This window comes from Marinobacterium jannaschii DSM 6295 (assembly GCF_000620085.1).
Taxonomy (GTDB): Bacteria; Pseudomonadota; Gammaproteobacteria; order Pseudomonadales; family Balneatricaceae; genus Pontibacterium; species Pontibacterium jannaschii.
In genome coordinates this window covers 1-57,671 of record NZ_JHVJ01000022.1, presented here as the reverse complement: position 1 = coordinate 57,671, position 57,671 = coordinate 1, and the positions used below count along the sequence as shown (strand labels likewise).

At 54.5% G+C, this 57,671-nt stretch carries 55 protein-coding genes, 1 tRNA gene and 1 pseudogene (1 of these 57 running past the window's edge); 43 read left to right on the top strand and 14 right to left on the bottom strand.

All coding sequences use genetic code 11. The features are described from left to right. The 27 genes from fliF to Q354_RS28465 all read left to right on the top strand — a co-directional run. A protein-coding gene (fliF, locus tag Q354_RS0112155) for a flagellar basal-body MS-ring/collar protein FliF (protein ID WP_027857839.1) crosses the window boundary here: on the top strand, positions 1-1,667 show its 3' portion. The gene continues 7 nt to the left of window position 1, outside the view; 1,667 of the gene's 1,674 nt are visible here — the last part of the coding sequence; its start codon lies off the left edge, out of view; it ends in the stop codon at positions 1,665-1,667. Continuing rightward, entirely contained in the window at positions 1,660-2,673 is a 1,014-nt protein-coding gene (fliG, locus tag Q354_RS0112150; RefSeq protein WP_027857838.1) for a flagellar motor switch protein FliG, read from the top strand. The genes fliF and fliG overlap by 8 nt, the downstream gene beginning before the upstream one ends. A gap of 7 nt (positions 2,674-2,680) precedes the next feature. Further along, positions 2,681-3,496 (top strand): FliH/SctL family protein, encoded by an 816-nt coding sequence (locus Q354_RS0112145; protein WP_027857837.1) that lies wholly within the window; start codon positions 2,681-2,683, stop codon positions 3,494-3,496. After that, positions 3,496-4,863, top strand: a complete 1,368-nt coding sequence (gene fliI / locus Q354_RS0112140) for a flagellar protein export ATPase FliI (RefSeq protein ID WP_027857836.1) — start codon at positions 3,496-3,498, stop codon at positions 4,861-4,863. Before Q354_RS0112145 ends, fliI begins: the two co-directional genes overlap by 1 nt. A gap of 23 nt (positions 4,864-4,886) precedes the next feature. Further along, positions 4,887-5,330 carry a flagellar export protein FliJ gene (fliJ, locus tag Q354_RS0112135; RefSeq protein ID WP_084332574.1) on the top strand — a complete coding sequence of 148 codons (444 nt, stop codon included), beginning with the start codon at positions 4,887-4,889 and terminating at the stop codon, positions 5,328-5,330. A gap of 65 nt (positions 5,331-5,395) precedes the next feature. After that, positions 5,396-7,648, top strand: coding sequence for a flagellar hook-length control protein FliK (locus Q354_RS28255; RefSeq protein ID WP_156948309.1), 2,253 nt, complete (start codon positions 5,396-5,398; stop codon positions 7,646-7,648). Between the two features lie 84 nt (positions 7,649-7,732). After that, positions 7,733-8,269 carry a flagellar basal body-associated FliL family protein gene (locus tag Q354_RS0112125; protein ID WP_027857834.1) on the top strand — a complete coding sequence of 179 codons (537 nt, stop codon included), beginning with the start codon at positions 7,733-7,735 and terminating at the stop codon, positions 8,267-8,269. A 19-nt stretch (positions 8,270-8,288) separates the two neighbouring features. Next, positions 8,289-9,260: a flagellar motor switch protein FliM gene (fliM, locus tag Q354_RS0112120; RefSeq protein ID WP_027857833.1), complete on the top strand. Its 972-nt coding sequence runs from the start codon at positions 8,289-8,291 to the stop codon at positions 9,258-9,260. Between the two features lie 36 nt (positions 9,261-9,296). Further along, positions 9,297-9,719, top strand: a complete 423-nt coding sequence (fliN, locus tag Q354_RS0112115; RefSeq protein WP_027857832.1) for a flagellar motor switch protein FliN — start codon at positions 9,297-9,299, stop codon at positions 9,717-9,719. A 9-nt stretch (positions 9,720-9,728) separates the two neighbouring features. Then, entirely contained in the window at positions 9,729-10,127 is a 399-nt protein-coding gene (fliO, locus tag Q354_RS25590) for a flagellar biosynthetic protein FliO (RefSeq protein WP_051560091.1), read from the top strand. Continuing rightward, the gene (gene fliP, locus Q354_RS0112105; protein ID WP_027857831.1) at positions 10,124-10,864 is read left to right on the top strand and encodes a flagellar type III secretion system pore protein FliP; all 741 of its coding nucleotides are present in this window, start codon (positions 10,124-10,126) and stop codon (positions 10,862-10,864) included. The genes fliO and fliP overlap by 4 nt, the downstream gene beginning before the upstream one ends. 12 nt (positions 10,865-10,876) lie before the next feature. Beyond that, the gene (gene fliQ / locus Q354_RS0112100; RefSeq protein ID WP_027857830.1) at positions 10,877-11,146 is read left to right on the top strand and encodes a flagellar biosynthesis protein FliQ; all 270 of its coding nucleotides are present in this window, start codon (positions 10,877-10,879) and stop codon (positions 11,144-11,146) included. A 5-nt stretch (positions 11,147-11,151) separates the two neighbouring features. Beyond that, positions 11,152-11,925, top strand: a complete 774-nt coding sequence (fliR, locus tag Q354_RS0112095; protein WP_027857829.1) for a flagellar biosynthetic protein FliR — start codon at positions 11,152-11,154, stop codon at positions 11,923-11,925. Between the two features lie 10 nt (positions 11,926-11,935). After that, entirely contained in the window at positions 11,936-13,078 is a 1,143-nt protein-coding gene (gene flhB / locus Q354_RS0112090; protein WP_027857828.1) for a flagellar biosynthesis protein FlhB, read from the top strand. 140 nt (positions 13,079-13,218) lie between these two features. Further along, entirely contained in the window at positions 13,219-15,342 is a 2,124-nt protein-coding gene (flhA, locus tag Q354_RS0112085; protein ID WP_084332573.1) for a flagellar biosynthesis protein FlhA, read from the top strand. Between the two features lie 45 nt (positions 15,343-15,387). Then, positions 15,388-16,842, top strand: a complete 1,455-nt coding sequence (gene flhF / locus Q354_RS0112080; RefSeq protein WP_027857826.1) for a flagellar biosynthesis protein FlhF — start codon at positions 15,388-15,390, stop codon at positions 16,840-16,842. 20 nt (positions 16,843-16,862) lie between these two features. Next, positions 16,863-17,690, top strand: coding sequence for a MinD/ParA family protein (locus Q354_RS0112075; RefSeq protein ID WP_027857825.1), 828 nt, complete (start codon positions 16,863-16,865; stop codon positions 17,688-17,690). A gap of 13 nt (positions 17,691-17,703) precedes the next feature. After that, positions 17,704-18,417: an RNA polymerase sigma factor FliA gene (locus Q354_RS0112070; RefSeq protein ID WP_027857824.1), complete on the top strand. Its 714-nt coding sequence runs from the start codon at positions 17,704-17,706 to the stop codon at positions 18,415-18,417. A gap of 80 nt (positions 18,418-18,497) precedes the next feature. After that, entirely contained in the window at positions 18,498-18,884 is a 387-nt protein-coding gene (locus Q354_RS0112065; protein ID WP_027857823.1) for a chemotaxis response regulator CheY, read from the top strand. An 18-nt stretch (positions 18,885-18,902) separates the two neighbouring features. Then, complete coding sequence (locus tag Q354_RS0112060; RefSeq protein ID WP_027857822.1) at positions 18,903-19,715, top strand: protein phosphatase CheZ; 813 nt, start codon at positions 18,903-18,905, stop codon at positions 19,713-19,715. Positions 19,716-19,727: 12 nt separating this feature from the next. After that, a complete protein-coding gene (locus Q354_RS0112055) occupies positions 19,728-21,833 on the top strand; it encodes a chemotaxis protein CheA (RefSeq protein WP_027857821.1) in 2,106 nt (701 codons plus the stop codon). A gap of 23 nt (positions 21,834-21,856) precedes the next feature. Beyond that, a complete protein-coding gene (gene cheB, locus Q354_RS0112050) occupies positions 21,857-23,056 on the top strand; it encodes a protein-glutamate methylesterase/protein-glutamine glutaminase (RefSeq protein ID WP_027857820.1) in 1,200 nt (399 codons plus the stop codon). Beyond that, positions 23,056-23,796, top strand: a complete 741-nt coding sequence (locus tag Q354_RS0112045; RefSeq protein ID WP_027857819.1) for a flagellar motor protein — start codon at positions 23,056-23,058, stop codon at positions 23,794-23,796. The genes cheB and Q354_RS0112045 overlap by 1 nt, the downstream gene beginning before the upstream one ends. A 2-nt stretch (positions 23,797-23,798) precedes the next feature. Continuing rightward, a complete protein-coding gene (locus tag Q354_RS0112040) occupies positions 23,799-24,728 on the top strand; it encodes a flagellar motor protein MotB (protein WP_027857818.1) in 930 nt (309 codons plus the stop codon). Between the two features lie 5 nt (positions 24,729-24,733). Then, complete coding sequence (locus tag Q354_RS0112035) at positions 24,734-25,522, top strand: ParA family protein (protein ID WP_027857817.1); 789 nt, start codon at positions 24,734-24,736, stop codon at positions 25,520-25,522. After that, positions 25,519-26,742, top strand: coding sequence for a chemotaxis protein CheW (locus Q354_RS0112030; protein ID WP_027857816.1), 1,224 nt, complete (start codon positions 25,519-25,521; stop codon positions 26,740-26,742). The genes Q354_RS0112035 and Q354_RS0112030 overlap by 4 nt, the downstream gene beginning before the upstream one ends. Positions 26,743-26,799: 57 nt before the next feature. Further along, positions 26,800-27,210: a DUF2802 domain-containing protein gene (locus tag Q354_RS28465; protein WP_027857815.1), complete on the top strand. Its 411-nt coding sequence runs from the start codon at positions 26,800-26,802 to the stop codon at positions 27,208-27,210. 2 nt (positions 27,211-27,212) lie between these two features. Here Q354_RS28465 and Q354_RS0112020 read toward each other — a convergent pair whose 3' ends face one another. Further along, on the bottom strand, positions 27,213-27,485 hold the full coding sequence (locus Q354_RS0112020; RefSeq protein ID WP_027857814.1) for an EscU/YscU/HrcU family type III secretion system export apparatus switch protein: 273 nt from the start codon (positions 27,483-27,485) through the stop codon (positions 27,213-27,215). 16 nt (positions 27,486-27,501) lie between these two features. Further along, complete coding sequence (locus tag Q354_RS28460; protein WP_169828885.1) at positions 27,502-28,707, bottom strand: flagellar hook-length control protein FliK; 1,206 nt, start codon at positions 28,705-28,707, stop codon at positions 27,502-27,504. Positions 28,708-30,157: 1,450 nt separating this feature from the next. Here Q354_RS28460 and ccmA point away from each other — a divergent pair. From ccmA to Q354_RS0111945, 13 genes are all read left to right on the top strand, one after another. Further along, positions 30,158-30,793 (top strand): cytochrome c biogenesis heme-transporting ATPase CcmA, encoded by a 636-nt coding sequence (gene ccmA / locus Q354_RS0112005; protein WP_027857812.1) that lies wholly within the window; start codon positions 30,158-30,160, stop codon positions 30,791-30,793. After that, positions 30,793-31,512, top strand: a complete 720-nt coding sequence (ccmB, locus tag Q354_RS0112000; RefSeq protein WP_051560090.1) for a heme exporter protein CcmB — start codon at positions 30,793-30,795, stop codon at positions 31,510-31,512. The genes ccmA and ccmB overlap by 1 nt, the downstream gene beginning before the upstream one ends. 10 nt (positions 31,513-31,522) lie before the next feature. After that, complete coding sequence (locus Q354_RS0111995) at positions 31,523-32,281, top strand: heme ABC transporter permease (RefSeq protein WP_281174725.1); 759 nt, start codon at positions 31,523-31,525, stop codon at positions 32,279-32,281. A 6-nt stretch (positions 32,282-32,287) separates the two neighbouring features. Next, the gene (gene ccmD / locus Q354_RS0111990; RefSeq protein ID WP_027857809.1) at positions 32,288-32,467 is read left to right on the top strand and encodes a heme exporter protein CcmD; all 180 of its coding nucleotides are present in this window, start codon (positions 32,288-32,290) and stop codon (positions 32,465-32,467) included. Then, on the top strand, positions 32,464-32,925 hold the full coding sequence (ccmE, locus tag Q354_RS0111985) for a cytochrome c maturation protein CcmE (RefSeq protein ID WP_027857808.1): 462 nt from the start codon (positions 32,464-32,466) through the stop codon (positions 32,923-32,925). Before ccmD ends, ccmE begins: the two co-directional genes overlap by 4 nt. Further along, complete coding sequence (locus Q354_RS0111980; RefSeq protein ID WP_027857807.1) at positions 32,922-34,877, top strand: heme lyase CcmF/NrfE family subunit; 1,956 nt, start codon at positions 32,922-32,924, stop codon at positions 34,875-34,877. Before ccmE ends, Q354_RS0111980 begins: the two co-directional genes overlap by 4 nt. Positions 34,878-34,888: 11 nt before the next feature. After that, positions 34,889-35,440 (top strand): DsbE family thiol:disulfide interchange protein, encoded by a 552-nt coding sequence (locus Q354_RS0111975; RefSeq protein WP_027857806.1) that lies wholly within the window; start codon positions 34,889-34,891, stop codon positions 35,438-35,440. After that, positions 35,437-35,919 (top strand): cytochrome c-type biogenesis protein, encoded by a 483-nt coding sequence (locus Q354_RS0111970; protein ID WP_027857805.1) that lies wholly within the window; start codon positions 35,437-35,439, stop codon positions 35,917-35,919. Before Q354_RS0111975 ends, Q354_RS0111970 begins: the two co-directional genes overlap by 4 nt. Then, complete coding sequence (gene ccmI, locus Q354_RS0111965; protein ID WP_027857804.1) at positions 35,916-37,157, top strand: c-type cytochrome biogenesis protein CcmI; 1,242 nt, start codon at positions 35,916-35,918, stop codon at positions 37,155-37,157. The genes Q354_RS0111970 and ccmI overlap by 4 nt, the downstream gene beginning before the upstream one ends. A 63-nt stretch (positions 37,158-37,220) precedes the next feature. Then, positions 37,221-38,945, top strand: a complete 1,725-nt coding sequence (zipA, locus tag Q354_RS0111960) for a cell division protein ZipA (RefSeq protein WP_027857803.1) — start codon at positions 37,221-37,223, stop codon at positions 38,943-38,945. Between the two features lie 168 nt (positions 38,946-39,113). Further along, positions 39,114-41,465, top strand: coding sequence for an NAD-dependent DNA ligase LigA (gene ligA / locus Q354_RS0111955; protein ID WP_027857802.1), 2,352 nt, complete (start codon positions 39,114-39,116; stop codon positions 41,463-41,465). A gap of 3 nt (positions 41,466-41,468) precedes the next feature. Continuing rightward, positions 41,469-41,687 (top strand): YheU family protein, encoded by a 219-nt coding sequence (locus Q354_RS0111950; protein ID WP_027857801.1) that lies wholly within the window; start codon positions 41,469-41,471, stop codon positions 41,685-41,687. A gap of 68 nt (positions 41,688-41,755) precedes the next feature. Then, complete coding sequence (locus tag Q354_RS0111945; protein WP_027857800.1) at positions 41,756-42,406, top strand: DUF4126 domain-containing protein; 651 nt, start codon at positions 41,756-41,758, stop codon at positions 42,404-42,406. Here the strand turns inward: Q354_RS0111945 and Q354_RS0111940 are convergent. The 10 genes from Q354_RS0111940 to rpsU form a co-directional block, all read right to left on the bottom strand. Beyond that, positions 42,375-43,016 carry a CBS domain-containing protein gene (locus Q354_RS0111940; RefSeq protein ID WP_027857799.1) on the bottom strand — a complete coding sequence of 214 codons (642 nt, stop codon included), beginning with the start codon at positions 43,014-43,016 and terminating at the stop codon, positions 42,375-42,377. The genes Q354_RS0111945 and Q354_RS0111940 overlap by 32 nt on opposite strands. A gap of 209 nt (positions 43,017-43,225) precedes the next feature. Then, entirely contained in the window at positions 43,226-45,202 is a 1,977-nt protein-coding gene (gene mnmC, locus Q354_RS0111935; protein ID WP_027857798.1) for a bifunctional tRNA (5-methylaminomethyl-2-thiouridine)(34)-methyltransferase MnmD/FAD-dependent 5-carboxymethylaminomethyl-2-thiouridine(34) oxidoreductase MnmC, read from the bottom strand. 196 nt (positions 45,203-45,398) lie between these two features. Beyond that, positions 45,399-46,688: a nucleotide sugar dehydrogenase gene (locus Q354_RS0111930; RefSeq protein WP_027857797.1), complete on the bottom strand. Its 1,290-nt coding sequence runs from the start codon at positions 46,686-46,688 to the stop codon at positions 45,399-45,401. Positions 46,689-46,691: 3 nt separating this feature from the next. Continuing rightward, positions 46,692-48,332: a glucose-6-phosphate isomerase gene (pgi, locus tag Q354_RS0111925; RefSeq protein ID WP_027857796.1), complete on the bottom strand. Its 1,641-nt coding sequence runs from the start codon at positions 48,330-48,332 to the stop codon at positions 46,692-46,694. 2 nt (positions 48,333-48,334) lie between these two features. Further along, positions 48,335-49,219: a UTP--glucose-1-phosphate uridylyltransferase GalU gene (gene galU / locus Q354_RS0111920; protein ID WP_027857795.1), complete on the bottom strand. Its 885-nt coding sequence runs from the start codon at positions 49,217-49,219 to the stop codon at positions 48,335-48,337. 320 nt (positions 49,220-49,539) lie between these two features. Next, a tRNA-Ile gene (locus Q354_RS0111915) sits at positions 49,540-49,616 on the bottom strand. Positions 49,617-49,714: 98 nt separating this feature from the next. Continuing rightward, entirely contained in the window at positions 49,715-51,556 is a 1,842-nt protein-coding gene (gene rpoD, locus Q354_RS0111910) for an RNA polymerase sigma factor RpoD (RefSeq protein WP_027857794.1), read from the bottom strand. Positions 51,557-51,772: 216 nt separating this feature from the next. Next, positions 51,773-53,719 (bottom strand): DNA primase, encoded by a 1,947-nt coding sequence (gene dnaG, locus Q354_RS0111905; RefSeq protein WP_027857793.1) that lies wholly within the window; start codon positions 53,717-53,719, stop codon positions 51,773-51,775. Between the two features lie 34 nt (positions 53,720-53,753). Continuing rightward, complete coding sequence (locus tag Q354_RS0111900; RefSeq protein WP_027857792.1) at positions 53,754-54,203, bottom strand: GatB/YqeY domain-containing protein; 450 nt, start codon at positions 54,201-54,203, stop codon at positions 53,754-53,756. Between the two features lie 93 nt (positions 54,204-54,296). Then, positions 54,297-54,512, bottom strand: coding sequence for a 30S ribosomal protein S21 (rpsU, locus tag Q354_RS0111895; RefSeq protein WP_027857791.1), 216 nt, complete (start codon positions 54,510-54,512; stop codon positions 54,297-54,299). Between the two features lie 182 nt (positions 54,513-54,694). Between rpsU and tsaD the strand changes: the two genes are divergently transcribed. Continuing rightward, positions 54,695-55,726, top strand: a complete 1,032-nt coding sequence (gene tsaD, locus Q354_RS0111890; RefSeq protein ID WP_027857790.1) for a tRNA (adenosine(37)-N6)-threonylcarbamoyltransferase complex transferase subunit TsaD — start codon at positions 54,695-54,697, stop codon at positions 55,724-55,726. Positions 55,727-55,789: 63 nt separating this feature from the next. Here tsaD and plsY read toward each other — a convergent pair whose 3' ends face one another. After that, positions 55,790-56,377 carry a glycerol-3-phosphate 1-O-acyltransferase PlsY gene (gene plsY / locus Q354_RS0111885; protein ID WP_027857789.1) on the bottom strand — a complete coding sequence of 196 codons (588 nt, stop codon included), beginning with the start codon at positions 56,375-56,377 and terminating at the stop codon, positions 55,790-55,792. 25 nt (positions 56,378-56,402) lie between these two features. Between plsY and folB the strand changes: the two genes are divergently transcribed. Then, positions 56,403-56,759, top strand: coding sequence for a dihydroneopterin aldolase (folB, locus tag Q354_RS0111880; RefSeq protein ID WP_027857788.1), 357 nt, complete (start codon positions 56,403-56,405; stop codon positions 56,757-56,759). Then, positions 56,759-57,283: a 2-amino-4-hydroxy-6-hydroxymethyldihydropteridine diphosphokinase gene (folK, locus tag Q354_RS0111875; RefSeq protein WP_027857787.1), complete on the top strand. Its 525-nt coding sequence runs from the start codon at positions 56,759-56,761 to the stop codon at positions 57,281-57,283. The genes folB and folK overlap by 1 nt, the downstream gene beginning before the upstream one ends. A gap of 50 nt (positions 57,284-57,333) precedes the next feature. Here the strand turns inward: folK and Q354_RS0111870 are convergent. Further along, a pseudogene (locus tag Q354_RS0111870) lies at positions 57,334-57,671 on the bottom strand (IS4 family transposase); the annotation flags it as partial.

The window sequence follows — 57,671 nt, the reverse complement described above, 5'->3', positions numbered from 1 at the left end:
AAAGTACAGCAGAGTCTGACGGCGTTGCTAAGGGCAACCCTATACTTGGCTTTAACCGCCTGGGTATAGCGCGTCAGATTGGTTTGATGGTCGGGCTGGCAGCGAGTATCGCTATCGGCCTTGCTGTCGTGCTTTGGTCTCAGGAAAAAGAGTATCGGGTACTGTTCAGCAACCTCAGCTTTGAGGATGCAAACCAGGTCATAGAGCAGCTGCAGCTGTTCAGCGTGCCGTATAAATTTGATGCTGATGGCCGCGCCATCCTGGTTCCCCAGGAAAATGTTCATCAGGCGCGGCTAAAACTTGCAGCTGAGGGTTTCAGTACCGAGAAAACCGTCGGTTTTGAGCTGCTCGATCAGGAGCAGAGTCTGGGCGCCAGTCAATTTATGGAAACCACCCGCTATCGGCGGGGCCTTGAAGGTGAGTTGGCGCGCACTATTTCCAGTATGATCGCGGTGCGTAATGCCCGGGTGCATCTGGCCATTCCTAAAGAGTCTGTTTTTATCCGTGATGCCCGAAAGCCTACGGCTTCGGTGTTTCTGGAGCTGTTTGCAGGGCGTAAGCTGGACCGGGTGCAGGTGGCGGCTATCTCCAATCTGGTGGCCTCCAGTATTCCCGAACTGAAAACAGAAGATGTCACCGTTGTCGATCAGAAGGGGCGGTTGCTTAATACCCGTGATAGCAATGAAAACGTGGTGGTTGCCGCCAAGCAGCTCGAATACACCCGGAGCGTGGAGGAAACACTGCTAAACCGGGTCAACAGCATTCTGCAGCCGGTTGTGGGGATGGACCGCTTCAGGGCTGAGGTTTCCGCAGATATCGACTTTACCGCAGTCGAGCAGACCGATGAACTTTACAATCCAGAGCTGCCGTCACTGCGCAGTGAGCAAACGCTGGATGAAGAGCGGGTTGGCGCTAATGCGCCGGTCGGCATACCTGGAGCGCTTTCCAATCAGCCTCCCGGAGAGAGTTCCGTACCGGAAGTGGCCAGTGGTGAAGGTGTGCGTGGCAACGCCAAACAGCCGGGAAGCAAGCGCAGCCAGGCAACCCGTAACTACGAAATTGACCGCACTATCAGTTACACAAAACATCAGCAGGGGCGGGTGCGTCGCCTGACGGTGGCTGTGGTGGTGGATGATCTGCTCAGCGTCGATCCGCAAAGCGGTAAATCCCGTCATGTTCCCTGGAGTGAGAGTGAACTGGCTCGCCTGAGGCTGCTGGTTCAGGATGCGGTCGGCTTTTCGCCGCTGCGCGGTGACAGTGTAAATGTCGTAAACTCTCCGTTTGTACCGCCGGAACAGGTTGTTGAAGAAGTTCCCTTCTATACGGAACAGTGGTTCTGGGATGCGTCTAAACAGATACTGGCGGCCCTATTTGTACTGTTGCTTATCTTCGGCGTGCTGCGGCCGATTCTGCGCAGCCTGGCAACGGCGGGCACCGAAGCGAGCGTGACCGGACTGGGTGCCGCCGGCGAGTTGTCGGCGGAGCTGGCCGGGCTGGATGATTCTGAGATTACCGATGATGAAGTGACGCTTGAGGGTGACAGTGAGCTGTTACCGGGGCCTGCTGAAAGTTTTGATTATCAGATTAATGCGATCCGCAGCCTAATCGCGGAAGATCCCGCGCGCGTGGCGCAGGCGGTTCGTCAGTGGGTAGTGGTCGATGAGTGAAAATGGGGAAAATGGGGAGCTGCTGGATATTGATAAGGCAGCCATTCTGTTAATCAGCCTGGGCGAAGCCGATGCCGCTGAGATTCTGAAGCATCTCGGACCTAAAGAGGTGCAGTTGATCGGTGAAGCCATGTCCAAGCTGGACAACGTTCCTCAGTCCCGGGTGGAAACGGTGGTCGGCGATTTTATGGGGCTGGTGGAAGACCAGACATGGATTGGTATTAACAACGACCGCTATATCCGGGCTATGCTGAATCAGGCGCTGGGCGAAGAAAAAGCCAAGACCCTGATCGATCGTATCCTGATGAGCACCAATACCTCCGGCCTGGATACATTGCGCTGGATGGAGCCTCGGCAGATCGCTGAAATCATTCGCTATGAGCACCCGCAGATCCAGGCGGTGGTGCTGGCTTATCTGGAAGCGGATGCCGCGGCCAGCGTGCTGAGTTTCTTTGATGATAAAGTGCGCCTGGACGTACTGATGCGTATTGCCTCGCTGGATCGTATCCAGCCGCAGGCGCTGCAGGAACTCAACGATATTCTCGAGCGTCAGTTTACCGGCAGTGCAGGTTCTGCTGCCGCCACCCTGGGCGGTATTCAGTCTGCCGCCAATATTATGAACTTTACAGAGTCCTCTATTGAGGCCGAACTGATGGATGGTATCAAGGACAGCGACGAAGTGCTGGCCGATAAGATCTCCGACCTGATGTTCGTGTTTGACAACCTGATCGATGTCGACGATCGAGGGATTCAGGCGATATTGCGTGAAGTCTCTACCGATGTGCTGGTGGTGGGTCTTAAGGGGGCCGATACCGCACTGCAGGAAAAAGTGTTCCGTAATATGTCCAAGCGTGCAGCTGAACTGTTGCGTGACGACCTTGAAGCAAAAGGTCCGGTCCGTGTCAGTGAAGTGGAAGAGGCGCAGAAAGAGGTGCTTACCGTTGCCCGCAGGCTGGCCGATGATGGCGAAATCATGCTGGGCGGCGGCGGCGAAGAGATGATTTGATGTTTATATGAAACCGTTCGATAAAAGCATCAAGCGTATTCCGGCATCCCAGGTTGAGGCGGCTCTCGGCTGGGCGTTGCCAGATATTACCGGTGAGCACATCGTTGCGTTGCACCGCAAGATCGAAGAGATTCCGCCGCCAGAGCCTGAAGACAGCACTATTGTTATTGATGAGGAGCTGGAGCTCGAACCGGAACGCCTTACCGTAGCCGATCTGGATCAGATTCGTGACGATGCCCATCAGGAAGGCCTGGAGCAGGGCCGTCAGGAAGGTCTGGCTAAAGGTCATGAGGAAGGGGTGAGTAAAGGGCATGCCGAAGGCTTAGAGAAGGGCATGGCTGAGGGGCGTGAGCAGGGTCATCAGGAAGGGCTTGCCCAGGGGCAGCAAGAGATTGCTCAGGCTCAGGCACTGTTACAGCAACTGGCTGACCAGCTGGCTCCGGTGGGCGATCAGGTGCAGGCTCAGCTGGAGTCTCTGGTGCTGGATCTGGTACTTAAGATCTCTTCAACCGTTTTACAGCATGAAGTGGCAACCCGCCCTGAATTGATCCAGAGTACCATTACTAAGGCGCTGGAGCAGTTGCCCCCGCCTGTCAGCCGGGTTCAGATCAAGCTTAATCCGGCAGATATCGAATATGTCGAACCCGTTAAGGCGCGTCATAATTTTGACATTGAGCTGCAGGCTGAAGAGACGGTTGGTCGCGGCAGTTGTCAGCTAACCACCGCTAACACCCTGATTGAATCTGATATTCAGGCGGCTTTTCAGCAGGTCGTAGAGCAGTTTTCTGAGCAGCTGGAAAAGTCCACTCAAGAGGCAGGCTGATGAGTCGCCTTCTATCCTCGCTGCAGAGGTATCAGCAGCTTAAACTGCGTAAACCCAGGCTCAGGGTCGAGGGCCGCATAACCCGAATGATCGGCCTGACGCTGGAAGCGGTCGGGATTCAGGCGGCAGTCGGTGACTGCTGTCAGATCGCCATCTCCGTAACGCAGCGGGTTGAGGCCGAGGTGGTGGGTTTTTCCGGCGACCGGATCTACCTGATGCCCCTGCATCCCATTGAAGGATTGCAACCGGGTGCCAAAGTTTATCCACTGATGGATATCTCCGGGGTTGCTGTCGGACCTGGTCTTTTAGGGCGGGTGCTGAACGGCACGGGCCAGCCGATCGACGGTCTCGGACCTATTGATGCCGAGCAGCATGTTTCGCTGGCAGGAGAGATTATCAACCCCCTGATTCGTGATCCCATTAAACAGACGCTGGATGTGGGTATACGCGCCATTAACTCGGTGCTGACCGTCGGTCGCGGACAGCGCATGGGACTGTTTGCCGGTAGTGGTGTGGGTAAATCGGTATTGCTGGGAATGATGACCCGGTTCACCGAAGCCGAGATCACGGTGGTTGGGCTTATTGGTGAGCGAGGTCGAGAGGTCAAGGAGTTCATCGAGCATAGCCTCGGGCCAGAAGGGATGAAACGCTCCGTGGTGATTGCATCACCGGCAGATGATTCGCCCCTGATGCGATTGAGGGCGGCTCAGTTGACGACCCGGATTGCCGAATACTATCGTGATCAGGGGCGTAACGTATTGTTGCTGATGGATTCACTGACCCGTTATGCCCAGGCGCAGCGAGAGATTGCGCTGGCGGTAGGGGAACCTCCGGCCACTAAAGGCTATCCTCCTTCTGTGTTTGCGAAGCTGCCTAAGCTGGTTGAGCGGGCGGGTAATGGCAAGGCGGGTGGAGGCTCTGTGACCGCCTTCTATACAGTGCTGACGGAAGGGGATGATCAGCAGGACCCGGTAGCGGACTCTGCCCGTGCGATCCTGGATGGCCACGTGGTGCTTTCGCGCAGCCTTGCCGAGCAGGGACACTATCCTGCAATCGATATCGAGGCCTCGATCAGCAGGGCGATGCCGCAGATTGTTGAACCGGAGCATCTGCAGATGATGCTGCGTCTGAAACAGATTTACTCAAAATACCGTCAGAATGAGGATCTGATTGCCGTAGGTGCCTACGTGCGTGGCAGCGATCCGGATACTGACTTTGCGATCGAAAAAATGCCTTTGCTGAAGGCTTTCCTGCAGCAGGGTATTAATGATGCTCATCCGCTCAGGGAGTCGGTTCAGCACCTGGCAATGGCGTTGGCGCCGACACCGCAGCCGGGCGCAAACAGTGCCACTGTGGCGCAGGGCTAACAGCAGGTTTGCAGGAGTAACAGATGGCTAAAAAGTCCAAGAGAATGGAACTGGTCCGAGGCCTGGCTGAGCGCCGAAAGCAGGAAGCTGATCAGATGCTGGCAGCCAGTCGTGCCCGGGTTGAGCAGGATAAAATGAGCGAGCAGCAGTTGCAGGCTTTTCTGGGCGATTATCAGCAGCAGTACCGGAATAACGCAGGTCAGAGCCTGAGTGTGGCCGAGTTGCAGAACCAGCAGGCATTTATGCAGAAGATTACCTCCGCTTTGCTGCAGCAGCAGAAAGCGGCTGAGATGCATCAGCGTGAGTTGCAGGCCGTGGAACAGCACTGGAAGCAAACCTACGGTAAGTTGAAGGGCATGGAGAAACTGGTTCGCACGGCCCGGGAGCAGGAAGAGAAAGAGGAAGATAAGCAGCTGCAAAAAGCGCTGGATGAGCGATCTCAGCTGGTAAAGACTAACTTTATCTGATCATTAGGGGGATTGGCCCCTATTTTGCTACATATGGCTGGACCATTATTTCCGGGAGAGGAGATATGAGCGACCAGCTCTCGAACATACTACCTCTGAGTCTCCCGACTCAGATGCCGGGAAGTGCGCCATCGGGCCTGATGGCCACTTCTGGCGGCGCTCCTGCCGGTTTTTCATTTACCAGCTTGCTGACTCCGCAGGCCTCTGCCACTGCGACTTTGCCGTGGAGTGCTACAGGCCAGTCATTGCCGTTGCCGGGCGAGACGTTGCCGCCCGACGCAGAAGGCAGCGGGCCGCAGCTACCGCAACAATTACCGCAATTGTTGGCAGGGCTTGATGGCCGGGCGGATCAGGCTCCACTGAATTCCGGGCAATTACAGGCACTCTCCGAGATGTTGCCTGAACCGCTGCGCAATCTGGACCGATTGAAACAGTTTGCCGAACAGTCCGATGACCCGGTTTTGCAGGCCCTGGCGCGACAGTTATCAGCAGTCAATGACAGCGATATGCCTCCGGCCGCTGAAGTAACGCCAGCTGTTCCGTCGCCGGCTGAGACTTTGCCTGAAACCCTGTCTTCGGACAGTGGTTTGTTGCCATCTGAACGGTTACAGCCAGGGACCGCCGCCCGAGCCCCGCAGCTGATCGCCGGAGAGGGAGTTGTGCAGGCTGAAAATCCACAGTCAGCGAATAGCACCGGTGTTGTGTCTGACATGGCTGCCCCTTCCTTAGAGTCATCACCACTACCGCAAGCGGGATCTTCTCCTCAGGGATCGCCGTCACAGGGCTTACAGACGGAATCGGATGATAAGCCGGGCGTCGCAGTTGGCGTGCCGCCGGCACCGGTAAAAGACGCTTCAGTAACGGATATCGGTCAGTCTCCCCAGGACACAGTGCCGCTCTCTGTTTCTTTGCGAGATCAAGCGGTAGCCGGCAAGGCCGCTACTGACAATCTCCAGTCAATGCCCTCTGGCAAAGGTGGGGCTGCCGTAATGGCAGATCCGCTGGCTGGAAGTCAGTCTGGGATGACGCAACCTCCGGTGTCTGAAGCTGCGCTGCAGCAGTCTCGATCTGAAATCGGGCCTGCAAACGATAAAGTCCCGGAATTATTGGCTGATCGCCCCTCTGTTATGCCGGGTGCTCAGCATCCGGCAAATGATCCTGGGGTGTCGGGCGCTGTATCCGAGGCTACCCGCTCCACCAGGGGGGTTGATGCATTAACCCTGGACGGTGTCCGGCCGGATGCACTGGCTGACAGTAGCCTGCCTGAGAAATCGCCTGCAATTCAAGCCGATCAGGGCAGTCATCAGCCGCGCACGGCCGTTGATACCCCGGTGTTGAGCGCGGCTCCGGCTGCGGACGTCACGATTGATGAGCCTGCACGACCGGTGTCCGAGACCCAGTCAGTTGCAGGGTCGACGCTGGCACCGCAGTCTGCGGCAGCGGCTGCAGTGGTACAGGAAGCTGCTGACAGCCTTACGGCTGAGCAGCGAAGACTGGCTTCTGCCAGGAGCAATGAGCCGCTTTCCCAGGTGCGCTCTGTCGATGTCGGGAGCCTTGAATCCGAGCAGCCGCCACCAGGGGCGGCAGCACAGCGTCAACAGCCCGTAGCCGTCCAGGGAGTTACGACTGCGGCCCCTGTCGTTGAACTGGTGAATTCTTCTGCCGGCCGGTTTGAAGCCGCCTTACCTGAGAATCTACAGGCGCTGTTGCAGCGGCCAGTGCAACAGGAGAAGTCACTTCCAATGGATATCTCCTCGCAGTCGGCTACCCCGGGCGTAGAGAGTCTGAGCCGGACTGAGGCTGCTGCTGCGACGGTATCTGCATTGCAGTCAGCTACCACCGGGAGTGCGGCTGCCGTCAGGGAAACGCCTCATCAGATGCAGATGAACAGTCAGCCGCAGCTGAATACGCCGGCATGGCGTAATGAGGTGGGTGAAAAAGCGGTCTGGCTGTCTGCGCAAAACAGTAAGGTGGCCGAGATTCAGCTTGATCCACCCGAGCTGGGGGCATTGAAGGTCAGGGTTCAGGTCAATCAGGATCAGGTCAGCCTGAGCTTTAGCTCGCCTCATGGCGCTGTCAGGGATGCACTGGAGCAGGCGATGCCCCGGCTGCGGGAGATGTTTGCCGAACAGGGTATGACACTGGCTGATTCATCCGTGTCAGATCAGTCTGGCGGCCAGGCGAATGAAGGGCGCGAGCGTGCGCAGTCTGAGTTCGCAGGTTACGATTCCGGCGCTGCCGCTGACGGTACCCCGGCGGATGCCGAACCTTCTCCGGCCGATGGGCGTGCAATTTCTCTGGTAGATTACTACGCCTGATGTATAGCGGGTAAATCTGTGTGTTATATTTACCGGTTGGGTACGACCGGTAAATATTCTTTTTAACACACGAGGGACGCTAATATGGCCGACGAACAGGATAATGCAGCAGAAGAGAGCGGCGGAAAGAAAAAGTCGAAGCTCAAGCTGATTATCATTCTTGTAGTTGCCCTTTTAGTTGTAGGCGGTGGTGGTGCGGGTGCCGCTTACTTTCTGTTGGGCGATTCCAGCGAAGAGGTCGCCGAAACGGAAGAGGCTGAGGCTGAACAGTCCACCGAACGTCAACAGGCGATCTATACCAAGGTCAGGACGATGGAAGGGCGGCCGATGTTCGTTGTGACTTTGCAGTCGGCGGATGGTCGCTCACACTATATGCAGGCCTATGTTGAAGCCAAAAGCCGCGACCAGGTGGTGGCAGATGCGCTGAAACTGCATATGCCAGTCGTTGTCTCTCGCCTGAATGCATTTTTCTCCACGCAGACCTTTGAGACGCTTCAGACTCAGTCCGGTAAGGTAGCGTTGCGCCAGCATGCGACCGACCTGGTCAGGGAGGTCATGATGGAGCGCATCGGCAAGCCGGGTGTGGAAACCGTATTGTTTACCAACTTTGTAATGCAGTAAGCAGGCCGGGTATAAAGCAATGTCAGTAAAGGACCTTCTCTCACAGGATGAAATCGATGCTCTGTTACACGGAGTAGACGATGGAGATGTCGAAACCTCTGATGAAGAATCTGAAGAGGAAGGGGAGGTTCGTTCCTACGATCTTGCCAGTCAGGAGCGTATTGTCCGCGGGCGGATGCCGACGCTCGAAATGATAAATGAGCGTTTTGCCCGCCTGACCCGAATGAGCCTCTTCAACCTGCTCCGGCGCGCCGCAGATGTCACGGTGGGTGGAATTCAGGTGATGAAGTATGGCGATTACGTTCATACTCTTTATGTGCCTACCAGTATGAACCTGGTGCGGATGTCGCCGCTGCGGGGAACGGCCTTGTTTATTATGGATGCCAAGCTGGTATTCAAACTCGTGGATAACTTCTTTGGCGGTGACGGACGTCATGCCAAGATTGAAGGGCGCGAATTTACCCCGACAGAAACACGTCTGGTGCATAAGGTTATTGATCAGTTTTTCGTCGATCTCAAGGATGCCTGGGATGCGGTGCTTGAGGTGGAGTTCGAGCACCTGGGGCATGAAGTGAATCCGGCCATGGCTAACGTCGTTAATCCGACGGAGGTGGTAGTGGTCAGTACCTTTCAGGTTGATCTTGAGGGTGGAAGCGGCGAATTCCATCTGGCGTTGCCGTACTCAATGCTGGAGCCTATTCGTGAGCTGCTGGTGGCAGGCTTCAAGAGTTCTGATGATGAGAAAGATGAGCGTTGGCAGGTTGCCCTGAGACGCGATATCACGCGGGCCGAGATGAAGCTCCATATCACTCTGGCGGAGCGCGAGATGACGCTGCGGGATGTGATGGAGCTTGAAAAAGGGGACATAATCCCGATCGAGCTGCCCGAAACCTTCAAACTGAAGGTGAATAAGGTGCCAGTGTTCGAGTGTAAGCTGGGCAGTAGCAGAAGTAACCTGGCTGCCAAGATTGTTGATTTTTCCAAAGAGTAACATTCACCCAACGGATAGAATCGGGGAAAGGTCTGAATGGCTGATGATAAAGATGTAGACCAACAGGCGTTGGCGGATGAGTGGGCTGCGGCAATGGAAGAGCAGGTTGGCGGTGACGAGGCCGCTGAAGAGCCTGCCGGCGAACAGCCTCGCGCAGTCGAGTTGGATGAGCTCCAGGATGAAGGTCAGCCGGTAGCTGACCCCAAACTGGATGTGATTCTTGATATCCCCGTCACCCTGTCTATGGAGGTCGGAGAGACCGATATTGCTATCCGTAACCTGTTGCAGCTTAACCAGGGTTCCGTGATTGAGCTGGATCGCATGGCGGGTGAGCCGCTGGATGTCAAAGTCAACGGCACGCTGATCGCCCATGGCGAGGTTGTTGTGGTTAACGAGCGCTACGGTATTCGTCTGACTGATGTGATCAGTCCGCAGGAACGTATTCGTCGCCTCAAATAGGAAGCCCTGATGCGGATAGCATACAGCCTGTTGATGGTCGCTTTGCCGCTGTCCGCAGCCGAAAAAGATTCAGTTCCGGATCCCTTTGCAATGGACGCTGTTGTCCAGTTGGTGACAGGCCTGGCCATTGTTATCGCACTGATTCTGGTGCTGGCCTGGGTGGCACGCCGCTTTATGGGCGCCGTGCCTCAGCAGAAAAAGCTGAAAACACTGGCTGTTTTGCCCCTGGGGACCCGGGAAAAAGCGGTGCTGGTAGAAGTTGGTGGTCAACAGATGCTGTTAGGGGTGGCTCCCGGTAGAGTCAATCTTTTGACGCGCTTTGACGAGCCGGTCATCAGCGAGCCGGAGGGGGAGGCATTTGCCTCACGCTTGCGTGATGCCGTCCAGCAGAGGACTCCCGGCCAATGAAGTCGCTGTTCAGTCTCTTTCTGCTGGTGCTGCTGTCGGTACCGGCACTCGCTGCCGATACCGGAATACCTGCTGTAAATGTTGTTACCGGTGAGGATGGTGCGACCAACTACAGTGTGACGATTCAGATCCTCGCGCTGATGACATTGCTGACGTTCCTGCCGGCGATGGTGATGATGATGACCTCCTTTACCCGGATCATCGTTGTCTTTGCCATATTGCGTCAGGCGCTCGGACTTCAGCAAACGCCCTCCAACCAGGTGCTGGTGGGACTGGCCCTGTTTCTGAGTCTGTTTATTATGGGGCCGGTACTGGATAAGGTGAACGAGGTTGCTGTGCAGCCTTATATCCAGGAGGAGCTGACGGCATTTGAGGCGGTTCAGGCTGCCAGCGGCCCGTTTCGCCAGTTTATGGTGCGACAGACACGGGAAACCGATCTCGATCTGTTTATGAAGCTGTCAAAGACGCCTCCGGTTGCCACGCCTGAGGATATCCCTTTCACGGTACTGGTGCCGGCATTTGTCACCAGTGAGCTTAAAACCGCCTTCCAGATAGGGTTTATGTTGTTTATCCCGTTTCTGGTGCTGGATCTGGTCGTCGCCAGTGTATTGATGGCGATGGGTATGATGATGCTGTCACCGGTGATTATCTCTTTACCGTTCAAGTTGATGCTGTTTGTATTGGTGGATGGTTGGGCGATGGTGATCGGCACGCTGGCTGCGAGCTTCGGACTTTAGGGAGGATGCAGGATGACGCCTGAGGTAGTGCTGGATCTGTTTGGTGACGCATTTTTCCTGGTGGTGGTACTGGTTTCGGTGATCGTGCTGCCCAGTCTGATGGTCGGGCTGGTGATATCGATGTTTCAGGCCGCCACCCAGATCAATGAGCAGACCCTGAGCTTCCTGCCCCGATTACTCATCACGCTATTGGTCGTGATGTCGGCCGGCCCCTGGATACTGACCCGGTTAATGGATCTGTTTAATTATCTGTTTCTCAATATTCCGATCCTGATCGGGTAAGTGCCGTGTTCGAGCTCAGCTTCCTGCAGATCGAATCCATGGTGGCGACCTTTCTTTTGCCGCTGTTCCGCGTGGCCTCCTTTCTGATGGTTATCCCGATTATCGGTTCGCAGCTGCTGCCCGTGAATATCCGCCTCGGGCTGGCAATTGTGTTGACCATTCTGCTGCTGCCGGGGCTGCCTGAGATTCCGTCTTTTAACGCCCTGGCTGTTGAGACCTGGATCGTGGTCGCGCAGCAGATACTGATCGGCATCGTGATGGGCTTTATGGTGCAGGTGTTGTTTCAGGTGGTTGTGCTGGGAGGGCAGATGATTGCGCAGCAGATGGGTCTGGGTTTTGCTTCGATGACCGACCCTGCGAACGGTATCTCTGTGGTTATGTTGGGGCAGTTTTACCTGACTCTGGTAATGGTGTTGTTTATTACCATGAACGGGCACCTGGTAATGATCGATATACTGGCCCGGAGCTTTCACCTGATTCCGATTGGCTCTGGTGGATTGCCGGATGCAAGTCTTTGGAAGATTGTCCGTTCCGGTACCTGGCTGTTTTCGGCCGCATTGCTGATGGCGTTACCGGCGGTGACTTCACTGCTGGTGGTGAACTTTGCCTTTGGCATTATGACCCGGGCGGCTCCTCAGCTGAATATTTTTGCGATTGGTTTCCCTTTTACCATGTTGATGGGGATGTTGATTGTCTGGGCGAATCTGGGAGGCTTCCTCGGGCAGTACCGGCGCCTGTCGGAGTTCATGCTGAATTACATTACCAGTTTGCTGATGTGAGGAGGGATTAATGGCCGAAGATTCAGGGCAGGAACGCTCGGAAGAGCCCACGGCGAAGCGATTGCAGGAAGCGCGGGACAAAGGCGATATTCCGCGATCGCGTGAACTGATAACGATGGCAATACTGCTGGCATCAGTGGCATCGGCAATGTTGTTTGGCGACCAACTGGTTGAGCGGATGATTGGCATGATGGAGTTTAACTTCAGCCTGCCGCGTGAGGCGGGTTACGACAGTGCCTATATGTTCACCCACCTCGGGCATTCGATGGGCGACGCCCTGATCGGACTGATCGGATTCTTTGCCGCCTTGCTGATTGCCGCTCTGCTGACGCCGATCACCCTGGGGGGGTGGAACTTCAGTATGCAGGCACTGGCCCCGAAGGGAAGTCGTCTTAATCCGCTCTCCGGTCTGAAGCGGATGTTTTCGATGAATGCCCTGGTTGAACTGCTCAAGGCGCTGGCGAAGTTTGGTTTGGTGGGAAGCTTTGCTGTCGCGATGTTGTGGCTTATCCGGGCCGACCTGATATCTCTCAGTGAAAGTAACGTACGCGGCGCTATCGCTGAAGCTGTATCGATGCTGATGTGGGTCTTTATGGTATTGAGTGCGACTCTGATCCTGATCGCGCTGGTAGATGTGCCCTTCCAGCTGTATTCGTATAACAAGAAAATGAAGATGACGATGCAGGAGATCAAGGATGAGATGAAGAACAGCGAAGGTAAGCCCGAGGTCAAGGGGCGCATACGTCAGTTGCAGCGTGAGATTGCGCAGCGGCAGATGATGAGTCAGGTGCCGGAGGCTGACGTGGTGATCACCAACCCGACTCACTATTCCGTGGCGCTGAAGTATGAAGAGGGGCGGGGAGACGCGCCGATTCTGCTGGCTAAGGGCGGGGATTTTGTTGCTTTGAAAATCCGTGAAATTGCGCAGGAGCATGATGTCCCGGTGCTTTCTGCACCGCCGCTGGCGCGTGCGATCTATCATTCTACTGAGGTTGATCAGGAGATCCCTGCCGGACTTTATATGGCCGTGGCGCAGGTGCTGGCACACGTATATCAGCTGAAGCGGTTTAAGGCGAGGCAGGCAGAGCGGCCACAGCCGTTGCGGGAATCTGAAATGGATATTCCGGATGAATTGCGAATAGACCCTGAATAGTTGGCCGGAAAATTGCAAATTTTTCTGGGTTTTTGTCAGAGTGTCAAAAAACTGTGCCCTCAACGCTGTTAATATAAGCGCAGTTTGAATATCGGTTGATTTACTTAGGTTTGGAAGACAAAAATTTGACGCTTTTCGGGATGCAGATTGATCGCAGTACGGTCACCGGCAATTTACGCAGTTTAGGACACGGGAACCTGGGTATCCCGCTGTTGCTGCTGATTATTATGGCAATGGTGACATTGCCGATGCCGCCGTTTCTGCTGGATGTGCTTTTTACGTTTAACATCGCATTGTCGATTGTAGTACTGCTGGTGAGTATCTACTCATTGCGGCCACTGGATTTTGCTGTATTTCCGACCATTCTGCTGGCCGCGACTCTGATGCGGCTGGCGCTGAATGTGGCTTCGACCCGTGTGGTCCTGCTATACGGTCATGAGGGGGGAGATGCCGCCGGTAAGGTGATCGAGGCCTTCGGTGAGGTGGTGATCGGTGGTAACTATGTCGTCGGTCTGGTCGTCTTTCTGATCCTGGTTATCATCAACTTTGTCGTGGTGACCAAAGGTGCCGGCCGTATTTCGGAAGTAAGTGCCCGCTTTACCCTGGACGCTATGCCGGGTAAGCAGATGGCGATTGATGCCGACCTGAATGCCGGTCTGATCGATCAGGAGCAGGCACGAGCCCGGCGCGAAGATGTGACCCAGGAGGCCGACTTCTACGGGTCTATGGACGGTGCCTCCAAGTTTGTCCGGGGCGACGCGGTCGCGGGCATCATGGTGCTGGTCATCAACATTCTCGGTGGCTTGCTGATCGGGATGTTGCAGCATGACCTGGACTTTGAAACGGCTGCACGCTTTTACTCCTTGCTGACCATCGGTGATGGTCTGGTCGCTCAGATCCCGTCGCTGCTGCTGTCGACTGCAGCTGCGATTATGGTGACGCGTCAGAACACAACCCACGACGTGGGTAATCAGGTTCTGGGGCAGTTGTTTGGTTCGCCCAAGGCCCTGGCGGTTACGGCGGCTATCCTCGGAATTATGGGGTCTGTGCCGGGGATGCCGCATCTGGCTTTCCTGTCTCTGGCCGCGGCTGCCGGCGGTGGTGCCTGGTGGCTGAGCCAGAAGGCGAAAAAGGAACAGGCTGCTGCCCTGAATCAGGCCGATGCGGACGTGGCTGCCGCCGCTGAGGATGCCCCGGCGGAGGAGCAGCGTGAGCTTGACTGGGATGATGTGATGCCGGTCGATATGGTCGGGCTGGAGGTTGGATACCGTCTTATCCCCATGGTGGATAAGATGCAGGGAGGCCAGTTGCTGAACCGCATCAAGGGGGTGCGTAAGAAACTCTCTCAGGATCTGGGCTTCCTGGTACCCTCGGTTCATATCAGGGATAACCTTGATCTGATGCCCGGTGCCTATCGCATCACGCTGATGGGGGTTATTGTGGGAGAAGCCGAGATCTATCCGGATCGAGAACTGGCGATTAATCCGGGGCAGGTGTTCGGGTCTGTGCAGGGAATCGAAGTTAAGGATCCGGCATTCGGCCTCGACGCGATCTGGGTTGAACAGTCGAATAAAGAGCAGGCGCAGTCACTGGGTTATACCGTGGTTGATGCGGCGACGGTGGTGGCTACGCATCTCAATCAGCTGCTGCAATCTCATGCCCATGAATTGCTCGGGCATGAAGAGGTTCAGCAACTTATTGATATGTTGGCGAAATCTTCGCCTAAACTGGTAGAAGAGCTTATACCCGGAAAGTTGTCGGTTAGTACTTTATTGAAGGTTTTGCAGAACCTGCTGATGGAACAAGTGCCGCTGAAGGATTTCCGGACTATTACCGAGACCCTGGCCGATGCAGTCAGCCGGACGCAGGATCCGCTGGCATTAACGGCGGCGGTGAGGGTCGGTCTGGCGAGGTTGATAGTACAGACTATTAATGGCGCTGAACCCGAGTTACCGGTTATTACGCTGGACCCGCAATTGGAACAGCTGTTGCTGAATTCGGTGCATCAGGGTAACGCCGATGCCGGGCTGGTACTGGAACCGGGGATGGCGGAGCGGTTGCAGGTATCGCTATCTGAGACCGCAACACAGCAGGAATTAAAGGGATTGCCGTCGGTGTTACTGGTTGCTGCGCCGGTGCGGCCGTTGTTGGCAAAGTTTGTTCGCTATGGCGATCATCAGATTTATGTGTTGTCCTATCAGGAAATACCTGAAAATAAAAAGGTAACTATAGTCGCGACCGTGGGCGGTCAGGCAAATGGTTAATCATTTGTGAAGATTCGGACTGCCCGGCCGATATGAAGGTAACTTATGAAAGTTAAACGCTTTTTTGCCCCTGATATGCGCCAGGCTATGCGCCGCGTGCGAGAGGAGATTGGCCCTGATGCGGTCATTGTCTCCAATCATAAGGTGGCCGGAGGCGTTGAAGTAGTTGCCGCTCACGAGCAAGAGTACGAGGCCGCGCAGGCAGAGTTTAAAAGTGAGCGTCAGCGTCGACAGCGCAGGGATGAGCAGGTCAAAACGCTGACTTCAAAAGGGCGGCCAGAGCCGGACCTGTCTGATGAGCTGCGTAAGGCGCAGGCCCGGATAGCTGCTGCTCAGCAGGGTGAGCCACTGGAACCACCCAGTGGTCGCAACCGCCAGATTGAGAGAGACAGCGAAGAGGATCTGCGTGCCATCCTGGACTCCTTAAAGGACCGCCAGAAGGCCCGGGCCGATCAGGCGCACCGCCACTTTGTTCAGGCCAGGGAAGAACCGGCTGTTCCCCCCGCTCCAGCACATCCGTCCGCAGAAGAGCAGGCACGGATCAGTGCCATGCAGCAGGAGATTAACCAGCTTAAGACCATGCTGCAGCAGCAAATGCAGCAACAACAGGTGCAGCAACAGCAGATGCAACAGCCGCCTCCGCCGCCTCCACCGCAAAGTAATGGCGCGCAGGCGGGCCCGGTGGCGAGAAAGCTTGAGTTGCTGGGTATCAGTGATCGTCTCAGAGTACACCTGATGAGTGGGGTCGAGTCAGGATTGGAGCCTGAAAGCGCCTGGCGCAACACCCTGGCTAAGTTGTCAGATTCGATACCGGTGATCGGTGATGACTTTATAGAGCGTGGTGGCATGATCGCCTTTCTCGGGCCGACCGGAGTAGGGAAAACCACCACGATCGGCAAACTCGCGGCACGCTATGTGCTGCAGAACGGCAGCTCAAGTGTTGCCCTGGTAACTACCGATACCTATCGGATTGCCGCCCATGAACAGTTAAAGACATTCGGACGTATTCTCGATGTGCCGGTACGGGTGGTCGATGAAAGCCACCCTCTGGATGAGGTTCTGAAAAGCTTGCGGAATAAGCGTCTGGTGCTGATAGATACTGCCGGCCTCAATGCGCAGGAAGCGCACAGTCAGGACCAGCTGGAGATGCTTGAGAATATCAGCGTCAGGATGAAAAAGTTGCTGGTGGTGTCCTGCTCCAGTCAGCGTCAGTTGATGGAACAGGGTTATGCAGCTTACGCGAAGCTGGGGCTGCATGGCTGTGTTCTGAGTAAGCTGGATGAATCCGGCAGTTTGGGTGATGCGCTGTCGTTTGTGGTTGAGCGCAAGCTGTCGGTGGCCTACGTAGCTGATGGGCAGAAGATACCGGATGACATCGGCGTTGCCCGTAAGCACGATCTGGTCAGCCGGGCCGTTGTAACGGCACAGAAATCGATTGAAGCAGGCTACAGTAATATCAGTGCCGGTTTGGGTGGCAATGAGTTCCACAAAGTGGGCTGAGGCTAAAGGTATTAGTAATGATGACAGCAACCAAGCCCGTAAGAGTGATTGCCGTGACCGGTGGTAAAGGCGGGGTAGGGAAAACCAATGTCTCGGTTAATCTAGCACTTGCCCTGAGTCAGACTGAGCAGCGGGTGGTCCTGATGGACGCCGATCTTGGCCTGGCCAATGTGGACGTGTTGCTGGGACTTAAACCCTCTAAGACCATAGCTGACGTACTGGATGGCCGTTGCGGGCTGTCTGAAGTGATGGTGCCGTACAATGACTTTATGAGTATTGTTCCGGCCAGCTCGGGCACTCAGGAGATGACGGCCCTCAGTGTGCATGAGCATGCTGAACTGATCCATGCGTTTAATGATGTAGCGGATCAGATGGATGTACTGGTTGTGGATACAGCTGCGGGTATTTCGGATTCTGTGATTAACTTTGTCCGGGCGGCTCAGGAAGTGTTGGTTGTCGTCTGTGACGAACCTACGTCAATTACAGATGCATATGCGTTGATTAAACTGCTCAACCGCGATTATCAGATGACACGCTTCCGGGTACTTGCCAATATGGTGCGTACCGAACAGGAGGGGCGGAATATGTTCAGTAAGCTCCAGACCGTTACCGACCGCTTTCTTGATGTTACCCTTCAATATGTCGGATCAATACCTTATGATGAGTCGGTACGTAAGGCGGTTCAAAGGCAAGCTGCTGTTTTAAAAGCGTTTCCCAAGAGTAAGGCTGCATTAGCATATCGTCAGTTAGCCAACAAAGTAGAGAGTTGGCCTGTGCTCACTACGCCCAGAGGTCATCTGGAGTTTTTTGTAGAGCGTTTAGTTCAAGGCGCACGCACAGGGAATTGAAGACCGAGGTGGCATGTACAACCAGCTACAGTTTACTTCCAGCGAAGAATTAATCAGGCAGTACGCCCCGCTGGTAAAGCGTATAGCTCATCATCTGCTGGCGCGGCTTCCCTCATCGGTTGTTCTGGATGACCTGCTGCAGGCGGGCATGGTTGGGTTGCTGGAGGCCTCAACCAAGTATGATCCCTCAAAGGGGGCCAGTTTTGAGACCTACGCCGGCATTCGTATACGCGGTTCTATTATCGATGAGGTTCGCCGCGGAGACTGGACCCCCCGTTCAGTCCACCGAAATGGCCGGAAGATTGCCGAAACCATTCAGATTATCGAAGCCCGTACGGGAAAGGATGCCAGTGACATAGAAGTGGCAAAAGAGCTGGGTGTCTCGATGGACGAGTACCACAGCTTATTAAAGGATTCGCTGGAAAGCCGGCTTTTCAGTCTGGATGAGATAACTTCGTCGACAGAAAATCAACCTGGGGAGATGATCGCCGGTGATGATCCCGGGCCAAATGCACAGGTTGAAAAGGGGGCTTTTATGGAAGCCCTTACCGGTGCGATCAGTAACCTGCCCGAGCGTGAAAAGCTTGTGCTGGCGCTTTATTATGACGAAGAGCTGAACCTTAAAGAGATCGGGCAAGTGCTTGGTGTCAGTGAATCCCGGGTGAGCCAGATTCACAGTCAGGCTGCATTGCGACTAAGATCCCGATTAAGCGACTGGACTTCTTAAAAGTTACTCACAATTTCATGTAATTGTGGTATTTAAGGCTAGACTCAAAAAATTGCGTAGTTTTTAACTGGAGGCATGTCTTGAAAAAAGACATAAAGATTCTTGTGGTTGATGATTTCTCCACAATGAGACGGATTATTAAAAATCTGCTGCGTGATCTGGGGCTGACAAATGTTATCGAAGCGGATGACGGTCAGACTGCACTGCCTATCCTGAAACAGGGTGGTGTTGAGTTTCTGATCACCGATTGGAATATGCCCGGAATGACGGGTATTGAGCTGATTGGACATGTTCGTTCTGATCCAAATATGTCCCACATTCCAATTTTGATGGTAACCGCAGAAGCGAAACGGGAGCAGATTATTGCTGCGGCTCAGGCGGGCGTCAATGGTTACGTTGTTAAGCCATTTACTGCAGCGGTACTCAAAGAAAAAATCGATAAGATTTTTGAACGAATTGACGGTTAATTAGGGTTAGGGATCTTTATGTCTGCTGCAGATATCAACAAATCAGGTGTAGAACGCTTCGAGGGACAGCTGCAGGAAAAAGCACGCGAATTGGTGTCTGTGTTGGATCAGGGTGACCTTTCCTCCGCAATGGATTTGATTCGGGATCTTCATGAATACCGCCATCAGGCGTTCTATCAGGAAATAGGCCACCTGACACGCGGACTGCATGAAGCCATCAAATCTTTTTCCGATGATTTGGGCAATAACTTTGGCGATGCCGGCGAGACAACGGCCGTCTTTACCGATGCCTCTGATCGCCTGAATCATGTTATTGAACTCACTGAAAAAAATGCCCACGATACGATGGATCGTATTGACAGCGCATTGACTCTGGTTGACCGACTGGATACTCAGAGCGAACGATTTAAGGACCTGCTTTCCCTGGTTGGTCAGCTGGAGGGCGAGTATGTTGGCCTTCAGGGGACCTATGATCGCACTTGTCAGCTTAAAGAGGAGTCTGAGGTTACGATTGAAACCCTCAGGTCCCAACTGACCGACATTCTGGTGTCGCAAAGCTACCAGGATATTACCGGACAGCTGATTCGCCGGGTTATTCATCTGGTAACCAATGTCGAACAACACCTGGTGTTGTTGATGGATATGGCTTCTAAAGTAGAGCGCATTGCCGGACTGGAAAAAAGCAAAACGGAAGTTGCTCAGGTTAAAGAAACAAGAACTCAAGCCGATGTTATTCAGGCTGAGGGGCCACAAATCAATACGTCTGGTAAAGCTGATGTAGCACAGAATCAGGACGATGTTGATGAACTGTTGTCCAGTCTGGGTTTTTAAAAGGAGCTCCGTATGAGTTTGGAAGTGGATCAGGAAATACTCGAAGACTTCCTGGTAGAAGCGGGTGAGATCCTTGAGCAGTTGTCTGAACAGTTAGTAGATCTGGAGCAGCGCCCGGAAGACCGGGAGCTTTTGAATGCTATTTTTCGGGGCTTTCATACTGTTAAAGGCGGTGCAGGGTTCCTGCAGCTTGAGGCGATGGTTGATTGCTGCCATAAGGCAGAAAACCTGTTCGACCTTTTGCGTAATGGCGAAGTTCAGATTACACCTGAGCTGATGGATGCCGTGCTACAGGCTCTGGATGCGGTCAATGTCATGTTCGATAACGTTCGTTCAGGACAGGAGCCAGAGGCTGCATCACCGGCGTTGCTCGATTTACTGGAACAGTTTGCCAAAGGCTCTGCACCGGCCGCTACTGCACCAGTAGCGCCGCCGCAGCCAGCTATCCCTGAACCGGTCGCTCCGCCGCCAGTGGCGCCTGTCGCACCGGCCAGTGGCGTAGGCGATCAGTCCGATGCTGAATTTGAGATGCTACTGGGCGATATCGGTGGTACTCAGCCGGCAATCTCTGCTGAGGCTCAGCCTGAAACGGGCGACAGCAGCTCCGACCTGATTACCGAAGATGAATTTGAAGCCCTGCTGGATGAACTTCACGGTTCGGGCGCTCCGGGTATGGTGCCCGCCGCCGCTGCGCCCGCTGTGGCAGACGCAGATCCGGCGGCTGGATCAGATGACCTGATTACGGATTCTGAGTTTGAGGCCTTGCTGGATGAGCTTCAGGCGCAGGGTAAGGGAGCGTTCGCTCAAGCTGATACTGAGGCCGCCCCGGCTGCAGTTGTTGAAGCGCCAGTTGCTCCGGCACCAGTATCGGCCCCGGTTGCAGCGCCTACCGTGTCAGAATCGGTATCCGCCCCAGCAGCCAAAGCAACAAGCAATAATCAGCATAAGGCGGCCCCTGAAAGCAATGTCCGTGTAGACACACGCTTGCTGGATAAGATCATGAATATGGTCGGTGAGCTGGTGTTGGTGCGCAACCGTCTGGTTCGCCTGGGTGTTACCCGGGAAGACGAAGAGATGGCCAAGGCGCTGGCAACCCTGGATATGGTAACGGCTGATCTGCAGATGTCGGTGATGAAAACCCGAATGCAGCCGGTGAAGAAGGTATTTGGCCGCTTCCCTCGCCTGATTCGCGACCTTTCCCGAAACCTGCATAAAGAGGTTCGCCTCGAACTCCGCGGTGAAGATACTGATCTGGATAAAAACCTGGTCGAGGCACTTGCGGACCCGCTGATTCACCTTGTACGAAACGCGGTAGACCATGGGGTCGAAGGACCTGATGTACGTGAGGCCGCCGGCAAGCCGCGCGAAGGGCATGTTCTGCTCTCCGCCGAACAGGAAGGTGACCATATCCTGCTGATTATTCAGGACGATGGCGGCGGTATGGATGCAGAGAAGCTGCGACAGCTGGCTGTCGACCGTGGAATGCTGGACCTTGAAGCTGCGCGTCGCCTGACTGAGCAGGAATGCTTTAACCTGATTTTCCAGGCCGGATTCTCGACCAAGACCGAGATCTCCGATGTCTCTGGACGTGGCGTGGGCATGGATGTCGTCAAGACCAAGATCACTCAGCTGAACGGAACGCTCAGCATCGATTCGGTGATTGGTCAGGGCACACGTATTGCGATTCAGGTACCGCTGACACTGGCTATCATGCCGACTCTGATGGTTATTCTGGAAGATCAGGCGTTCGCACTGCCGCTGGTTAACGTGAATGAAATCTTTAACCTGGATCTGACTCAGACCAACGTTGTTGACGGTCAGCAGGTTATTATTGTGCGTGATCAGGCGTTGCCGCTGTTCCATCTCAAACGCTGGCTGATCGACGGTCAGCAATATGCTGATCTGCCAGAGCAGGGGCATGTGGTTATCGTTACTGTAGGCACTCAGCGCGTCGGTTTTGTGGTGGACCAGTTGGTGGGACAGGAGGAAGTGGTGATCAAGCCTCTTGGCACCATCCTGCATGGTACGCCCGGACTGTCCGGAGCCACTATCACAGGCGATGGCCGCATCGCCCTTATCATCGATATTCCAAATCTGCTGAAGCATTACGCTTCCTGATCACTGACTGATCAGGAGCATCTATGCCAGTAAAGGTTTTGATTGTTGATGATTCCGGATTCTTTCGCCACCGTATAGCTGATCTCCTCTCCTCCGACCGGAGGATTGAGGTGATCGGCTCTGCCAGTAATGGCATTGAGGCGGTCGAAAAGGTTAAGCAACTGAAGCCGGACGTGGTGACGATGGATGTGGAGATGCCGCAGATGAATGGCATCGAAGCGGTGCGCATCATTATGCGTGAAAATCCGACCCATGTATTAATGTTATCCTCGCTCACTCATGAAGGGGCCAGGGTGACCCTGGATGCCCTTGATGCCGGCGCTGTCGATTTTCTTTCCAAGGACATGCGCGCCTGGATGGATAAAAATGACAGCCTGAAAACCCAGCTTTGCGACAAGGTCGTCGAAATCAGTCGCTTTCGGGCCAGCTCCCGGCGGGGACTGTTTGCCGGGCGGCCTGGGAGTGAGGCTGCAACCGGCACTACGATGGTGTTTCGCCCGCAGCAGCGGGAGAAAGCCGTGCCGCTGGCTGCAGGGAAAGCTACCTCAAGACCCGCCCCGGCGGCCTCGGTTGCACCGCGGGGAACAAACGCTCCGGTTTCAGCGCCCGCTCCTGCTCATGCGGTGGCCAGGCCTCTGCGACGTCCCAGGGTCAATTGTGACCTGATGGTTATCGGCTCATCTACCGGCGGGCCTGCTGCTCTGCAGCAGATACTGACTCAGCTTCCTGCAAACTTTCCCTATCCGATCCTTCTGGTGCAGCATATGCCGGGTACCTTTACCTCGGTTTTTGCTCAGCGCCTGAATCAGCAGTGTGCGATTGAGGTAAGGGAGGCCCGGGACGGGGATCAGATTAAGCCCGGTCTGGCGCTACTGGCACCGGGCGGCCATCAGATGATCCTCGATGGCCGTCGCAGTAGCCGGGTCCGGGTGCTGCCCGGAGATGAACGTCTGACTTATAAACCGAGTGTGGATGTTACCTATGGCTCATCCGCTAAAAGTCATGGCAGCAGGGTCCTGGCGCTGATCCTTACCGGCATGGGAGCTGACGGCTGTGAGGGGGCGAAGATGCTGAAGCGCTGCGGAGCTACCGTCTGGGCCCAGAATAAGGAAAGCTCGACGATCTTCGGCATGCCTCAGGCAGTGATCAATGCCGGGTTAGCGGATGAGATTCTTGATTTGCAGGAGATCGGCCCGATTCTGAGCCGTATGGGAGCGCGATAATGGATCTTCTGACATTACTTGGTATGGCCCTGGCGGGGCTGGCACTGTTTGGCGGAAACTATCTGGAAGGCGGGCAGGCGGCGCAGCTGGTTAACCTGCCTGCGCTGGTTATTGTGCTTGGCGGTACGCTGGCAGCAGCGACAGTCCAGTCGCCCAGAGGAGAGCTGGGGCGGGCGTTCAGGCTGATTGGTTGGGCATTTTCTTCAAACCGGCCGGACTTTAATAAGGGGATTAGCAATATCACTGAATGGAGTTCGAGAGTGCGCCGCAATGGCCTGCTCGAACTGGAGCCGGTGATGGAGCGGGAGAAAGATGATTTCATTCGCTCGGGTCTGCAGCTTCTGATTGATGGCAGGACCGCAGATGTACTGAGGACCAATCTCAGCGTCGAACTGATCAGCCAGGAGCAGAGCGACCTTAAAGGCGCGAGGGTGCTTGAGAGTATGGGGGGCTACGCCCCGACCATGGGTATTATCGGCGCTGTACTGGGGTTGATTCACGTCATGAACAGCCTGGATGATCCGAGTGCACTCGGGGCCGGTATCGCCACGGCGTTTGTTGCTACGATCTACGGTGTAGGAATCGCTAACCTGTTACTGATTCCCCTGGCGAATAAGATCAAGACATTGGTGCTGATGCGCTACCACTATCACGAGATGATGCTTGAAGGGATGATGGCGATTGCACAGGGACAAAATACCCGTAATATCGAACAGCGCCTTCGGGGCTTTGTGAAGTAACGATGCCCAGACGCGAACCGCCAACGGATTACGTAAGAGAAGATCGCTGGGTATTGTCCTATGCCGATTTCGTTACACTGTTGTTTGCGTTTTTTGTCGTGATGTACTCTCTGTCCTCGGTAAACGAGGAGAAGTACCGGGAGTTGTCGGATGCGCTGAACAGCGCTTTCATCGGCCTGGGTGGTGGCGACCGGTTAGGGCTGGAGTCACCGGACCGGATGGCCGAGGAGATGATTACCGGCGATAGTGGCAGTCCTGTTTCGCTTAAGCCTCTGGTCGCGGCACCGGATGCTGAAAAGACCCGGGAGCTACTGACCCTCAGGCAGAAGATGGAAAGTGCTTTTCCCCATCTTGTCGATGAGGGAGGTGTCCGCCTGAAGAGCAATGAGCTATGGCTGGCGATCGAACTGAATTCCAGTTTATTGTTTGAATCCGGTGACGCACTACCCACTATTGCGGCCGATCAGTTATTGGAAAAGATCGCAGCGATTCTGCAGGGCCATGGCAATCCGATACATGTTGAAGGCTTTACCGATAACAGGTCTATTTCGACGGACCAGTTTCCCTCCAACTGGGAATTATCGGCAGCCAGGGCTGCTGCTGTTGTCAGGCTTCTGGCTTTGAATGGAGTGGATCCGATCAGGCTTGCTGCAGTAGGATACGGCGAACATCAGCCGGCCTACAGTAACCGCACTGAGTCGGGGCGCAGTCTGAACCGCAGGGTAGTAATCGTTGTATCCCGTGATGAAAAGGTGCGCAGGGCGTTATCGGCTTTTGGCAGTGAGCAGATTAGTAAAGATGCTGTATCCGGTGTGATTGCAGAGCTGAATCAATCGGAAAATACCGGTGCTATCGAGCAGGTCCAGAAACCCGGAGGGGGTGTTTTGTACCGGCAGATGGCACCTATTGATCAAAGTAGAGTTCAGGAATAGTCGCTATGCAGGTTTGGGCGGTTGCTAACCAGAAAGGGGGGGTTGGCAAAACAACAACGGTAGTTACCCTTGCCGGCCTCCTGGCGGAAGTCGGCTATCGGGTACTGCTGATAGATCTGGATCCACATGGCTCGCTGACCAGTTATTTCGGTTATGACCCGGATGAGCTGGATAACAGCGTATATGATCTGTTCGCAGGCGACGGAGCAGTGGATGCAGCACTGGTAAATAGTCTGCTAAAGAGTAGCAGCCATGAAAAAATCACCCTGATTCCGGCATCAACAGCCCTTGCGACCCTTGAACGCAAGGCCGTCGGTCAGGAAGGCATGGGGCTGCAGATTGCCAAGGCGTTACGTCATGTGCGTCAGCAATATGATTTCGTACTGATTGACAGCCCGCCGGTCCTCGGTGTGTTAATGGTGAATGCACTGGCGGCCTGCCAGCAGCTATTGGTGCCTGTACAGACCGAATTCCTTGCCCTTAAAGGCCTGGAACGGATGGTGCGGACGATAAATATGATTAACCGTGCCCGGCAGAGAAAACTGAGCTTTACTATTATCCCGACCTTTTATGACCGTCGGACGCAAGCCTCGGTGCAGAGCCTGCGGGAATTGCATAATCGCTATGCTGAAAATATATCCAGTGCGGTGATTCCTGTTGATACCAAGTTCCGCAATGCCAGTATTAAAGGCTTGGTACCTTCTTCAATGGATTCCGGTAGCCGCGGTGTACACGCTTATGCGCGGCTGCTGCGTTCTCTGATGGAAGCGGTTGATGCTGAGGTGGTTGTATGAGTGAAAAGCTTGACCCGAATGCTGAAGACAGCAATGAGGTAATGGGCACGCAAAAGGTCGTTCTGGACTACCTCGAGTCCCTGCTGGCTGAGCCGTTGGAAGCTGATTATGACCTCGGATCCGCCGAATCCCGGGATGCTGAGCTGGAAGAACATCAATCTGATGCCGACAGCTCCGCAAATGAAGCCTGTCCGGCTGCCCCGGATTTACTAGCCGGGCAGGAGAGCGATGCTTCGTATTCGGACAGTGCTGCATCTCCGGATGACGAGGTGGCCTGGGAGCTGCCTGTTTCAGGCGGGTCAGAAGCAGAGGCCGCACTTGAGGATTTCGTTGCTGCAGAGCCTATTACTGACGATGAGGTTACAGGCCTGGCTGAGTCAGTATCCGGCGATGACCTGCTGCCAGATAATGCGGACCTGGCGATAGATCTTCCAGTTGCTTCCGGTGATGTGCTGGAGCAATCGTTTGATATGGCATCTGTCGAGAGTGATCTGCTGTCAGAGGCAACTGTCGAACGTGAAGATGAAGTGGAGTTGGTTGAGGTTGAGTTCGGCGCAGAGGCTGACAGCATTATCTTAGAAGAAATGCCATTGCAGCTGCAGCCAGATCTTGATCCGCCTGCCTTTCTGGATACTGTTCCGCCAGAGCCAGAGCCAGAGCCAGAGCCAGAGCCAGAGCCAGAGCCAGAGCCAGAGCCAGAGCCAGAGCCAGAGCCGCCCGTCGCTGTGTCTACGCCTGAGGCTTCCACTGAGGCAGTTGAATCGTTGCCAGTGCCTGAGTCAGTATTGGCGATGGGAGAGGAGATCAATTGTGTTCTGGTGCGGATGCATGGGTTGAGTCTGGCGCTGCCGTTTGATGATATCGAGGGCACCTTACATATGACCTCGACCTCTATGCGGCTGGATCACCACCACGACTGGATTTTGGGACACTTCGGTGCTGCGATGGGGGAGACCAGTGTTGTCGATACCGCTATGTGGCTGATTCCCGAACGTTATGATCCTGAGCGGGCGCGTTATGACGAGTTGCTGATTCTGCAGGGACGTCACTGGGCACTCGCCTGTGACGAGCTAGTGAAATCAGTGCGCATACCGGTAAGGGAAGTAACCTGGTCTACCGATCGACAGAAACGCCCCTGGCTGAAAGGTACCTATATGGCCGAGCGGTGCGCACTGGTGGATGTCAAAAAATTGACAGAGATGTTCAATGCCGCTTACTGATAGTATTAGCCATTTGGTTATTCCGTGGGCACCTGGCCCGCTGATCTGAGGTCGAGTGTGAGCGAAGGTATATATCTGTTGGTATCTGCTCTGTCTGTGGTGACATTAATCGCAGTGTTCTGCTGTTTTATTCTGTTCCGGCGCCTGAGGAAGCATGAGCGACGTTACCAGGCGCTGATTAATGTATTGCGCAACGAAATTCAGGCCATGACCAATGGTTCCATTGGTATGGGGCGGCGTCTGCTCGAAATCGAGCAGAAACTGAATATCACGGCGGAAAAGCAGCTGGAACTGGAAAACCGCGATCCCGGTAATATGGCCTATAACCAGGCAGCCCAACTGATGGAGATGGGCGCAGATGTGGATGATCTGGTTAAGAACTGCGGTATTGGCCGTCCTGAAGCCGAGCTGATGGCTCTCTTGCATAACGAATTGAGTTCGACCGAAGCGCTGGGGCACAAACGTTAACCTTATTGCGGTGTGGTCTGGGACTTCAGGCCATAGGCAAAGGCGATCACCTCGGCGATTGCCAGATACAGACTTTCCGGTATCTCTTCCCCCAGTTCCAGTCTGACCAGGACTTCGACCAGTTCTGGTGAATGGTGCAGAAAAATTTCGTTTTCCTCGGCTAGTCGAATGATCTGCTCGGCTATCTCCCCCTGGCCCTTTGCGACGACCAGCGGCGCTCGCTGTTGCTGGTGCTTGTAACTCAGTGCGACGGCTTTCTTGTTCTCGTACTTCATCTATCGGCTTACTTCATCAGGTGCGCAGGTCGATTAGTTGCTTCTGAACCGGCGCTTGTTTTTCCGGGGCGCTGCCATGATGGCACTGAAGCTCAGCCTCAGTATATCCCTGTTGCAGCAGGCGTTGGTTAAACTCATCAAGACGTTGCTGAAGCTTCAGGTAGGTGCTTTGTTTGTTGCACCAGAACTGGGTGCTTAACTGATCATTCTCCCGCAGGCGGATCTCCGCATCGACACTACCATCTTCTTGCAAATCAAAGTGCAGGCGTACCCGCCACTGAGGTTTCAGTTCCTCGCCGTGATGGGCCTGGGCTTCATGACTGATCTTCAGTTCTACATTTTCCAGTTTATTCTGAAAATGCACCGGAATATCCAGTTGCAGAACTCGTTCAAACTGGCCGTCGGGCTGTTCCTTTCGCTGTTGCAGGGCCTGAATCTGTTGCCCGGTGATTCTGGCCTTAATGCCCTGGACAAGTTGATCCAGCCGGTTGGCTTCTGCTTCCGGTAACTGCTTTGAAAGTTGCTGTAATATCGACAGCTGGGATTTCATATCCTGGCTATTGGTTTGATGGGTCTTTGCGAGCTGATTTTCGGTCTGGTGTCCACCCAGCTCTATATTCTGCTGAATAATCGATGGACTGCGTTGCGCGGGCTTAAAGCCAAAAAGCTGCAGCATCGATCGTACCACGGAGCTTACCGGACTGTTTTGAGGCTCTGTTGCAAAATGATTGAGCTGTGTCAGGGCGTTACCTAACGATATTTGTTGAGGTAACGCCTGCCGTAAGGAGGACTGAATTTCGAGCTGATCCAGTGCGGACATAGTGGTTGCAGAGGACGCTTGCAGTACTTTTGAAACGACCGACCCGTCCGGCTGTAGATTAAATTGCAGCTGACTGCCCTGCGGCAGTGGCTTGTCGCTCTGCAGCTGAATATTACTGCCGTTATTCAGTGCCAGCTGAAGCTGGAAGGTGGTATTCCTTACCGCTGGTGGCGGCTGGCTGACCACAGAGGTAAGGGGCGCTGCGGTCGGCAGCGATTTTGAGTCAGCAGTTGAGGCGGTTGCGGCTGGCGTGCCTTCTTTCCCGCCAACGGGTGTCGATGGTCCGGGCTGGGGTAGCACACCGCGACTGTTGCTCTGGCTTTCCGGTGATGGTCTGGAAGCTGCGGTACCTGCGACCGTTTGGGGGGGCGCTGGTTCACGGACAGGGGGCATTGTGGACATTGCATCACGGGCTGTTGTCGCAGTTGTGGCTGTGGTCTGAGGTGCTGATGAGGCTGAAGCCTGGTTTGCCGATGCCGATGCCGCGATTGACGGCACTGTCCCGGTTTTCGATCCCGTCCCGGTCTGTTGAGCTTGGCCGGGTGCTTGCAAGACCTGGGCCGATGTAGACTGATTTGAACCCGGAGTCTGGGGCGGTGTCGGGGAGGAAGTGGTTGCCGGAATAGCTCCCCTGTCTTGAGCCACGCTACCGCTGGCTGTCGTGGCCTTGGGCTGATCGGGCGGTGGGGCAGCCGTCGAGGGAGGGGGCACCGGCGTACTGCGGGATTTAGGATGGCTGGTCTGAGCCTGTTGTGCTCCAGTCGAGGCAGGCGGGTTGGTCTGGCCTTGATTTCCCTGCGGTGAGTTTGAGCTGGAGGTTCCCGAAATGGCCGGCGCGGCGCGCTCGGGTTGTCCGACGGCAGCAGGAGTCGGAGCTGATGGTGTGCTACCGGCTGTTGCAGGAGGAGTGTTTGGCGTTGCGGCCGGCGATGTCGGTCGGGCGGCTTGCTTCGCAGCCTGCGTCTGAAGGGGCGTTATTGTCGCAGCGGGACCCTGGGTGGCTGGTTGTGGCGTCTGGACGCCTGGGCCATTGTTTACGGACGCTTGCTGGGCATTTACTCCGGATGTCGGGCTTTGTGCAGAACCCTGTATGCTTGTGGCTGTAGCGGCGAGAGCGGGCGCCGATCTGGAAGCAGTCTGATCGCCTGCCGGGGCACGCTGCGATGGATGGGACTGAGGCGGTGAAGCCGGGGAGGCGGACTTGGATTTAGCCGCCTGGCTGCTGATGACAACGGCGCTGACCGCCCCGCTGGCGGTATGCCTGAAGGCATTATTCAACGCCTCCCTGGCAGCCGGCGGGAGCTTCAGCTGAATGCTGTTCTGTTTGTCTGCGCTGGTGTTGACGGCTGCGGGCTGAACTGCTCGATTCGCTTCAGGGGCTGGCCGGGGCTGCTGGGGGGCTGATGCCTTGCTGCTGTTTTCCAGCAGGGTGAGCAGGATCTGACCGCTGGCCTGGCGGTTAAGTGTAACTTGCTGCCCCGCCTGTAGCTGTTGTGGCAGACGGATCTCCAGCAACTGATTCTGTAGCTGCAGCTTTACCCGGCTGACATCGGGTGATTGTGAGGGCTGGCTGCTGACTACGCTGGCTTTTACCGTTTTATCCCGCGGGAGCAGGGAATCAAGAGCGGCACTGTCACTTTGTTTGGACGTCTGAACCTGAACGGGGATGGAAAGAGTGCTGATCATGATATAGCCCCGTTAGTTTGGCTGACGTTTATGAACCGAGTTGTATATAATCTACCGCTTATTTATCGGCGGCAGATAGGAAAAGTATACCGCGACCCGACTGAAGTCGCTCCGGTAGCCGTCTGTTACATATCACCAGCGCTGACTGGTATAAGGTGAAGTGGTTTTGTCTGACCCGTTAATGATCGTTGAAAACCTGTATTGCGAGCGCGATGACCGGGTTCTGTTCGAGGATTTAGGTTTCTCACTGATGAAGGGTGAGGTGTTACAGATCGAAGGGCAGAATGGCAGCGGAAAAACCACGCTACTGCGAATTCTGGCCGGCCTCTCCAGTCATTTTGAAGGTGATATCTACTGGCGTGGCCTGCCTCTTATGGATGTTCAGGACGACTTTCGCCGCGATATGCTGTATTTCGGACATCAGCCGGGTGTGAAGGCCATGCTTTCCCCGGAAGAGAATCTGCGGTGGTACGCGGCAATGCACCCGGCTATCGATCTGGATCGGATGGCGACCGCGCTGGATGCAGTTGGCTTGAACGGTTATGAGGATGTGCCTTGCCACTCCCTGTCAGCGGGCCAGCATCGCCGGGTTAGTCTGGCACGGCTGTATATGACTGCAGCCCCTCTGTGGATTCTCGATGAACCCTTTACCGCCATTGATAAGGCCGGCGTTGCCAAGCAGGAGATGCTGATCCAGCGACATGCAGAGTTGGGCGGAAGCGTTATCCTGACAACCCATCATGAACTCCACCTCGGCAGCCATATGCGTCGAATTAACCTTGATCAATTGGCGGGAACTTAATGGCTGATACCCTGACTAAAGAGCCGGATTATAGTGCCGGAAGGTCTGTAGGAAGCTTGTATTGGGCGGTATTGCGTCGAGAGTTGTTACTGTTTTTTCGCCGTCGCAGTGATCTGCTCAATCCTCTGGTGTTTTTTCTGCTGGTCGCATCTTTGTTTCCCCTGGGAGTCAGTCCGGACCCGACTTTCCTTGCCCAGGTAGCGCCGGGTGTGGTCTGGGTCGCGGCTTTACTTTCGACGCTGTTGTCGATGGATGGGCTTTTCCGGTCGGATTTTGACGACGGCACATTGGAGCAGACCTTGCTCAGCCCGCAACCGATGTTTGTGGTCGGACTGGCCAAGGTGTCGGCCCACTGGATAATGACCGGCCTGCCTTTGACGCTGCTGGCACCGCTGATTGCCGTGATGCTGTTTTTGCCGGCAGACGGGATGGCCGGGCTGGTGCTGACTTTACTGTTGGGCACGCCAACACTGAGCCTGATCGGTGCGATTGGGGCGGCATTAACGGTCGGGTTACGTAAAGGCGGTGTACTATTGTCGTTACTGGTTTTACCGCTTTATGTCCCGGTGCTTATTTTTGGCTCCAGTGCGGTACAGGCTGCGATTAATGGCTTGCCGGTGAGTGGTCATCTCGCGTTACTGGGCGCGATGCTGGCACTGGGTGTGGTGATGGCTCCGCTGGCGATCGGGGCTGCATTAAGAATTTCTGTGAGTGGGTGAGCAAAGAGCTATGTCAGGTCAGAAAAAATGGATGCCACGCTGGTTTTATCAACTGGCGTCGCCGCGTTGGTGTTACGACATTACCGGTAAGCTGTTACCGGGTTTTGTTATCGCCGCCCTTCTGCTATTGGGAGTCGGGACTGTCTGGGCGCTGCTGTTTGCTCCGGCTGATTATCAGCAAGGCAACAGCTTTCGAATCATTTATATTCACGTGCCCGCCGCAATTCTGGCCCAGTCCTGTTACATGATGATGGCGGTAGCCGGTGCCATTGGTCTGATCTGGAAGATGAAAGTTGCTGATATGGTGGCGAAAAGCTGCGCACCTATCGGTGTCAGTGTTGCCTTGCTGGCGCTGGCAACCGGCGCGATCTGGGGTAAGCCGACCTGGGGTTCATGGTGGGTCTGGGATGCGCGTCTGACATCAATGCTTATCCTGCTGTTCCTCTACCTGGGGGTTATCGCACTGCATTCTGCCATCGAAAATGAAGTGACTGCTGCACAGTCAGCGGCTGTCCTGTCCTTAGTGGGACTGGTGAATATCCCGATCATCAAATACTCGGTGGAGTGGTGGAACACACTGCATCAGCCAGCTACGTTCACCCTGACCGAACGGCCAGCGATGCCGGCTGAAATGTGGGTACCGCTGCTGGTGATGGTGATCGGCTTCTACTGTTTCTTTGCCGTGTCGCTGATGTTAAGAATTCGTAACGAGATCCTACACCGTGAACGTCGTGCAGGCTGGGTCCGTCAGATGATCGGTGGGGAGTAAGTTGCTATGAGCTTTAACAGTTTTTCAGAATTTCTGGCTATGGATGGGCATGGTCTCTATGTCTGGCTGAGCTATGCCATCGCTGCCACTATCGTAACGATTAATCTTGTAAGTCCTCTGCTGCGTAAAAAGCAGCTCAAAGCTGAGTTGCTGCGCCGCCTGCGTCGGGAGAAAAAGGCCGTATGAATCCTAAGCGTAAACAACGTTTGATGATTGTGCTGTTTATTGTGTTCGGAGTCGGCATTGCCGTCGGCCTGACCATGTATGCACTGAGTCAGAATATCAACCTGTTTTACTCCCCTACCCAGATTGCTGAGGGTGAGGCTCCGGAGAAGGCACGTATCCGTGCCGGCGGCATGGTCGTTGAAGGCAGTGTGAAGAGGGATCCTGAAAGCCTGAGAGTCAGCTTTGCGCTGACCGACTATCAAGAAACGGTCGATGTTGAATATACCGGTATTCTGCCGGATCTGTTCCGTGAGGGACAGGGGATTGTGGCTCAGGGATCGCTGGATAACCGGGGAGTATTTCAGGCGGTAGAAGTGCTGGCGAAGCACGATGAGAACTATATGCCTCCAGAAGTTGCGGATGCGCTGGAGAAGTCCGGCCAGATGCCAATGCCTTCCGCTGAGGAGTTTAATAAATGATACCTGAACTAGGTGAGTACTCACTGATACTGGCACTCTGCATGGCCTCGCTGCTGGCGGTTGTGCCATTGTTCGGTGCTGCGACCGGTCATCGCCTCTGGATGGGCTACGCCAGGCCGCTGTCGCAGGGTATGTTTCTGTTTCTGATGATCAGCATCCTCTGCCTGGGCTATGCCTTCGTGACAGATGATTTCTCGGTTAAATATGTGGCCTCAAACTCCAATACTGCGCTTCCGGTACAGTACAAGATCAGTGCTATCTGGGGTGGCCATGAAGGTTCGTTGTTGCTCTGGGTGGTAATCCTGGGCGGCTGGACCTACGCGGTTGCAGTGAAAAGCCGAGAGCTGCCGCTGGATATCGTTGCCCGGGTGCTGGGTGTGATGGGGCTGGTTTCTGTTGGCTTTATCCTCTTTACGCTGCTGACCTCCAGCCCGTTTGAGCGATACCTGCCGAACTTCCCCAATGAAGGTGGTGACCTGAACCCGCTGCTGCAGGATATTGGTCTGATCCTTCATCCTCCAATGCTCTACATGGGTTATGTGGGCTTTTCCGTTGCCTTTGCATTTGCGATAGCAGCCTTGCTGAGCGGCCGCCTTGATGCCGCATGGGCGCGCTGGTCCCGTCCCTGGACTACTGTCGCCTGGGCCTTCCTGACCCTGGGTATTGCGCTGGGCAGCTGGTGGGCTTATTACGAACTGGGCTGGGGTGGCTGGTGGTTCTGGGATCCGGTTGAAAACGCCTCATTTATGCCGTGGCTGGTCGGGACTGCGCTGGTGCACAGCCTTGCCGTGACGGAAAAGCGTGGAGTCTTCAAGAGCTGGACAGTACTGCTGGCGATATTTGCGTTCTCGCTGAGCCTGCTGGGGACCTTCCTGGTGCGTTCCGGCGTCCTGACCTCCGTTCATGCCTTTGCGGCTGATCCGGGGCGCGGTTACTTTATCCTTGCCCTGCTGGCCATCACTATTGGTGGTTCGTTGCTGCTCTATGCCATCAAGGCGGTGCATGTGAAAAGTGAGTCCAGTTTTGAGCTGGTATCGCGGGAATCCCTGCTGTTAATGAACAATATTCTGCTGGTCATCGTGGCGATGACGGTATTGCTGGGAACTATCTACCCGCTGCTGATTGATGCACTGGGTATGGGTAAGATTTCCGTTGGCCCGCCGTATTTCAACGCATTGTTTATTCCGTTGATGTCCGGACTGGTGGTGCTGTTGGGTATCGGCGCTATGAGTCGCTGGCGCAAGACCGATCCTAAGTACATTGTGCGCCAGATCTGGCTGCCGGCTGTGCTCAGTATTGTTGCCGGTGCTGCTTTCCCTTATATCTATGACGGGGCGTTCGATCTGAATACCGCGCTGGGAATGATGCTGGCATTCTGGATTCTTTTCGTGGGATTGCGTGACCTGAGCAATAAAGTCGCGAATAAGGCCGATAAGATCGGAGGGTTACGGAACCTGTCCCGTAGCTATTACGCCATGGTGCTGGCACATATCGGTGTGGCTGTGACCGCTGTGGGAATCTGTATGGTCTCAATCTATACGGAAGAACGGGACCTGCGTATGGCGCCGGGCGATCGGGTGGCATTTAAGCAGTACGAGTTTGTGTTCCAGGGCGCGCATCAGGTGCAGGGACCTAACTATCGCTCTGATATGGGTACGGTTGTGGTTTATAAGGATGGTGAACTCCAGACCACCCTCTATCCTGAGAAACGCTTTTATCAAGCGCGTGGCAATGTGATGACCGAGGCTGCAATCGATCCGGGCCTGAGCCGAGATCTGTATGTGGCGCTGGGTGAAGCGCTGCCGGATGGTGCCTGGGCTGTGCGGGTCCAGCATAAGCCGTTCGTGCGCTGGTTATGGCTGGGTGGGCTGCTGATGACCTTCGGTGGCCTGCTGGCTGCCAGTGATCCTCGTTATCGAAAAGTAGCCCGCCGTCAGGCCGTTGCCGCCTGAGGAGTTTATACATGCGTCGCGTATTATTGTTTATTCCGCTGGTTATCTTCTTTGCGCTGGGGGTCTTTCTCTGGCGCGGACTGCAGCTGGATCCGACCCACCTGCCGTCGGCTCTGATAGACCGGCCGATGCCTGCGTTCCAGCTGCCTTCGCTGTATGACGAGTCACGTCAGCTGAGTGAGGTCGACCTGAAAGGCAAGCCCGCGTTGCTGAATGTATGGGCGACCTGGTGTCCATCCTGTAAGCAGGAGCATGCCCAGCTGAATCGTATTAAGGATGCCGGATATACGGTCTATGGTGTCAACTATAAGGACGAGCGTGGCAAGGCTAAAGAGTGGCTGAGAAAGTACGATGATCCCTACAGCCTGAATGTCTTCGATCAGGCCGGTACCCTGGGTATCGACCTGGGCGTCTATGGTGCGCCGGAAACTTACGTGCTCGATAGCCAGGGCGTGATTCGTTACAAGCACGTGGGTGTAGTGGATGAGAAGGTCTGGCAGCAGCTGCGCAGTATTATGGATGGACTGGAAACCGGTACTGATATCCAGGCGGGTGCGCAATGAAAAGACTGATTACACTGCTGATCCTTTTATTCCCACTGACTCTGCAGGCGGCGATTGATACCTACGAGTTTCGGGATGAGGAAACCCGTAAACGGTTCCTGGTACTGACCGCCGAGTTGCGCTGTCCTAAATGCCAGAACCAGAACCTGGCGGATTCTAACTCCCCGATAGCTGAAGACCTGCGTGGCGAAGTCTATCGGATGCTGGAAAAGGGTGAGTCGGATACTGACATCATCGATTTTATGGTCGTTCGTTACGGCGAGTTTGTGCTCTACCGGCCGCGCCTGAGCAGCGAAACCTATCTGCTCTGGTATGGCCCGGCCGCGCTGGTTGTGATCGGTGTAGTTGTAGTGCTACTGGTCACCCGCCGACGCCGGAAAAACACCGGTCAGGTAGTTGAGTCTGAGTCGTCAAGCGGCTTGGATGAGGCGGAACAGCAACGCCTCAAGCGTCTTCTCGATCAGGATTCAGATAAATGACAGCTCTTTGGTTAGGAATAGCGCTACTGACAGCGCTGGCTATAGCAATCGTATTCTGGCCCTTCTTGAAGGCCGGACAGAAGCAGCAGGATCAGGCGGATCGTAGGCTGCAGAATATCACCATCTTCCGCGAACGCCAGGAAGAACTGGAGCAGGAAAGACATAACGGTGCACTTGATGACGAAGCCTTCGAAGCACTGAAGCTGGAGCTGGAACGTAACCTGCTGATCGATGCAGAGGATGAGCCGGAAGAAGAGCAGTTTAATGCCCGTACCCGGTCTAATTTGCTGACGGTGACCCTGTTTGCCATGCTGGTGCCGACAATGGCATTGGGCATCTACGCGGAATATGGCCGCTCTGATGATCTCCAGCTGGCGCTGAACAAGCCGGCCGATCCGTTTAACGGCCGCACGCCAAGTCTGGAAGAGGCGGTCGCCAAGCTGGAAGAGGAGCTGCAGCAGCGTCCTGAAAATGCCGAGGGCTGGTATATGCTGTCCAGCACCTACCTCAGTATGGGACGTTACGATGACAGTGTGCAGGGATTTGCCAAAGTACTGGAGTTGCTGCCGAAAACCTCACCTCAGTATAGCGGTGTGATGGGGCAGTATGCCCAGGCGATGTTTTTTGCCAATGGCGGCAAAATGAATGATGCGGTGCGTAAGCAGATCAGCGCGACACTGGCGTTCGAGCCGATGGAAGTGACTGCACTGGGTCTACAGGGGATCGATGCGTTTGAGCAAGCCCGCTACGAAGCTGCAATTCAAAGCTGGAGACTGGCATTGCAGAATGCCGGTGGTGCTGCTGAGGGCTCTCTGCGCTCCGGGATAGAGCGCGCCGTCGCTGCCCTGAAAGCAGAAGGAAAGACCGTACCTGATATGCCGGAACTGGCTGAAGCCCGTATTAAGGTGCATGTAAGCCTGAGCGAAGAACTACAGACCCGGGCAAGCGAAGATCAGGTTGTGTTTGTCTTCGCTCGTCCTGTCGGTGGGCGAATGCCTCTGGCAGCCGCGCGGATTTCCGTCGCAGATCTTCCGCTGGAGCTTACACTGGATGATAGCCAGGCAATGACACCGCAGGCGCGACTCTCCAGCGTGGATGAAGTTGAAGTAACGGCCAAGGTATCTGTTTCCGGCCAGCCGGAGAGCAGCTCCGGGGATCTGGTCGGTAAATTGTCTCCGGTGAGTGTGCGTGGGGATGATAAAACTTTGTCGTTAGTCATTGATCAGGTTGTAGAGTAACGTCCAGACGTTCTATAGTGGCATCAATTTGTGTTGGTAATTGTTTGAGGTTGCGGCTGGGGCATGGAAATCGGTCTGCGAGAATGGTTGGTAATCGGGGGGATAATTCTTATTGCCCTGATTGTGTTGGATGGCTGGCGGCGCATGCGCAGCAACAAAGCGCAGTTGCGGATGAAAATCGACCGGCAGTTGGTGGCGGAATATTCGGAAGAACAGGATGACAGTTATAACCCGGAACTGCCAAATGGTGGTGCCCGGGTAATCGGCGATCATCCTGAGTTTGCCGATGAACGACATCACATCGAGCCAACATTCGATACTGATATCCATCTGGAGTCTGAGGTTTCTTACCCGCGCGCCGAGCGTCAGTACAATACCTCTGAATCGGCGGAGAGGGATATCCAGTCTCCTGCAGATCACTCCGTGCATTATCCAGGTTCTGACAGCAATCACGCTGAGCCAGTGACTGAAGCAGATTCCTATCGGGGGGCGCCGGAACATTTAGATGCTTCGCTGTTGTCGGAAGATAGTCAATCGCCGACAGAAACTGCACCTTCGGTACAGTTCAGCTCAGAGCAACCCCGCGAGGCAGCTCGTCAGTGGGATGATTCGGATCCGCTGTTCTCTGACCCGGGGGCAATGCCGCTTCTGCAGCCGGAACCTTCGCTGAATCCGGCTTTTGAAAGCGACCAATCTGACACTGATCCGACCGCAATGGCTGGCTTTACTGCCTCTGCCCTGGAAAGTCAGGAGCTGGCCCCAGAGCCAGCTACTCCGGGCACCGAGGATAAAACGGATCGCAACAATGATGAGTTTTCGGGCACCGCTGGCATTGTTGATATGGCTGGCGAACCGGATACCGCTGATGACAAGAAGTCTGCCGAGTTCGGCCCGGCACTGACCACTGCCGATGAGGAATTTGACTTTAACCGGCCAATCTCTCAGCTGATGGACGCGTCAGAGACTGACACAACGTCCTGTCAGGATTTTGAGCAACACAGCCTTTTGGCTGAAGACGTTGAAGCCAGCGTACCTAATCCGCCCCTGGAGGAGCAGATGCCTCCTCTGATTACGGACGTGCTGGCCGGGACGGAGGATGTCTCCACAGATAGTCCGGCTGAACCGGGTGTGCCTGAACGCGCAGACGACTCTTTTGAGGAGCTGCCCGGAGGGGACCAGCTATCAGCCGCGCGCCCCGCGCGTCATTCTGTTCCGAGCGAAAAGAGTCCGTCTTCTGCCGACCCAGGTTCTTCAATACCCGGGACCTCAGTGGAGCCGGAGGCTGAAGAGAGATCTGCTGATTCTGTGGCGAGTCCTGCCGGTAAACGCCGCGCGCTCAGCGAAACGCCTGATCCGGAGAATGTACTGGTCATCACCGTGGTCGCCGGTAAAGACCGTCCAATTGGTGGCGCAGTGCTCCACAAGCTGGTTGAAGCCTGTGGTATGCAGCACGGTGATATGGATATCTATCATCGCTTTGAGGATGGTAAAGGTCAGGGCGCGATTCAGTTCAGTATGGCAAACGCGGTCAGTCCGGGCAGCTTCGAGCTTTCCCGACTGGATAGCCTGCAGACCCCTGCCGTCAGCTTTTTTATGTCGATGGAAGAGCCTGACGATGTGATGAATGCCTATGAGTGCATGCTGGCAACGGCGGAAACTGTCGCAAAGCATATGAAGGCAGAGCTGCTGGATGAGAATCGTTCGGTGATGCGTCCGCAAACCAAACAGCATTACCGCCAGCGCATCCGTGACTTTGAGATGCATAAACGCTCACGCCGCCCCGGTTAAGTCTGTTTTCTTGCTGGAGGCTTTTACCTGCCTGGGTATCAGCCTCTGCTTAGCAACTTCAATCGCCTTTAGAAATCCGCTCCCTCTGTACTGTTACTTGCCTTAAAATAGGCTCTCGACGCCCGGGCGATGGATTTCCCCGCATAACCCAATTTAGCTGAGTCTGCCGTGTCAATTGATCAGGAAATAGCGCGCCTGCGCGAAGCATTGAATCTGCATAATTACCGATACTACGTACTGGATGATCCAACAGTTCCTGACGCTGAGTATGATCGCCTTTTCCGACAGCTGAAACAGCTGGAGAAGGATCATCCAGAGTTGATTACCCCGGACTCTCCCACTCAGCGGGTGGGTGCTGCACCGCTGGCAGGCTTTACCCAGGTCAATCATGAAATGCCGATGCTGTCGCTGGGTAATGCCTTTAACGAAGAAGATATGATGGCTTTCCATCAGCGCGTATCAAAGGAGCTGGGGCTGGCCGAGTCTGCAGACCTTGAGTATGCCTGTGAGCCGAAGCTGGATGGCATTGCCGTCAGTCTGCTCTATGAAGAGGGTGTTCTGGTGCGCGGTGCAACCCGGGGAGATGGTTCTACGGGGGAGGACATTACCCACAATGTCAGAACTATCGCGACGGTGCCGTTACGTCTGCAGGGCGAGGGCTTTCCGCATCGGCTGGAAGTGCGCGGCGAAATCTATATGCCAAAGTCCGGCTTTGAAGCATTTAATGAGCGTGCGCGTGCCAGCGGTGAAAAGCCTTTTGTGAACCCGCGTAATGCTGCGGCTGGTAGCCTGAGGCAGCTTGATTCCCGTCTTACAGCCCAGCGTTCGCTGGAGATGTGCAGTTATAGTGTTGGTATTGTTGAAGGCGGTCAGCTACCGGCACGGCACGCAGATATTCTGAAGCAATTACAGCAGTGGGGATTCAAGCTGAACCACCTGCTGGAAGTTGTCACGGGAGTGGAGGGCTGCCTCGACTACTACCGACGCATCGGAGAACTCAGAAATCAGCTTCCATTCGAAATCGATGGTGTTGTTTTTAAAGTTAATGATCTCGTACAGCAACAGAAGCTGGGCTTTATCTCCCGTGCGCCTCGCTGGGCAATCGCCCATAAGTTTCCAGCCCAGGAAGAGATGACACTGTTGCGGGATGTGGAATTCCAGGTGGGGCGCACCGGTGCTGTCACTCCGGTAGCGCGGCTTGAACCGGTGTTTGTCGGCGGGGTCACGGTTTCCAATGCGACCTTGCATAATATGGACGAGATTGCTCGGCTGGATGTCCGGGTGGGAGACTCGGTTATCGTCCGCCGAGCCGGAGACGTGATACCTCAGATCGTCAAAGTGGTAACAGAGCGCCGTCCTGCCGATGCTAAGCTGGTCGAGGTTCCTGCCCACTGTCCAGTGTGTGGCTCCGATGTAGAGCGGGTGCAGATTGTAAAACGCAGTAAGTCCGGTGCGCAGTTAACGCAAGGTGCTGCTTACCGCTGCGTTGGTCGTCTCTCCTGTCAGGCCCAGTTACAACAGGCGATTATCCACTTTGCGTCTCGCAAGGCGATGGAGATAGACGGTCTGGGGGAAAAGATTGTTGAGCAGCTGGTATCGCTGCAACTGGTTCGCTCTCCCGCCGACCTCTATCGCCTGAAGGCTGAGCAGCTTAAGGGGTTGGAGGGATTTGCAGAGCTTTCCGCCAGTAACCTCTGCCGTGCTATTGAGGCTAGCAAGCAGGTTGCGCTTGCGCGCTTTATCTATGCGCTGGGTATTCCCGATGTGGGAGAGGAAACTGCGCGGGTGCTGGCGCAGAGCCTGGGTAGTCTGGATCACATCAAAGTCGCATTGCCGGAAATACTCTCCTGGTTACCGGATATTGGGCTGGAAGTTGCGGGCGAGATTCACAACTTTTTCAATGATGATCACAACATTCGGGTGATCGATGAGTTGCAGGCCGAAGGGATCAGCTTTACAGATCAGTCTGCTATGGCCGGGCTGAAGGTAACCTTTGCGGAACTGATTGAACGAATGGAAATCAGTGGCGTGGCGAAAGTCGGCGCCCAGCGCCTGGCAGCACACTATAAGTCACTGGATGCTCTGCTTGCCGCCAGTTTTAAGTCACTGGATACGGTGGAAAAGCTCTCTGCCCGTGCGATAAACGGCGTGATGGATTGTCTGGAAGATGCTGAAAGGGTCGCCCGTATCCGCGCTATAGAGGCGCAGCTGCGTGATTTCAATATGCACTGGGAGTCGGAACAACCGGCTGAGACCCTGATTAAGGCGCTGCCGTTGGCGGATAAGGTTTATGTGCTGACCGGCACGCTGGAGCAGATGGCACGCAGTAAGGCCAAAGATTATCTGTTGCAGTTAGGAGCCAAGGTGACCGGGAGTGTCTCGAAAAAAACCGATTGTGTTGTCGCAGGTCCCGGTGCAGGTTCCAAACTGACAAAGGCTCAGGAACTGAATATTCCGGTGCTGGATGAGGCCGGCTTTATTGAGATGCTATCTGAATACGGCATCGATGGGGTGGAATGAGCTGTGATTATTCCTTTCGATGCCCTCAGTGATGATGCTCTGAACGGACTGATTGAAGAGTTTGTGACCCGTGATGGCACCGATTATGGCGAGCAGGAGATAACGCTGAATGAAAGGGTGCTGCAGGTGAAGCAGATGTTACAGCGCGGAGAGGCGGTACTGCTATTCAGCGAAAGTACAGGGCTGTGCAATATAGTGTTAAGCAATTCACTGGACCACTGAGGTCATTCATCGCTAGCCGTAAAAGGCCTCCTGACCAGTGACTCTGTTGCTGTAGTAAGGAGGCGCCTGTGGAACATCTCGAACAGATATCCGGATTGCTGGCTTTATCGATGGGGCTTGCCTGGGCCAGCGGAATTAACCTCTATGCCACGCTGACGATGCTGGGACTCATGTCCCAGCTGGGTCATATAGAGCTACCGCCGGGGCTGGCTCTGGTGGCAGATCCGATGGTTATCGCTGCTGCTGGCTTTATGTATTGCGTTGAGTTTTTTGCCGATAAGGTCCCCGGGATTGATTCCGGCTGGGACGGCTTGCACACCTTTATCCGCATACCTGCCGGCGCTGTTCTGGCAGGCTCAGCACTGGGGGATATATCTCCTGCCGCCGAGCTGGCTGCGGCATTGGTGGGAGGCGGTATTGCAGCAGGTACCCATGCCACCAAGGCGGGTTCGCGTTTACTGATCAACACCTCACCGGAGCCTCTAAGTAACTGGACGGCATCGGTAGCAGAGGATCTGGCTGTGCTGGGTGGGCTTTGGGTTGCTCTGAATAATCCCCTGTTATTCCTGCTTGGGCTGGGGTTATTCCTGCTGCTGCTGGTATGGTTATTACCGCGCATCTGGCGGGCCATCCGGGCGATAGGGCGAAAGCTATCTTCTCTTTTCGCAGGGAAGCCGGATGAATCTCTCAGGCCCAGCGCTCCAGATTCGGTCCGCTGACCAGTAAACGCAGCAGATCGGTACGGCACACAATGCCTATCACTTTATCCGTATCATCTACGACCGGCATGGAGTTGATACTGTTTTCGATAAAGCTGTTGGCCACCTGACGGACCAGCGTATCAGGCGAGGCTGCGATGAGTTGCCGGCTATAGACTTCGGAAACGCTGATCTCTTGCTCATTTTCCATTTGGAACAGGTCTTTCTCCGATAGCAGTCCCAGTGGACGACCGTCGTCGCTGGTGACTACCAGGTGGCGGATCTGCAGCTCTTTCATGCGCTGCCAGGCGAGACTGACACTGGTTTCAGTCGGTACGCTATGTACCGGGCTGCTCATAATATGAGAAACAGCTAAACGGCGCCGGTCATTTACTGAGCTGGCAGTTTTCTGGTAGGCCTGGGTCGCGTTGGAGTGAGGTTGGGGGCTTCCGCTACCTCCTGATGTTGAGGGCCTGGCGCCTTCAGGTAACAGCTTTTCGAAAGCGTCCTCTGTATCTGCAGTACGTGGCAGATGCTTGATCTGTTCAAGCGGGGTTACGCCTTTGGGGGGGAAGATCGATTCCAGTGGCGTATTGATTCGATAGCCGTGATCATAAACTACTAGCGCCATAATAAACCCTCTGATCGAATCAATTACTATCGGACAACGGTGACGCTCTCACAACCTCTGGTTCTGGTTAAAGGTCGGGCCTGCGACTTCTCCTGATGGAGTGCTGTCGCGGCTCTCTGTCAGGTCCCGCCTTGAACTGTAAGTACCAATTTAACAGCTATCAGTTTTGTTAACAGAGTGATGGTTCGATATTTTCTCCCCTCTTAAGATTATATCGTCCCCTTGATCAGTTGCTTAATAATAAATCTGGCTGGGTTTTGTATTGCCGCCAGCGAATACTCTACAGGCAGTGGCTCATTGCAGATCATCGCGGCCACCAACTCTCCTCCGATTGGACAAGTGATAAGGCCCTTTGATCCGTGACCGGTATTGAGATACAGGCCCGGGTGATGCGGAGGGACTTCAGCGGGGAATGGCCATTTGCGATCTTTACCTAGTTTGGCATAGCGGTAAACGAAGGCATCGTAGTCCGGCACCGGCCCGACTATGGGCAGGTAGTCCGGTGTGGCACAGCGGAAGGCCACCCGGCCAGTCTTAGGCTTCGATCTCAGTGAGTCAGCCAGTCCGGGCAGTGCTTTCTGCAGTTTTCCGAAGTTATAGTCGTGGTCTTCCTCCCTGATCTCGCTATGACGCGTATGCAGGTCAAAAGTAGCACCAAAGCAATACTGCCCGTCCATCGCGGGTGATATATAGCCGTCGCCGCAGACCACGGTCTCTAGCTTGGTAGCGCTTTCATCGCTGCTGCAGTGAGTGACCTGACCACGGATCGGTTTCAGCTTCAGGTATGAAGTCTGTGGCAGCTGATTAGCCGCTTCCGCAGTACAGATCACCAGGTGACTGGAGGCATAATGGTTGCCTTCAGCGGTCGAAAGCTTCCACTGTTCTTTGGCGCTATCATATTGATAACCTGACACTTTCTGATGGGTTATGCAGGTGATCAGAGGATGCTGGATCAGCTCTCTGCACAAGGCTTTGGGGTGTACCCAGCCCGCCTGTGGAAAGTACAGTCCATCAAAGGGAGTTGCTTGCCCCGCAATTTCAGTCGCTTCGCTGGTCGTTACACCCCGTACTACCGATCTAGGGTAGAGCTGACGTTCCAAAAGAGTCTGCTGGCGACCTTGCTCCTTTTCCGTGCAGGCCAGCTGAATTAGTCCGCAATCGGACCAGAAATTCTGATCCGGATCTAACTGTCGTAAAAGCCGCAGACTGTACAGAAAGCCACTCAGGTGTAACTGTCCCTGAGGTGTCTGTTCCATCGGAAGCTTGGCATACAATGCGCCTTGCCGGTTACCGGAACCTGCAGTAGCGATGCTATCTGACTGATCCAGCAGTGTGACCTTGATCCCCCGGGCTGCGAGGGCTGCCGCTGTGCTGCAACCCGAAAGCCCGGCGCCAACGACGGTAACCTGTCTGACGCTTGTAGCCGCCGGACGGTCAAACCATGGGGAAGGTGATATTGTCTCGGTATTTTCATCCATACTGAAGCGGCCGATCAGGCGTTCTCTTTTTCGACCAAAGCCTTTTGCTTTCTCGACTGTAAATCCCGCCTGTTGCAAGCCTCTTTTAACAAATCCAGCGGCAGTAAAGGTTGCGAAGCTGGTTGCTTCATGACTGAGTCTTGCCATCTGATCAAACAGTGACTGCTGCCACATATCCGGATTTTTTGAGGGGGCAAATCCATCGAGAAACCACGCATCTACCGATGCATCCAGCTTACTGTATGATGCGGCTGCATCGCCAAATAGCAGAGTGAGCGTGATTCTTCCCCCGTCAAAGCTGAGGCGGTGAAAGCCCGCAACAGCGACCGGGTACTGTGCTAAAAGCTGCTGGCAGCCGTCTCTGAACTGAGGCCAGGCCGACAGTGCCCGCTCCAGGTCCTGTGGATTCAATGGATGCTTTTCAACGGAGATATAGTGCAGTCTGCTATCGGCGGGTGCCTGATCCAGCCATAGCCTGCGTGCACAGAAGAAGTTAAGTCCGGTACCAAATCCTGTTTCGGCAATAGTGAAGCACTGTTTAACCTGTACGAAGCGATCTTCAAGCCGGTTACCTGTGACAAAGACAAATTCTGATTCTTCAATCCCTTCTTCAAGGTTGAAGTACATATCTTCATATTGCTGGCTGAGAGGGGCTTCATTTTGCCACTCCAGTGAAGCAGGGTTTAGCAGGTGGTCTGGCTGAGGCATTTCAGATATTCAATGATAAAAAGCAGCAGTATATCGCGATAAAGAGGGATTGTGCTGCACTTAGGGTGAGGATTAGTGCCTTAGGCAGGAGCCTTTAGGCGGACTTGAATTGGGGGGCGAACGTTGCTGCCTAAAGTAACAGATCTGATTCATCGGCACTGGAATCAGATCTGCTGTATGGGCAAGGTAGCGATGCTCAGGATAAGCTATCGGCTTCCTGCACCTGGCCGCGTCCGATTCCCTGATACTGAAAGCCGTACTCTGACATCTGACCGGGATCAAACATATTACGGCCATCCAGTAGTAACGGGCGACGCATCTCCGAGAGAATGGCAGGGAAGTCGCGCATACCGTACTCCGGCCACTCGGTGACCAGCAGAATAGCATCACTGCCCGCAGCGGCCTCTTCAGGGGTGTTACAACAAATCAGTTTATCTGAATTGTGATAATGAGCGGCAACATTGTCCAGCGCTAGGGGGTCATGCACCCGAACCTCGACACCCTGTGCAAGGCAGGCATCAATTGTACATATCGAGGGGGCATTCTCGATATTAGCGCTGCCGGGTTTATAGGCCGCTCCCCAGATCGCTATTTTTTTACCCTTGAGGTTACCGTCATAAGCGCGCCAGAGGCGGCGGAACAGGGTCTCTTTTTGATGCTCGTTAATATCAATGACCGTGCGTAACAGGGAAGAGCGACGACGCTCTTTCAGGAAGTCAGAGAACAACAGAAGGTTCTCGGAAAACTTCTGGCCGCCAAAGCCACAGCCCGGGCTGAGGAAGTGCTGGCCAATTCGACTGTCTCCGGCCATCGCATCGCGTACTACTTCGATATCTACTCCCATACTGTCAGCCAGGTTTGCCAGTTCATTGATATAGCTAATCCGCATCGCCAGCATACCATTGGCAGCCAGGGTGCTGAATTCGGCTTCTTTGGTGGACATAATTCGGGTGCAGTTTGTATGGCCCAGCAAAACCCGGATCATGGCGCTGATACGATTAATCGCCCAACTGGAGTCGCTGCCTAGTATGACCTGGTCGGGGTTGCTAAATGAGCTCAGGGCCTGGCCTTCTCTCAGGTTATCCGGCACAAATACCATGCAACGCTGCTCCTGATTTGTGAGGCGCTCATTAAGCTTTGCGGTAGAGCCGATGCCGAATAGGCTCTGATTTAAGAATAAGAGAGGGCCTCCTGAGTGATTTGCTACATGATCGACTATTTGTTCGGCCTTCTGGAGTTCATCTGCTTCCAGACAAAGCCAGTGAAGATCAGCCTTAATAGGAGGGCGAGAGGGGTCATAGGGTTGTAGTCGGCCTGTTTCAAATTGCTTTGTTAGGAGGTCTTTTAATCCTGGTTCCTTCAGCGTTACCTTGCGAGACAATAACTCTGTCACCGTTATAGGGAGCCTAACCTGATTGCCTGCCTGTGCCAGTAGTCCAGCCGCAACAAGGGCGGGGAGGGTTGTGCCATATATTACTATGTACATGGGCTAGCTCTCCTGAAGTGCCTGAATTTCCCGAAGAATGGCTTCGGTGGATTGATCCATCATCGGCCTGTCCGTGGATTGTGTCAGCGCTTGATAGGTCTCATTTGCCATCACTTTTCCTAACTCGACTCCCCACTGATCGAAAGGATTGATATTCCAGATAACCGACTGAACGAATACCTTGTGTTCATAGAGGGCGATGAGTTGGCCAAGCGAAAATGGACAAAGTTCATCGAGAAGAATTGTAGTGCTTGGTTGGTTGCCGTGGTAGCGCTTATAGGCGGGAACCTGATTTTCAGTCTTAAGAATATTATCGCCAAATGCCAGAACGCGAGATTGTGCCAGGCAGTTCGATAGCGCAAGGGTGTGCTGCACTTTCAGCTCATCATTTCCAGATTGTTCGCAGTGATAGCGTCTGGCTGGGGCGATAAAATCACACATAACTCTTTCTGTGCCCTGATGCAGCAGCTGATAGAAGGCATGCTGTGCATTAGGGCCTATATCGCCCCAGATAATAGGACAAGTGGAATAGCTGACTTCATGCTCCTCAATCGTGGTGTGCTTGCCATTACTCTCCATTTCCAGCTGCTCGAGATATGCCGGCAGGCTTGCCAGGCGCCCATCGTAGGGAAGAATGGCATGTGCATGTATATCGAGGAAGTTTACATTCCAGATGCCAATCAAGGCCAACAGCACCGGAATATTTTCCAGGAAAGGGGTTGTCCGGAAGTGCTCGTCCATGCAATGGGCACCTGCCAGTAGCTGGCGGAAATTATCCATCCCGATACGAGCTGCAATGGGGAATCCAATGCATGACCATAAAGAGTAGCGACCACCGACCCATTCCCAGAACATCAATTGGTTATCTGCAGCAATACCAAACTGGGTCATCTTTTCAGGGTTGGCAGAGATGCCTATAAAGTGGTGCTGAAGTATCTTTCTGTCTTCGGCGCCCAGTCCATTGCGAAGCCAGTGCAAAGCGGTATCCGCATTGGCCATGGTATCTATTGTCGAGAAGGACTTTGAAGCTATAACAAACAGGGTTTCTGAAGGTTCCAGCTCTTTTAGTAGCAGCGAAAGCTGACTGCCATCCATGGATGATACAAAGTGAACGCTAAGGTCATGTTCTGTCGGGGGCTTCAGGTCACACAGGGCTCTGTTTGTCATCAGAGGGCCAAGGTCAGAGCCGCCAACACCGATATGAACCAGATTACGTATAGGGCGTCCTGTATGACCACGCCACTGGGCTGAGTGGAGTTGAGAGACCAGCTTGTCCATCCGACTGAGCTGTTCATGGATCTGGCCAATTATATCGATACCGTTGAGCTCAAGTCGGGCTTCTTCGGGAGAGCGTAGCGCCATATGGAGAGCCGGGCGTTGTTCAAAGCGATTTACTGACTCTCCCTGAAACAGGGCTTCGATCTTTTGCTGCAGCTGGCTGGCATTGGCAAGATCGACTAGTAATTGTAGTGTTTCTTCTGAAATTCGCTGTTTGGAGAAATCTATAAACAGGTCATTATTTCGAAATGACAGGGCTTCGCTGCGCTTATTACTTTGATTGAACAGATCAAATAAATGTTCTCGGCTCATACTTTTCGCGTGGGCTTGAAGTAAATGCCACTCCTCGCGTTCGGTCTGCAGCATAATCAATCGCTCAGGTTATTGATTAGTTTTCTGGTGGCGTCTTTGGTTTCGGGGTGTCGCAGGGCATAGTGAAGGACGGCTTCGACATAGCCGGCCTTATTGCCACAGTCGAAGGTCAATCCACTCATACGGTAAACCTGCATGCTCTGCTCATGACGCAATTCGTCCATGGCATCCGTCAGCTGGATTTCACCGCCTGCTCCGGGCTGCGTATCGGCCAGCAGGCTCATGATGCGAGCTGGAAAAACATAGCGTCCCACGACGGCAAGGTCTGAAGGAGCGATAGCTGGATCAGGTTTTTCGATAAATCCATTAACTTTGCAGCTGTTACCGGCTTCAGGGGAGTACTTGCAATCGGCAATACCATATTTACTGATATCTTCCTGCGCGACTTTTTCCACCATTACCTGAGTGCAACCATTCTGATTGAATGTACTGATCATTCTCTGGAGGTCGTGAGTCTCAGTATCCCGGCAGTCAACCAGAACATCAGGTAACAGAACGGCAAAGGGCTCCTCTCCGACAAAAGGGGCTGCGCAGTGGATGGCATGGCCAAGGCCTTTTGCGTCTGGCTGCCGCACCGCACAGATACGCACGTCAGCAGGCAGAATATTGCGCACGCTATCAAGAATAGCCGCCTTGCTACTGCCTTTGCGCTCCAGCTCGGCTTCCAGTTCATAGTGTTTATCAAAGTGATTCTCGATGGCTTCCTTGCCAGAGCGGGTGACCAGAATAATCTCTTTGATACCGGCTTCAATCGCTTCTTCGATCACAAGCTGTATAGCGGGCTTATCGACGACGGGCAGCATCTCTTTGGGGATTGACTTGCTGGCGGGCAAAACACGGGTGCCCAGGCCGGCGACAGGAATCACAGCTTTTGTAACCATTTTACATATCACTCCACGACAGATACTTATAAATAATCCGTAGCACTGGCTGACTTATCCGATCGGTGATCAGGCTAGGCTCATATAATACCGGACTGAGGAGTTATTCGCTCATGGATTGAGGTAGAAGAAGGGGGGCACTGTCTCTGCAGGCTCATGCTTCCCTATTGCTTTTCACTGCTCGTTCCCTGAAGCAGATAACACACTCTAATAAGCCAGCACACAGCGGCCGGAATTTACCTTACCTTTTAGGAGTGAAGCAGACTATCAGTTGATTGGGTTATTCATATGACGGTCATGTGGGGAGTAGCAAGAGGGGATGGTGGGCCTTCCGGGACTTGAACCCAGGACCTGCCGATTATGAGTCGGATGCTCTAACCAACTGAGCTAAAGGCCCTCACCAGGTTTTACGAGACAGAAGAGCCTATCCTGTAAAAACGAGCGCCAATGATACCGATAAGGAGTCATTGGCGCAATAGCTTGAAAACTATGGATTTATTCGTCGATGAAGCCGCGCAGATGCTCAGAGCGACTTGGGTGGCGCAGCTTGCGCAGGGCCTTGGCTTCGATCTGGCGAATACGTTCACGGGTAACGTCGAACTGTTTGCCCACTTCCTCAAGGGTGTGGTCGGTGTTCATATCGATACCGAAGCGCATGCGCAGGACTTTTGATTCCCGGGCAGTCAGACCAGCCAGAACTTCTCGGGTCGCTTCGCGCAGGCCTTCACCTGTCGCTGAGTCCACCGGAGAGGAGAGGGTTATGTCTTCGATAAAGTCACCCAGGCTGGAGTCTTCATCGTCACCGATCGGGGTTTCCATCGAGATCGGTTCTTTGGCGATCTTGAGCACCTTGCGGATCTTATCTTCCGGCATCTCCATACGCTCTGCCAGTTCTTCCGGCGTAGCCTCGCGTCCCATCTCCTGCAACATCTGGCGTGAGATACGGTTCAGTTTATTGATCGTTTCGATCATATGAACCGGGATACGGATCGTACGTGCCTGGTCGGCGATTGAGCGGGTGATTGCCTGACGAATCCACCAGGTGGCATAGGTTGAGAACTTATAACCACGGCGATATTCAAATTTGTCCACCGCTTTCATCAGACCAATATTACCTTCCTGGATCAGGTCGAGGAACTGAAGACCACGGTTGGTGTACTTCTTGGCAATAGAGATAACCAGACGCAGGTTGGCTTCGACCATCTCCTTCTTGGCACGGCGGGCACGTGCCTCACCAATCGACATGCGGCGGTTAACTTCCTTAATTTCAGACAGAGACAGGGTGTAGTCCTGCTCAATCTGAATCAGGCGTTTCTGTGCACGTTTCAGCTCGACGATATTGCGTTTTATACGCGGAGAATAGTCGGCGTTAGCGTCGATTAGCGTGTTAAACCAATCCGGGTTTGTTTCATTGCCCGGGAAGGTCTGGATAAACTGCTTACGAGGCATCTTGCAGCGCTGTGTACAGATGCGCATGATAGTGCGCTCCTGATGACGGACACTGTCGATAGCATAGCGGACACGTGAAACCAGCTCGTCGTAATAGCGAGGTGCCAGTTTAATCGGAGAAAATGCGGTCCCCAGTTCAATCAGAGCCAGTTCGGCCTGCTTTGAATTGCGGCCATGGGCTTCAACGGCGGCCTTAAGCTCTGTCAGGCACTCGTCGATGAGGCCAAAGCGCTGCTTGGCTTCTTCCGGATCGGGACCGCGTTCCTTCTCGTCGGAACTATCGTCGTCGCTCTCGTCTTTATCGTCTTCGTCGTCATCCTCATCATCAGCATCAGGTTCCGCGACAACGACAGGCGGAGCTTCAGGGTAGCCATCGTCCGGGTCGATATAGCCACTGAAGATGTCGCTCAGGCGTCCCTCTTCAGTCAAAGTAAGCTTATATGCATCCAGAATGGTATCGACGCTGCCAGGCAGGTAAGCCAGTGCGGTCATTACTTCGCGGATGCCTTCCTCGATACGCTTGGCGATATCGATCTCGCCTTCACGGGTAAGCAGTTCTACAGTACCCATCTCGCGCATATACATGCGGACCGGATCTGTTGTGCGTCCCGCGTCAGATTCTACGGCAGCCAGTGCGGCTACGGCATCGTCGTCGGCTTCTTCGGCGGAGTCACCTTCGGTCATCAACAGGGTTTCTGCATCCGGTGTTTCTTCGGATACTTTAATACCCATATCGTTGATCATACGAATAATATCTTCGACCTGATCCGGATCGGCAATATCCTCCGGGAGGTGGTCGTTGACTTCTGCGTAGGTAAGGTAGCCCTGCTCCTTACCACGGGCGATCAATTCCTTTAGGCGCGATTGCTGCTGAGAAGTATCGGACATGGGACCCTGTTCTGACGAAGATTGTACGGAAAATCAAGCCCGACATTATAACGGGCGTTCGAGATATTTACCACCGGAAAAGATTGGGCCGGTGGGTTGGGTGTACCTTAAACATAGACCAGAAAGTCCGCTTTGCCTAAAGGTAACCCGTCCCCTTTAAATGGGGATTGTTTCAGGGATTTCAATGCCCTAAGAGCAATTAGAGTGTTTTTTAAGCTAGTCGCCGGGCTTCAGGCGTTTTAGCAGGAGAGTGTTTAACAGTTGTTTCTCGCTTTGTGTTAATGCGGGCTTTCGCTTGAGCGCTTCAAGGCGTTGTTCGTCGATGCGCTGTTCCAGCACTTTCAGGGCGTCTGCAAGTATCTGGCGGGCCTGCTCTTCGCTATCGACAGGGTCAGTCCAGGTGATCTCATTCAGTTTTTGCAGATACTGGCTGCGCTGACCGCCGTCCTGCCAGTCGACGCCCAGAGTTCCCAGTGTTGCCTGGGGGTCTTCGCACAGGTATTCGCTCAGCTCAATCAACAGGCTGATATTCGGTTCCGGAAGCAGAGGCAGCTCAGCTGGAAGCGGGCAGCTTTTTGCCAGAGCGGGAAAGTGCAGCAGCAACGAGATGATGCGGTCGCTCAGCGCCAGGCTACGGACTTTTTTTCCACTGCCTCTGTTGTGTAGCTGTCGCTCGGGTTGTCTGCCCGGAGGGCTGGCAGGGCTGTCGTAGCCGATGCTGTAATTATCCGGCTCCGGATAATCGTAATCATTTGCAGGGTAGTCATCGTAGCCGTCGTCATAAGCAGGGGGCTGGTAGATCTGCGGAATGTCGGGCTTCGGCTCTGTCTTTTTAATGGCGGTCTGGGTTGCCTGTTGCAGGTTGGCGACGCTCTGTAACTGTTCCAGTGAGAGGCCGGTAATATCACATACCTTATCCAGCATCATCTGCTGGAGTATACCGGGTTTCATCTCTCGCAGAGCCGGGAGTGCCTCCTTGCTGAAGCGGGCGCGGCCATCCATGCTGGTCAGGTCCGCATGCTCTGAGTGGCACTTAAAGAAGAACTCTGACATTGGCAGGGATTCCTGCTGGCGCTGTTCAAAGCCATCCCGCCCCTCTTTGCGCACCAGGGTGTCCGGGTCTTCGCCTTCCGGCAGGAAAAGAAAGCGGGCTTCCTGGCCGTCCGCGATCACAGGCAGGGCGGTATCCAGTGCGCGGCGAGCGGCCTTGCGACCGGCTTCATCGCCGTCAAAGCAGAAGATCACCTCAGGCACCAGTTTGAACAGGCGCTCCAGATGTTGTTTGGTTGCGGCGGTACCCAGGGTGGCGACCGCGTAATGGATGCCAAACTGCGCCAGCCCAACCACATCCATATAACCCTCAACGATGATCAGGCGCTCTAGCTTATTGCTGTGCTTGCGCGCTTCATAGAGGCCGTAGAGCTCACGGCTCTTGTTAAAAGTGTCAGTTTCTGGCGAATTCAGGTACTTGGGCTTCTCATCGCCCAGGACCCGCCCGCCAAATGCGATCACCCGTCCGCGCTGATCCCTGATGGGAAACATGATGCGGTTACGGAAGCGGTCGTAATAACTGTTGCGCTCTTCCTTGTGGATCAGCATGCCAGCTTTCTCCAGCAGGCGGGTCTGTTCCGGGCTGTCTGCCAGCTCGCGCATCAGGTTGTCCCAGCCGGGTGGGGCATAGCCAATGCCAAAGGCCTTGGCGATCTGGCCGTTCAGGCCGCGCTGCTTGAGGTAATTGACGGCGTCACTGCGTTGATGATGGCTGCGCAGTTGCTGTGCGAAGAAGTCTGCAGAGCTTTCAAGTAACTGGTAGAGGTCTTTGAGATGTCTGTCTTTCTGCTGGCTTTGGGGGCTGGACTGCTCTCGTGGAACTTCCATGCCAACCATTTTTGCCAGCTCTTCGATCGCCTGGGGGAAGTCGAGGCGTTCGTATTCCATCAGGAAGCCGAGGGCGTTGCCGCCTGCACCGCAGCCGAAACAGTAATAGAACTGTTTTTCCTGATTGGCGGTAAATGAGGGGGTTTTTTCTTTGTGAAATGGACAGAGGCCGGAGTAGTTCTTGCCGGTGCGCTTTAGTTTATTAACACGACCATCCAGCACGTCAATGATGTTGACGCGCGCCAAAAGGTCGTCGATAAAGTGTTGCGGTATGCGTCCGGCCATTCTCTATGCGGCTGATTCCTGAATCAGCTGCAGTTTAACCGGCGATACGCGTTTTGACGAGTTTGGAAACCTGGCCCATGTCAGCGCGCCCCTGAACCTGAGGTTTCAGGACGGCCATCACTTTACCCATATCCTGCATCGTCGCTGCGCCTGACGCAGCGATCGCCTGGTCGACCAGTGCGGTCAGCTCTTCATCGTTTAGCGGTTGCGGCAGGAAAGTTTTAATCACCTCCAGCTCCTGTCGCTCAGCATCCGCAAGATCCGTGCGGGCCGCTTCTTCGTACTGCGAGATCGAGTCGCGGCGTTGCTTGGACATTTTGTCCAGAACAACCAGAACCCGGGCATCATCCAGTTCAATGCGCTCATCGACTTCGATGCGCTTGAGTTCGGCCAGAATCATGCGGATAGTCCCCAGGCGTAGCTTTTCTTTGGCTCGCATGGCGTTTTTCATGGCATCAGTAATCTGTTGCTTCAACGTGGACATAGTATGAATCTCGCTATCTGAATGAAGGATCTATCTCAGCTCAGTACGTTTAATCAGTACAGCAGTTAGTAGGACTAAAAGCTTTAGTAACGATCAGTACAGACGAACGCGACGAGACTGTTCGCGAGATACTTTTTTCATGTGACGCTTAACAGCGGCTGCTGCTTTACGCTTACGAACAGAAGTTGGCTTTTCGTAGAATTCACGACGACGAACTTCAGCCAGGATGCCGGCTTTTTCGCAAGAACGCTTGAAACGACGCAGAGCAACGTCAAATGGCTCGTTATCTTTAACTTTTACTGAAGGCATCTGTAACAGACCTTAAATAAGTAGGTTGATTTGGGATTTTCCAGCCAGGCACGAGGCACATAGCTTAGAAGGCGCAAAATTTTAGACGTTGCACCTGTCTGTGTAAAGTATAACAACGGTGAAATTAAACGCTTTTTGCCGGATAATAGTGATCTCTCCAACTTAATCAGAACGAATGAACGATGCGAGTACTGGGAATCGAAACCTCCTGTGATGAAACAGGTGTAGCCATCTACGATAGCGAGCAGGGTTTGCTGGCAGATACGCTTTACAGTCAGGTCAAAATGCACGCGGAATACGGTGGCGTGGTTCCTGAGCTGGCATCCCGTGACCATGTCCGTCGGTTGTTGCCGCTGATCCGCGAGTGCTTCAGTCAGGCGAACCTGCCGCTGGGTGATGTGGATGCGGTAGCCTATACCGCAGGCCCTGGCCTGATCGGTGCGCTGATGGTGGGTGCTTCTACCGGTCGCGCGATGGCGCTGGCATGGGATAAGCCGGCGATCGGGGTGCATCATATGGAAGGTCACCTGCTGGCGCCGATGCTGGAAGAGACGCCGCCGGAGTTTCCTTTTGTCGCCCTGTTGGTATCCGGTGGACACACCCAGTTGGTTCGCGTCGATGGTATCGGTGAGTACCAGCTACTGGGCGAGTCACTAGATGATGCGGCCGGCGAGGCCTTCGATAAGGCGGCCAAGATGCTGGGGCTGGATTATCCGGGCGGGCCTGAAGTGGCGCGTCTGGCGCAGCAGGGTACGCCGGGCCGGTTTAAATTCCCGCGTCCGATGACCGATCGTCCGGGGGTCGATTTCAGCTTTTCCGGCCTCAAGACCTTTACCCTGAATACCGCCAACGCGCACCGTGATGAAAACGGCAAGCTGGATCAGCAAACGATTGCCGATATCGCTTATGCGTTTGAGGAAGCGGTGGTGGAAACCCTTGCCATCAAGTGTCGACGCGCTCTGCAGCAGACCGGTATGAAGCAGCTGGTGATCGCCGGTGGTGTGAGTGCAAACCGCCATCTGCGTGAGCGCCTGGAGACGATGGTCGGGAAAGAACGGGCGAAGCTCTTTTATGCCCGTCCCGAATTCTGTACCGATAATGGTGCCATGATCGCCTTTGCCGGTTGCCAGCGCCTGATGGCGGGGCAGCAGAGTGATCTGACCATCCTCGCCAAACCACGCTGGCCGATGGACACGCTGGAAGCGATACGATAAGCCGAAGCATGCTGGGCTCGTAGCTCGTAGCTCGTAGCTCGTAGCTGCGGGCTCGAAGCTGCGCTAAAACCGGCTTTCCTCGCCAGCGAGCAGTTTTTCTATATTTTCCCGGTGGGTCAGCATCAGGATGATTCCCATCAGGCAGATCATCCCCATCAGCTGCGGTGCCAGCAGCCATACAAATAGTGGCGTCACCAGGGCGGTACTGATCGAGGCAAGGGAAGCGATACGGCCGACGCTGAACATCAGTAACCAGAAAATGACCTGCAGGATGCCGGTCGGCCAGTGCAGCGCCAGGCAGCAGCCAAAAAAGGTCGCCACACCTTTGCCGCCCTGAAAGCGGGTATAGAGAGGATAGATGTGGCCCAGCAGGGCGGCTGCAGCGCAGAAGCCCTGTTCCAGCACCGGAAGCTGCAGCCAGATAGCCGGTAACGTGGCAAGGATACCTTTGCCCATATCTCCGATCAGCGTGAACAGGGCAGCCAGTCGATTACCGACACGTAATACATTACTTGTACCGGGGTTGCCTGAGCCCTGTTGACGGGGGTCTCTGATGCCCATAGAGTGGCACACCAGAATAGCAGTAGGAAGCGAGCCCAGCAGGTACGCTGTCAGTATCAGTGCTGGTAAAACAAGCTCAATTCCCTGCATCAAGCGATCCAACAGGTTGAAGTAAATGGATATAGTCTACATACGTGAATTAGCGGTCGAAACGGTCATCGGTATCTACGACTGGGAGCGGGAGATCCGCCAGACCGTAAACCTTGATCTGGAAATGGCTACCGACATCCGGACTGCCGCTTCCTCCGAGGATATCGATAACACGCTGAATTACAAGTCTGTTTCCGACCGCCTGATCAGCTTTATCGAGGGCAGCGAGTTTCTGCTGGTGGAAACCATGGCAGAGGAGATCGCGACCATTATCCTTAGTGAGTTCAATGTTAAGTGGCTGCGCCTGCGCCTGGGTAAACCTGGAGCGGTGCCTAAGGCAAAGGATGTGGGCGTGGTAATCGAACGCGGAGAACGTTTCTGATGGCACAGGTCTATGTCAGTATTGGCAGTAACATGGACCGTGAACGTTATATCAGCAGCTGCCTGGATGCGCTGCAGAAAGAGTTCGGTGCGCTTCAGCTTTCATCCGTTTATGAAAGCGAAGCCGTGGGCTTCGCAGGTGACCCTTTCCTGAATATGGTTGCAGGTTTTCAGACCCTTTTGCCTGTTGGTGAGCTGTCTGTGCGCCTGAAGCAGATAGAGGATGAGCATGACCGCTGCCGTCAGGGACCTAAGTTCTCTGGCCGGACCCTGGATATCGATATCCTGACTTACGATGACTGCCAGGGGAACTGTGATGGTATTCAGCTGCCGCGGGATGAGATCACCCGCAATGCGTTCGTACTCTGGCCGCTGGCCGAGATTGCGGCCGAGACCTGTCACCCGCTGAGTCAGCAGAGTTATGCCCAGCTTTGGTCTGACTACGATAAGTCGAAGCAGAAGCTCTGGCCGGTTGATTTTATCTGGCAGGACGTGCAGATCTCCTGTCAGGCCGGTACGGCCTGAACAGAACATCTCTGCATTGAACAGAAGGCGGCTTAACCAGCCAATGCTGTTCACTTAAGAGGGGCAGCACTGCGATCAACCGGATAGCGGGTCTTGCTCATTTTCACCGTCCTGGGTCTTGAAGGCCTGGGACGGTAGTGGATGCACAACTCACCTATGCCGGATCTTAAGTTCGCTAATCGCTGCCCTGTTTTGGATACAGGCTGAGCCTGAGCCATCACGATTAGTTGGCTGGCAATGTAACAATAGGCCGCTTTAAAACTTATCTCGCTTGGCGTTCTCTGATAAGCGATGGCTGCCAGCGCGGCCTCCCGGCGGATCACATTGTAAGCGAGCAACATGCCCCAGAGCTCTTGATAAACCAACGCAACTTTTTTACTCCGTAGCG

Excerpts from the sequence above, each read along its gene's own strand:
- fliG (WP_027857838.1), top strand. The coding sequence starts at position 1,660 with ATGAGTGAAAATGGGGAAAATGGGGAGCTGCTGGATATTGATAAGGCA.
- Q354_RS0112145 (WP_027857837.1), top strand. The coding sequence starts at position 2,681 with ATGAAACCGTTCGATAAAAGCATCAAGCGTATTCCGGCATCCCAGGTT.
- fliI (WP_027857836.1), top strand. The coding sequence starts at position 3,496 with ATGAGTCGCCTTCTATCCTCGCTGCAGAGGTATCAGCAGCTTAAACTG.
- fliJ (WP_084332574.1), top strand. The coding sequence starts at position 4,887 with ATGGCTAAAAAGTCCAAGAGAATGGAACTGGTCCGAGGCCTGGCTGAG.
- Q354_RS28255 (WP_156948309.1), top strand. The coding sequence starts at position 5,396 with ATGAGCGACCAGCTCTCGAACATACTACCTCTGAGTCTCCCGACTCAG.
- Q354_RS0112125 (WP_027857834.1), top strand. The coding sequence starts at position 7,733 with ATGGCCGACGAACAGGATAATGCAGCAGAAGAGAGCGGCGGAAAGAAA.
- fliM (WP_027857833.1), top strand. The coding sequence starts at position 8,289 with ATGTCAGTAAAGGACCTTCTCTCACAGGATGAAATCGATGCTCTGTTA.
- fliN (WP_027857832.1), top strand. The coding sequence starts at position 9,297 with ATGGCTGATGATAAAGATGTAGACCAACAGGCGTTGGCGGATGAGTGG.
- fliO (WP_051560091.1), top strand. The coding sequence starts at position 9,729 with ATGCGGATAGCATACAGCCTGTTGATGGTCGCTTTGCCGCTGTCCGCA.
- fliP (WP_027857831.1), top strand. The coding sequence starts at position 10,124 with ATGAAGTCGCTGTTCAGTCTCTTTCTGCTGGTGCTGCTGTCGGTACCG.
- fliQ (WP_027857830.1), top strand. The coding sequence starts at position 10,877 with ATGACGCCTGAGGTAGTGCTGGATCTGTTTGGTGACGCATTTTTCCTG.
- flhB (WP_027857828.1), top strand. The coding sequence starts at position 11,936 with ATGGCCGAAGATTCAGGGCAGGAACGCTCGGAAGAGCCCACGGCGAAG.
- flhA (WP_084332573.1), top strand. The coding sequence starts at position 13,219 with ATGCAGATTGATCGCAGTACGGTCACCGGCAATTTACGCAGTTTAGGA.
- flhF (WP_027857826.1), top strand. The coding sequence starts at position 15,388 with ATGAAAGTTAAACGCTTTTTTGCCCCTGATATGCGCCAGGCTATGCGC.
- Q354_RS0112075 (WP_027857825.1), top strand. The coding sequence starts at position 16,863 with ATGACAGCAACCAAGCCCGTAAGAGTGATTGCCGTGACCGGTGGTAAA.
- Q354_RS0112070 (WP_027857824.1), top strand. The coding sequence starts at position 17,704 with ATGTACAACCAGCTACAGTTTACTTCCAGCGAAGAATTAATCAGGCAG.
- Q354_RS0112060 (WP_027857822.1), top strand. The coding sequence starts at position 18,903 with ATGTCTGCTGCAGATATCAACAAATCAGGTGTAGAACGCTTCGAGGGA.
- Q354_RS0112055 (WP_027857821.1), top strand. The coding sequence starts at position 19,728 with ATGAGTTTGGAAGTGGATCAGGAAATACTCGAAGACTTCCTGGTAGAA.
- cheB (WP_027857820.1), top strand. The coding sequence starts at position 21,857 with ATGCCAGTAAAGGTTTTGATTGTTGATGATTCCGGATTCTTTCGCCAC.
- Q354_RS0112045 (WP_027857819.1), top strand. The coding sequence starts at position 23,056 with ATGGATCTTCTGACATTACTTGGTATGGCCCTGGCGGGGCTGGCACTG.
- Q354_RS0112040 (WP_027857818.1), top strand. The coding sequence starts at position 23,799 with ATGCCCAGACGCGAACCGCCAACGGATTACGTAAGAGAAGATCGCTGG.
- Q354_RS0112035 (WP_027857817.1), top strand. The coding sequence starts at position 24,734 with ATGCAGGTTTGGGCGGTTGCTAACCAGAAAGGGGGGGTTGGCAAAACA.
- Q354_RS0112030 (WP_027857816.1), top strand. The coding sequence starts at position 25,519 with ATGAGTGAAAAGCTTGACCCGAATGCTGAAGACAGCAATGAGGTAATG.
- Q354_RS0112020 (WP_027857814.1), bottom strand. The coding sequence starts at position 27,485 with ATGAAGTACGAGAACAAGAAAGCCGTCGCACTGAGTTACAAGCACCAG.
- Q354_RS28460 (WP_169828885.1), bottom strand. The coding sequence starts at position 28,707 with ATGTCCACAATGCCCCCTGTCCGTGAACCAGCGCCCCCCCAAACGGTC.
- ccmB (WP_051560090.1), top strand. The coding sequence starts at position 30,793 with ATGGCTGATACCCTGACTAAAGAGCCGGATTATAGTGCCGGAAGGTCT.
- Q354_RS0111995 (WP_281174725.1), top strand. The coding sequence starts at position 31,523 with ATGTCAGGTCAGAAAAAATGGATGCCACGCTGGTTTTATCAACTGGCG.
- ccmD (WP_027857809.1), top strand. The coding sequence starts at position 32,288 with ATGAGCTTTAACAGTTTTTCAGAATTTCTGGCTATGGATGGGCATGGT.
- ccmE (WP_027857808.1), top strand. The coding sequence starts at position 32,464 with ATGAATCCTAAGCGTAAACAACGTTTGATGATTGTGCTGTTTATTGTG.
- Q354_RS0111980 (WP_027857807.1), top strand. The coding sequence starts at position 32,922 with ATGATACCTGAACTAGGTGAGTACTCACTGATACTGGCACTCTGCATG.
- Q354_RS0111975 (WP_027857806.1), top strand. The coding sequence starts at position 34,889 with ATGCGTCGCGTATTATTGTTTATTCCGCTGGTTATCTTCTTTGCGCTG.
- Q354_RS0111970 (WP_027857805.1), top strand. The coding sequence starts at position 35,437 with ATGAAAAGACTGATTACACTGCTGATCCTTTTATTCCCACTGACTCTG.
- ccmI (WP_027857804.1), top strand. The coding sequence starts at position 35,916 with ATGACAGCTCTTTGGTTAGGAATAGCGCTACTGACAGCGCTGGCTATA.
- zipA (WP_027857803.1), top strand. The coding sequence starts at position 37,221 with ATGGAAATCGGTCTGCGAGAATGGTTGGTAATCGGGGGGATAATTCTT.
- Q354_RS0111940 (WP_027857799.1), bottom strand. The coding sequence starts at position 43,016 with ATGGCGCTAGTAGTTTATGATCACGGCTATCGAATCAATACGCCACTG.
- mnmC (WP_027857798.1), bottom strand. The coding sequence starts at position 45,202 with ATGCCTCAGCCAGACCACCTGCTAAACCCTGCTTCACTGGAGTGGCAA.
- Q354_RS0111930 (WP_027857797.1), bottom strand. The coding sequence starts at position 46,688 with ATGTACATAGTAATATATGGCACAACCCTCCCCGCCCTTGTTGCGGCT.
- pgi (WP_027857796.1), bottom strand. The coding sequence starts at position 48,332 with ATGCTGCAGACCGAACGCGAGGAGTGGCATTTACTTCAAGCCCACGCG.
- galU (WP_027857795.1), bottom strand. The coding sequence starts at position 49,219 with ATGGTTACAAAAGCTGTGATTCCTGTCGCCGGCCTGGGCACCCGTGTT.
- rpoD (WP_027857794.1), bottom strand. The coding sequence starts at position 51,556 with ATGTCCGATACTTCTCAGCAGCAATCGCGCCTAAAGGAATTGATCGCC.
- dnaG (WP_027857793.1), bottom strand. The coding sequence starts at position 53,719 with ATGGCCGGACGCATACCGCAACACTTTATCGACGACCTTTTGGCGCGC.
- Q354_RS0111900 (WP_027857792.1), bottom strand. The coding sequence starts at position 54,203 with ATGTCCACGTTGAAGCAACAGATTACTGATGCCATGAAAAACGCCATG.
- rpsU (WP_027857791.1), bottom strand. The coding sequence starts at position 54,512 with ATGCCTTCAGTAAAAGTTAAAGATAACGAGCCATTTGACGTTGCTCTG.
- tsaD (WP_027857790.1), top strand. The coding sequence starts at position 54,695 with ATGCGAGTACTGGGAATCGAAACCTCCTGTGATGAAACAGGTGTAGCC.
- plsY (WP_027857789.1), bottom strand. The coding sequence starts at position 56,377 with ATGCAGGGAATTGAGCTTGTTTTACCAGCACTGATACTGACAGCGTAC.
- folB (WP_027857788.1), top strand. The coding sequence starts at position 56,403 with ATGGATATAGTCTACATACGTGAATTAGCGGTCGAAACGGTCATCGGT.
- folK (WP_027857787.1), top strand. The coding sequence starts at position 56,759 with ATGGCACAGGTCTATGTCAGTATTGGCAGTAACATGGACCGTGAACGT.